The sequence below is a fragment of the uncultured Pontibacter sp. genome, assembly GCF_947502515.1.
Taxonomy (GTDB): Bacteria; Bacteroidota; Bacteroidia; order Cytophagales; family Hymenobacteraceae; genus Pontibacter.
Genome location: NZ_CANNAI010000003.1, coordinates 1 through 55,866 on the forward strand (window position 1 = coordinate 1; position 55,866 = coordinate 55,866).

59 protein-coding genes, 1 tRNA gene and 1 riboswitch (1 of these 61 only partly in view) are annotated in these 55,866 nt (G+C 50.3%); of the genes, 35 read left to right on the forward strand and 25 right to left on the reverse strand.

All coding sequences use genetic code 11. The annotated features are described in order from the left end of the window. The 5 genes from Q1A54_RS09090 to Q1A54_RS09110 form a co-directional block, all read right to left on the reverse strand. Positions 1–582 (reverse strand): hypothetical protein (locus tag Q1A54_RS09090; RefSeq protein ID WP_299986931.1); only part of this gene is annotated, 582 nt, incomplete at its 3' end. Positions 583–650: 68 nt separating this feature from the next. After that, positions 651–1,415, reverse strand: a complete 765-nt coding sequence (locus Q1A54_RS09095) for a DUF6503 family protein (RefSeq protein ID WP_299986933.1) — start codon at positions 1,413–1,415, stop codon at positions 651–653. Positions 1,416–1,692: 277 nt separating this feature from the next. After that, positions 1,693–2,355 carry a YceI family protein gene (locus tag Q1A54_RS09100; protein ID WP_299986935.1) on the reverse strand — a complete coding sequence of 221 codons (663 nt, stop codon included), beginning with the start codon at positions 2,353–2,355 and terminating at the stop codon, positions 1,693–1,695. 517 nt (positions 2,356–2,872) lie between these two features. Next, entirely contained in the window at positions 2,873–3,532 is a 660-nt protein-coding gene (locus tag Q1A54_RS09105; RefSeq protein ID WP_299986937.1) for a YceI family protein, read from the reverse strand. Between the two features lie 60 nt (positions 3,533–3,592). Next, positions 3,593–4,048, reverse strand: coding sequence for a MarR family transcriptional regulator (locus Q1A54_RS09110; RefSeq protein ID WP_299986939.1), 456 nt, complete (start codon positions 4,046–4,048; stop codon positions 3,593–3,595). 380 nt (positions 4,049–4,428) lie between these two features. On the opposite strand from Q1A54_RS09110, the gene Q1A54_RS09115 reads away from it, so the two are divergent. From Q1A54_RS09115 to Q1A54_RS09125, 3 genes are all read left to right on the forward strand, one after another. After that, the gene (locus Q1A54_RS09115; RefSeq protein WP_196118644.1) at positions 4,429–5,436 is read left to right on the forward strand and encodes a c-type cytochrome; all 1,008 of its coding nucleotides are present in this window, start codon (positions 4,429–4,431) and stop codon (positions 5,434–5,436) included. Positions 5,437–5,546: 110 nt separating this feature from the next. Next, positions 5,547–6,041: a methylated-DNA--[protein]-cysteine S-methyltransferase gene (locus tag Q1A54_RS09120; protein WP_299986941.1), complete on the forward strand. Its 495-nt coding sequence runs from the start codon at positions 5,547–5,549 to the stop codon at positions 6,039–6,041. A 97-nt stretch (positions 6,042–6,138) separates the two neighbouring features. Beyond that, entirely contained in the window at positions 6,139–6,570 is a 432-nt protein-coding gene (locus Q1A54_RS09125) for an RDD family protein (protein WP_299986943.1), read from the forward strand. A 3-nt stretch (positions 6,571–6,573) separates the two neighbouring features. On the opposite strand, the gene Q1A54_RS09130 is transcribed toward Q1A54_RS09125, so the two are convergent. The 3 genes from Q1A54_RS09130 to Q1A54_RS09140 all read right to left on the reverse strand — a co-directional run bounded on the left by Q1A54_RS09130 (position 6,574) and on the right by Q1A54_RS09140 (position 10,620). After that, positions 6,574–7,134, reverse strand: a complete 561-nt coding sequence (locus Q1A54_RS09130) for a phosphoglycerate mutase family protein (RefSeq protein ID WP_299986945.1) — start codon at positions 7,132–7,134, stop codon at positions 6,574–6,576. A 100-nt stretch (positions 7,135–7,234) separates the two neighbouring features. After that, positions 7,235–7,591 (reverse strand): endonuclease domain-containing protein, encoded by a 357-nt coding sequence (locus Q1A54_RS09135; RefSeq protein ID WP_299986947.1) that lies wholly within the window; start codon positions 7,589–7,591, stop codon positions 7,235–7,237. Between the two features lie 149 nt (positions 7,592–7,740). After that, positions 7,741–10,620 (reverse strand): tetratricopeptide repeat protein, encoded by a 2,880-nt coding sequence (locus Q1A54_RS09140; protein ID WP_299986949.1) that lies wholly within the window; start codon positions 10,618–10,620, stop codon positions 7,741–7,743. Between the two features lie 487 nt (positions 10,621–11,107). Between Q1A54_RS09140 and Q1A54_RS09145 the strand changes: the two genes are divergently transcribed. Genes Q1A54_RS09145 through Q1A54_RS09155 form a run of 3 tightly spaced genes read left to right on the forward strand, consistent with a single transcriptional unit; the run spans position 11,108 to position 14,610 of the window. Beyond that, positions 11,108–12,691 (forward strand): glycosyltransferase family 39 protein, encoded by a 1,584-nt coding sequence (locus Q1A54_RS09145; RefSeq protein WP_299986951.1) that lies wholly within the window; start codon positions 11,108–11,110, stop codon positions 12,689–12,691. Positions 12,692–12,703: 12 nt separating this feature from the next. Further along, a complete protein-coding gene (locus Q1A54_RS09150) occupies positions 12,704–13,678 on the forward strand; it encodes a glycosyltransferase family 2 protein (protein WP_299986953.1) in 975 nt (324 codons plus the stop codon). Continuing rightward, positions 13,678–14,610, forward strand: a complete 933-nt coding sequence (locus tag Q1A54_RS09155) for a lysylphosphatidylglycerol synthase transmembrane domain-containing protein (protein WP_299986955.1) — start codon at positions 13,678–13,680, stop codon at positions 14,608–14,610. The genes Q1A54_RS09150 and Q1A54_RS09155 overlap by 1 nt, the downstream gene beginning before the upstream one ends. Positions 14,611–14,658: 48 nt before the next feature. Here Q1A54_RS09155 and Q1A54_RS09160 read toward each other — a convergent pair. Then, a tRNA-Leu gene (locus Q1A54_RS09160) sits at positions 14,659–14,740 on the reverse strand. Between the two features lie 124 nt (positions 14,741–14,864). Then, entirely contained in the window at positions 14,865–15,572 is a 708-nt protein-coding gene (locus Q1A54_RS09165; RefSeq protein ID WP_299986957.1) for a phosphatase PAP2 family protein, read from the reverse strand. 92 nt (positions 15,573–15,664) lie between these two features. Here Q1A54_RS09165 and thpR point away from each other — a divergent pair, with 92 nt between their 5' ends. The 10 genes from thpR (at position 15,665) to Q1A54_RS09215 (ending at position 26,148) form a co-directional block, all read left to right on the forward strand. Continuing rightward, positions 15,665–16,237, forward strand: coding sequence for an RNA 2',3'-cyclic phosphodiesterase (gene thpR, locus Q1A54_RS09170; protein WP_299986959.1), 573 nt, complete (start codon positions 15,665–15,667; stop codon positions 16,235–16,237). Positions 16,238–16,270: 33 nt separating this feature from the next. Continuing rightward, positions 16,271–16,762 carry a CinA family protein gene (locus Q1A54_RS09175; protein ID WP_299986961.1) on the forward strand — a complete coding sequence of 164 codons (492 nt, stop codon included), beginning with the start codon at positions 16,271–16,273 and terminating at the stop codon, positions 16,760–16,762. A 17-nt stretch (positions 16,763–16,779) separates the two neighbouring features. After that, entirely contained in the window at positions 16,780–17,424 is a 645-nt protein-coding gene (locus tag Q1A54_RS09180; protein ID WP_299986963.1) for a class I SAM-dependent methyltransferase, read from the forward strand. A 58-nt stretch (positions 17,425–17,482) separates the two neighbouring features. Continuing rightward, positions 17,483–19,318: a PDZ domain-containing protein gene (locus Q1A54_RS09185; protein ID WP_299986965.1), complete on the forward strand. Its 1,836-nt coding sequence runs from the start codon at positions 17,483–17,485 to the stop codon at positions 19,316–19,318. Between the two features lie 2 nt (positions 19,319–19,320). Further along, on the forward strand, positions 19,321–19,815 hold the full coding sequence (locus Q1A54_RS09190; RefSeq protein ID WP_299986967.1) for a hypothetical protein: 495 nt from the start codon (positions 19,321–19,323) through the stop codon (positions 19,813–19,815). Positions 19,816–19,988: 173 nt separating this feature from the next. After that, positions 19,989–20,639 carry a hypothetical protein gene (locus Q1A54_RS09195; RefSeq protein WP_299986969.1) on the forward strand — a complete coding sequence of 217 codons (651 nt, stop codon included), beginning with the start codon at positions 19,989–19,991 and terminating at the stop codon, positions 20,637–20,639. 160 nt (positions 20,640–20,799) lie between these two features. Then, positions 20,800–21,816: an MBL fold metallo-hydrolase gene (locus Q1A54_RS09200; RefSeq protein ID WP_299986971.1), complete on the forward strand. Its 1,017-nt coding sequence runs from the start codon at positions 20,800–20,802 to the stop codon at positions 21,814–21,816. 52 nt (positions 21,817–21,868) lie between these two features. Continuing rightward, positions 21,869–23,338 carry a sodium:solute symporter gene (locus tag Q1A54_RS09205; protein ID WP_299986973.1) on the forward strand — a complete coding sequence of 490 codons (1,470 nt, stop codon included), beginning with the start codon at positions 21,869–21,871 and terminating at the stop codon, positions 23,336–23,338. 303 nt (positions 23,339–23,641) lie between these two features. Beyond that, a complete protein-coding gene (locus Q1A54_RS09210) occupies positions 23,642–25,462 on the forward strand; it encodes an ABC transporter ATP-binding protein (RefSeq protein ID WP_299986975.1) in 1,821 nt (606 codons plus the stop codon). A 161-nt stretch (positions 25,463–25,623) separates the two neighbouring features. Next, entirely contained in the window at positions 25,624–26,148 is a 525-nt protein-coding gene (locus Q1A54_RS09215; RefSeq protein WP_299986977.1) for a hypothetical protein, read from the forward strand. A gap of 22 nt (positions 26,149–26,170) precedes the next feature. On the opposite strand, the gene Q1A54_RS09220 is transcribed toward Q1A54_RS09215, so the two are convergent. The 4 genes from Q1A54_RS09220 to Q1A54_RS09235 are packed head-to-tail and all read right to left on the reverse strand — an operon-like array spanning position 26,171 to position 28,867. Next, entirely contained in the window at positions 26,171–26,437 is a 267-nt protein-coding gene (locus Q1A54_RS09220) for a Trm112 family protein (RefSeq protein WP_299986978.1), read from the reverse strand. Beyond that, entirely contained in the window at positions 26,434–27,084 is a 651-nt protein-coding gene (locus Q1A54_RS09225; protein ID WP_299986979.1) for a thiamine phosphate synthase, read from the reverse strand. The genes Q1A54_RS09220 and Q1A54_RS09225 overlap by 4 nt, the downstream gene beginning before the upstream one ends. Further along, positions 27,081–28,145: an AIR synthase-related protein gene (locus Q1A54_RS09230; RefSeq protein WP_299986980.1), complete on the reverse strand. Its 1,065-nt coding sequence runs from the start codon at positions 28,143–28,145 to the stop codon at positions 27,081–27,083. Before Q1A54_RS09230 ends, Q1A54_RS09225 begins: the two co-directional genes overlap by 4 nt. Next, complete coding sequence (locus tag Q1A54_RS09235) at positions 28,142–28,867, reverse strand: methyltransferase domain-containing protein (protein WP_196118567.1); 726 nt, start codon at positions 28,865–28,867, stop codon at positions 28,142–28,144. Before Q1A54_RS09235 ends, Q1A54_RS09230 begins: the two co-directional genes overlap by 4 nt. 75 nt (positions 28,868–28,942) lie before the next feature. Next, positions 28,943–29,047: riboswitch (TPP riboswitch) on the reverse strand. A 173-nt stretch (positions 29,048–29,220) separates the two neighbouring features. Here Q1A54_RS09235 and Q1A54_RS09240 point away from each other — a divergent pair. Both Q1A54_RS09240 and Q1A54_RS09245 read left to right on the forward strand, forming a co-directional pair. Next, the gene (locus Q1A54_RS09240; RefSeq protein ID WP_196118564.1) at positions 29,221–30,099 is read left to right on the forward strand and encodes a DUF2911 domain-containing protein; all 879 of its coding nucleotides are present in this window, start codon (positions 29,221–29,223) and stop codon (positions 30,097–30,099) included. 82 nt (positions 30,100–30,181) lie between these two features. Next, positions 30,182–31,099, forward strand: a complete 918-nt coding sequence (locus Q1A54_RS09245) for a bifunctional 2-polyprenyl-6-hydroxyphenol methylase/3-demethylubiquinol 3-O-methyltransferase UbiG (RefSeq protein WP_196118561.1) — start codon at positions 30,182–30,184, stop codon at positions 31,097–31,099. Between the two features lie 440 nt (positions 31,100–31,539). On the opposite strand, the gene Q1A54_RS09250 is transcribed toward Q1A54_RS09245, so the two are convergent. From Q1A54_RS09250 to Q1A54_RS09260, 3 genes are all read right to left on the reverse strand, one after another. Further along, a complete protein-coding gene (locus tag Q1A54_RS09250) occupies positions 31,540–33,243 on the reverse strand; it encodes a sodium:solute symporter (RefSeq protein WP_299986985.1) in 1,704 nt (567 codons plus the stop codon). After that, positions 33,240–33,383 carry a hypothetical protein gene (locus Q1A54_RS09255; protein WP_192811680.1) on the reverse strand — a complete coding sequence of 48 codons (144 nt, stop codon included), beginning with the start codon at positions 33,381–33,383 and terminating at the stop codon, positions 33,240–33,242. The genes Q1A54_RS09250 and Q1A54_RS09255 overlap by 4 nt, the downstream gene beginning before the upstream one ends. Positions 33,384–33,469: 86 nt before the next feature. Next, on the reverse strand, positions 33,470–36,001 hold the full coding sequence (locus Q1A54_RS09260) for a PIG-L family deacetylase (RefSeq protein WP_299986987.1): 2,532 nt from the start codon (positions 35,999–36,001) through the stop codon (positions 33,470–33,472). A 506-nt stretch (positions 36,002–36,507) separates the two neighbouring features. On the opposite strand from Q1A54_RS09260, the gene Q1A54_RS09265 reads away from it, so the two are divergent. From Q1A54_RS09265 to Q1A54_RS09280, 4 genes are all read left to right on the forward strand, one after another. Continuing rightward, complete coding sequence (locus tag Q1A54_RS09265; protein ID WP_299986989.1) at positions 36,508–37,095, forward strand: hypothetical protein; 588 nt, start codon at positions 36,508–36,510, stop codon at positions 37,093–37,095. 109 nt (positions 37,096–37,204) lie between these two features. Continuing rightward, a complete protein-coding gene (locus tag Q1A54_RS09270) occupies positions 37,205–37,576 on the forward strand; it encodes a DUF3221 domain-containing protein (protein ID WP_299986991.1) in 372 nt (123 codons plus the stop codon). A gap of 8 nt (positions 37,577–37,584) precedes the next feature. Beyond that, complete coding sequence (locus tag Q1A54_RS09275; RefSeq protein WP_076422185.1) at positions 37,585–37,947, forward strand: Rieske 2Fe-2S domain-containing protein; 363 nt, start codon at positions 37,585–37,587, stop codon at positions 37,945–37,947. A gap of 113 nt (positions 37,948–38,060) precedes the next feature. Beyond that, entirely contained in the window at positions 38,061–38,534 is a 474-nt protein-coding gene (locus Q1A54_RS09280; RefSeq protein WP_299986994.1) for a hypothetical protein, read from the forward strand. Here Q1A54_RS09280 and Q1A54_RS09285 read toward each other — a convergent pair. Next, positions 38,531–38,734: a hypothetical protein gene (locus Q1A54_RS09285; protein ID WP_299986996.1), complete on the reverse strand. Its 204-nt coding sequence runs from the start codon at positions 38,732–38,734 to the stop codon at positions 38,531–38,533. The genes Q1A54_RS09280 and Q1A54_RS09285 overlap by 4 nt on opposite strands. Positions 38,735–39,074: 340 nt before the next feature. On the opposite strand from Q1A54_RS09285, the gene Q1A54_RS09290 reads away from it, so the two are divergent. The 6 genes from Q1A54_RS09290 (at position 39,075) to Q1A54_RS09315 (ending at position 44,173) form a co-directional block, all read left to right on the forward strand. Continuing rightward, a complete protein-coding gene (locus Q1A54_RS09290; protein ID WP_196118538.1) occupies positions 39,075–40,562 on the forward strand; it encodes an amino acid permease in 1,488 nt (495 codons plus the stop codon). Positions 40,563–40,709: 147 nt separating this feature from the next. After that, positions 40,710–41,657, forward strand: coding sequence for an alpha/beta hydrolase (locus tag Q1A54_RS09295; protein ID WP_299986999.1), 948 nt, complete (start codon positions 40,710–40,712; stop codon positions 41,655–41,657). A 57-nt stretch (positions 41,658–41,714) separates the two neighbouring features. Beyond that, positions 41,715–42,365, forward strand: coding sequence for an alpha/beta hydrolase (locus Q1A54_RS09300; RefSeq protein ID WP_299987001.1), 651 nt, complete (start codon positions 41,715–41,717; stop codon positions 42,363–42,365). After that, positions 42,362–42,619, forward strand: coding sequence for a hypothetical protein (locus Q1A54_RS09305; RefSeq protein ID WP_299987003.1), 258 nt, complete (start codon positions 42,362–42,364; stop codon positions 42,617–42,619). The genes Q1A54_RS09300 and Q1A54_RS09305 overlap by 4 nt, the downstream gene beginning before the upstream one ends. A gap of 2 nt (positions 42,620–42,621) precedes the next feature. Continuing rightward, a complete protein-coding gene (locus tag Q1A54_RS09310) occupies positions 42,622–43,761 on the forward strand; it encodes an FAD-dependent oxidoreductase (protein ID WP_299987005.1) in 1,140 nt (379 codons plus the stop codon). A 19-nt stretch (positions 43,762–43,780) separates the two neighbouring features. Continuing rightward, entirely contained in the window at positions 43,781–44,173 is a 393-nt protein-coding gene (locus Q1A54_RS09315) for a hypothetical protein (protein WP_299987007.1), read from the forward strand. 84 nt (positions 44,174–44,257) lie between these two features. Here the strand turns inward: Q1A54_RS09315 and Q1A54_RS09320 are convergent, their stop codons facing one another. The 5 genes from Q1A54_RS09320 to Q1A54_RS09340 form a co-directional block, all read right to left on the reverse strand. Further along, the gene (locus Q1A54_RS09320; RefSeq protein ID WP_299987009.1) at positions 44,258–44,479 is read right to left on the reverse strand and encodes a hypothetical protein; all 222 of its coding nucleotides are present in this window, start codon (positions 44,477–44,479) and stop codon (positions 44,258–44,260) included. A gap of 241 nt (positions 44,480–44,720) precedes the next feature. Next, the gene (locus Q1A54_RS09325) at positions 44,721–45,176 is read right to left on the reverse strand and encodes a hypothetical protein (protein ID WP_196118519.1); all 456 of its coding nucleotides are present in this window, start codon (positions 45,174–45,176) and stop codon (positions 44,721–44,723) included. Between the two features lie 5 nt (positions 45,177–45,181). After that, entirely contained in the window at positions 45,182–46,849 is a 1,668-nt protein-coding gene (locus tag Q1A54_RS09330; protein ID WP_299987011.1) for a Zn-dependent hydrolase, read from the reverse strand. A 729-nt stretch (positions 46,850–47,578) separates the two neighbouring features. After that, complete coding sequence (locus Q1A54_RS09335) at positions 47,579–48,193, reverse strand: deoxynucleoside kinase (RefSeq protein ID WP_299987013.1); 615 nt, start codon at positions 48,191–48,193, stop codon at positions 47,579–47,581. Positions 48,194–48,432: 239 nt separating this feature from the next. Then, positions 48,433–49,113: an RNA polymerase sigma factor gene (locus Q1A54_RS09340; RefSeq protein ID WP_299987015.1), complete on the reverse strand. Its 681-nt coding sequence runs from the start codon at positions 49,111–49,113 to the stop codon at positions 48,433–48,435. A 135-nt stretch (positions 49,114–49,248) separates the two neighbouring features. Between Q1A54_RS09340 and Q1A54_RS09345 the strand changes: the two genes are divergently transcribed. Both Q1A54_RS09345 and Q1A54_RS09350 read left to right on the forward strand, forming a co-directional pair. Beyond that, a complete protein-coding gene (locus tag Q1A54_RS09345) occupies positions 49,249–49,671 on the forward strand; it encodes a tRNA (5-methylaminomethyl-2-thiouridylate)-methyltransferase (protein ID WP_299987017.1) in 423 nt (140 codons plus the stop codon). Between the two features lie 148 nt (positions 49,672–49,819). Further along, positions 49,820–49,999: a hypothetical protein gene (locus tag Q1A54_RS09350; protein WP_007658968.1), complete on the forward strand. Its 180-nt coding sequence runs from the start codon at positions 49,820–49,822 to the stop codon at positions 49,997–49,999. A gap of 92 nt (positions 50,000–50,091) precedes the next feature. Here Q1A54_RS09350 and Q1A54_RS09355 read toward each other — a convergent pair whose 3' ends face one another. Then, positions 50,092–50,724, reverse strand: coding sequence for a hypothetical protein (locus Q1A54_RS09355; RefSeq protein ID WP_299987018.1), 633 nt, complete (start codon positions 50,722–50,724; stop codon positions 50,092–50,094). 237 nt (positions 50,725–50,961) lie between these two features. Here Q1A54_RS09355 and Q1A54_RS09360 point away from each other — a divergent pair, with 237 nt between their 5' ends. The 4 genes from Q1A54_RS09360 (at position 50,962) to Q1A54_RS09375 (ending at position 55,259) form a co-directional block, all read left to right on the forward strand. Beyond that, positions 50,962–53,400: a GAF domain-containing protein gene (locus tag Q1A54_RS09360; protein ID WP_299987020.1), complete on the forward strand. Its 2,439-nt coding sequence runs from the start codon at positions 50,962–50,964 to the stop codon at positions 53,398–53,400. Between the two features lie 234 nt (positions 53,401–53,634). After that, positions 53,635–54,438, forward strand: coding sequence for a hypothetical protein (locus tag Q1A54_RS09365; protein ID WP_299987022.1), 804 nt, complete (start codon positions 53,635–53,637; stop codon positions 54,436–54,438). Positions 54,439–54,580: 142 nt separating this feature from the next. Next, positions 54,581–54,805 carry a CDGSH iron-sulfur domain-containing protein gene (locus Q1A54_RS09370; protein WP_007653429.1) on the forward strand — a complete coding sequence of 75 codons (225 nt, stop codon included), beginning with the start codon at positions 54,581–54,583 and terminating at the stop codon, positions 54,803–54,805. Between the two features lie 31 nt (positions 54,806–54,836). After that, entirely contained in the window at positions 54,837–55,259 is a 423-nt protein-coding gene (locus Q1A54_RS09375) for a DUF2007 domain-containing protein (protein ID WP_007653427.1), read from the forward strand. A 49-nt stretch (positions 55,260–55,308) separates the two neighbouring features. On the opposite strand, the gene Q1A54_RS09380 is transcribed toward Q1A54_RS09375, so the two are convergent. Then, entirely contained in the window at positions 55,309–55,560 is a 252-nt protein-coding gene (locus Q1A54_RS09380; RefSeq protein WP_196118493.1) for an acyl-CoA-binding protein, read from the reverse strand. 127 nt (positions 55,561–55,687) lie between these two features. Here Q1A54_RS09380 and Q1A54_RS09385 point away from each other — a divergent pair, with 127 nt between their 5' ends. Continuing rightward, a protein-coding gene (locus Q1A54_RS09385) for a S9 family peptidase (RefSeq protein WP_299987025.1) crosses the window boundary here: on the forward strand, positions 55,688–55,866 show its 5' end (the start). 2,020 nt of this gene lie beyond the right edge of the window; only the first 179 of its 2,199 coding nucleotides appear in the window; it begins with the start codon at positions 55,688–55,690; the stop codon falls past the right edge of the window.

Here is a 55,866-nt window from a genome sequence, read left to right on the forward strand (position 1 = left end):
CTCGCCTGTAAGGGACTTGCACCCTCTGGAATAATATGATACCTTTAGTATCAGGTGCCCATACTGGGCGCACACCATTGATAATCCCAGTAAACTCAAAGCTGAAATTAATATAAGAAACTGCGATGCTAAAATTTCTTTGTAGAATAAAACCAAATATGTAAATATCAAAATAGGGTATAATGCAAGGACTGCGTATTCGTGAATGCCAAAATAAGTTGGAAAAACTGTTTCGTGCAGCATGAATTGATCATCAATCATTAAAAACAAGGAAATCATACCAGCAAATTGTAAGAATTTAGCCTGATTTTTCATTTGCAACCTGCGTAGTATGATTGATGTAAAAATACCGATCGCTGCGCTTGCACACCAAAGGAACATACCTATAGTAGAAATAGCTCCATAATAAAATTTACCTCCATTTAAAACTGCTACATCCCGAGTAAAATAATAAGCCGGTATATTGCTTCTCTGTGCACCAATCAATAACATTATTATTATTGAGAAAGCATAAATAAATATTGCCGTTTTGTTAACTTTTAAATTAAGAGGCGGAAGACTAGCTAAAATTGACTTAAACATTTTAATGTTATTTTTTTGTTAACAAATTATTATCTCAAAGTTAACAAAAAATCTAAATGTCATATCTTTTATCGATCATTTCTAATTAACTCATTTACTTCAATTTCTTCCAGCACAATCTCCGATACCTTTTCCATTTTACTCGCTTCGAAGGCGCGGTCGTAGTTTTCGAGTGGGGTATCCTCTTTTAAGGTGTAGTTGTTATAATCCTGGAAGCGGATGCCGCCGACGGTGCTGGGGTTGATGGCTTCGCGGAAGCGGGTGCCACCGTCGTTTTCCTGGAAAGAGTAGGCCAGGTAGTCCATTGTGTGGCGCTGTTGGTGGAACCAGTAGATGTAGACATCCTGGTAGCCTTCGCCGCCGCCTTCCTGTGCAAAGGTCACCCGCACTTTGTGGTAAGGTTCTCCTTGGATTGTCGCTTCGCCCAAATATTCTTTGCGTACCGCCTCGTCATTCAGCGCATAAGGCAGGAGCGCAAAGTAAATCACAGAATTAACGGATGCAGTATAAGCTTTCTGTTTTTCTTCTGGCAGCTCCACCTCCACATCGTTGACGGTTCGGGTAAAGCCACTGTTGCGCCACACATCCCGCACCTGCTGCCCCGTGGAATCAGTAAAAGTACGGCTATACACAAAAGCTCCGCCATCTCGCAAAGCCCTATACTGTCGGTCCCTAAACTCAAAACTGATCGCACTCTTGAAATACCGACCCCCGCCATGTGCGGCGATTGCCTGGTCTACGATCTGCTGCGCATCCGGCTGTTTTTCAGTTTGACAGGAGGTGATGGTGATTAGAAATAGAAATACAAAGGTATAGAGAGCTTTGTGCATCATAATTTGTCGGGTCTTAGATGCAGGCAAGGTAATCATTTTTCAAGTCTCTCTGTAGGGACAGGTTGCAACCTGTCCGAATCGTTCAAGAGTATTAACTTGATATAGATACTGCCTACCTACATTTTGTCATTTCGACCAAAGGGAGAAATCTGAGGTATTGTTCAAGTTCTAATCAGATTCAGATCTCTCCTATCGTCGAGATGACAAAAGTAAAAACAAAAAAGCCCTCCCCTATTTTTAGGGGAGGGCTTGGGTGGGGTTCACCTGTGTAAGATAATTACTTCTTAGCCGTAATATCCAGGCTCACCGTAAAGTTATCGTCGATTACTTTGTCGCCCAGGTCATCGAAGAAGCTTTTTGAACCGTAACGTACATCGTATTTCGCGCGGTCTACGATCACATCAGCTTTGGCAGTTGCTGTGCCATTTTCCACGTTGATAGTAGCCGGGAAGCTTACTGGGTTTGTTTTGCCTTTGATAGTCAGGTCGCCTTCTACGTTGTAGTTTGGCTGACCGGCAGCTGCGCTTGCAATCGGGCTGATACGGTTAATCTTGAAGTTAGCAGTCGGGTGCTGGTCTACTCCGAAGAAATCGTCTGACTTCAAGTGACCAACCAGGTCGCTGTTGTACTTAGCATCCTCGATGTCAGTGTTTGTGATCGAAGCCATGTCGATGGTAAACTCACCACCTACTACCTGCTCGTCGGCTACTACCAACTCACCACCTTGCAGGTTGATGTTACCGGAGTGCTCACCACCTACTTTTTTGCCATTCCAGGTCAGTTCGCTGGCAGCTGGATCCACAGCATACGCTTCGCCTTCGGCTGCCTCAACAGCTTCAGTAGTAACGGCAGTAGTGTTTTCAGTTGCAGTATTGCTGTCAGTGCAGGCAGTAAAAAAAAGCGCTGCGGCCATGGAAGCAAGGATTGCTGTCTTTTTCATGTGATTCTAATTTAGATAATAATAGTTTTCTGAATTTGAGCTACAAATTTAATGTATATACATTTATTGTACAAACATAGTTCAGTAAAATTTTTAAGTTGTTGATTGTTTATTGTTAAATGATAGTAAGAACCTGTAGGGGCAGGTCGTGACCCAATGCCGTCAACTTAAACTCTTTTTGTCCTTTCGAACAAAGTGATAAATCTGAAATATTGTAAAAACTCCAAATTAACCCAGATCTCTCATTGCATTCGAGATGACAGGTTAGGCACAGCGTTTCTTAAGTTGACGACATTGGGTCGCGACCTATCCGGATCGTGTACTGGTAAATTGTCAGAATCAATATTTGCAGGATTAAAGAGGGTCCCTCCCCAGCGGATTAACAGGATTCTCAATATCGATTGTTTTAAAGATCAATCCTGAAAATCTTAAAATCCTGTAAATCCTGATTCAGACAATAAAAAAAGCTCTCCCCTTTCACAGGAGAGAGCTTTACTAAATATTGAGGTTTTATCTATTAGCTATTCGTCTGCTTCGCCTTCACGTTAAAACTTACAGTAAACTCATCATAGATCGCTTTGTCGCCCAGATTCTCGAAGAAGTTGCTGGAGCGGTAGCGGATGTCGAATTTGGTACGGTCAACGGTTACGTCGGCTTTGGCAGTGGCTACGCCGTCTTTCACGGTGATGGTGGCAGGGAAACTTACCGGGTTGGTGATGCCTTTGATGGTCAGGTTACCTTTCACATTGTAATTTGGCTGTCCGACGGCAGCTTTTGCGATCGGAGTAGTCTCGGTGATCACGAAAGTAGCGCTTGGGTGCTTGTCTACACCAAAAAAGTCGTCTGACTTGAGGTGACCTACCAACTTGCCGTTCATGCCAGCATCTTTGATGTCTTCCACTGTGAGCGAGCTCATGTCAATCTCGAAGGTGCCACCTGTCACGCGGTTCTTGTCCACCTGCAACTGACCGCTCTTCAGGGAAATAGCACCATAATGCTCTCCGGTTACTTTTTTAGCGTTCCACTTCACTTCGCTGGCATTGGTCTCAACAGTGTAAGTACGGCTCTTGGCAGGAGCGGTCACTTCTGTTGCACTCAGTTCGGTGTGGGTTGTACCTGTGAAGGCAGATAGCATCAGTGCAGCTGCGAATGATACCAGAATAGCGGTCTTTTTCATGGTGTGAATTATTGATTTTTAAGCGGTTGGATAGTTTATTTTTGAAATGGTTTAATAGCCTTAACTCTTTTCTCTCACTTTGTCCAGCAGCTTGCTCAGTTGCAGGGCTTCTTCGTCTGACAGGTTGGTGATACCTGTTCCCTTCCCTCCTTCCAATTCGTCCATCTGTTTGAGCAGGTTCAGCCCTTTGTCGGTGATCAGCACATCTACGGTGCGACGATCATTGGGACACTGCTGGCGGGTCACCAGTTCTTTGGCAACCAGCTTATCCACGATGCGGGAAGCATTGGAAGTCTTGTCGAGCATACGCTCAATCAGCATGCTAACGGTAGCGGGCTTTGGGTATTGCCCACGCAGGATACGCAAAATATTATACTGTGGCAAACTTACTCCAAATGGCTTAAACTGCGCACTTTGCTGCTGCTCTAACCAGCCGGCGGTATACACCAGGTTAATGTAAGCCTTTTGGTGCGGGCTCCTGAATACTGGTTGCTTAATCTCTTCTTCTATCTTCATGTTGTGTTGTTTCGTGTCTGGTTGTTAGCAGTAATCTTCCTTTCCTGTTGGGAGGGATAGCTGCATCCGGCAATTGTGATAATCCTGCAATTTCGAGGGGTAGGGGGCCTCTTTAAAATCCTTTAAATCCTTGGGGCATGAACCCTATATAAAGATCCAGATAAATTGCCCTCGCAAATATATGTACATACATTTAATACACCAACATAGTTCAGATTTATACTCAAATATCTCCTGCCTTCACATCAGGAAAACAGGGCTGTACTAATAAAGTAATAGCGAAGCTATACAAAGGCTTGATTATAAAAATATTTATTATAATTATTACAGTTTAAAGATAAGCAAAAACCTGATCCTCTAACCTTATACCTCTCACTATTATGAAAAAAGCATTTAAAATTATTGGCATGCTGGTGGTAGCACTGGCTGTCGTTGTGGCGGCGGGGGTGGTATACCTGCGCTATACCTTCCCGAAGGTAGATGCGGCTCCGGTCATCACCATTGAAAAAACACCGGCATTGGTGGAGCGGGGTGAATACCTGGCCAATCACGTAGCGGTATGCATCGATTGCCATTCGACCCGCGATTTCTCCCGCTTCTCCGGGCCTATTGTGGAGGGCACCTATGGCAAAGGCGGTGATGTGTTTGACCACACCATGGGCTTCCCCGGCACCTTTTATGCCCGCAACATTACACCAGACAAAGAAACAGGTATAGGTAACTGGACTGACGGCGAGATATACCGCGCCATCACAACCGGGGTCAGCCGCAACGGAGATCCGCTCTTTCCGGTGATGCCTTATAAGTCCTATGCCAGCATGAGCACCAATGATGTGTATGCTATCATTTCGTATATCCGCACCCTTGATCCTATCAAACACAAGGTACCGAAAGGTGATCCGGACTTCCCGATGAATTTGATTCTGCGCACCATCCCCTCTGGCAGCCCTACTCCTACCGATGAGCGCACTTTAACGAGCGAAGTGCTGCGTGGCAAGTACCTGCTATCCATCGCCGCCTGTGCCGATTGCCATACCCCCCAGGAAAAAGGGGCTCCTATTGAAGGTAAGTACCTGGCTGGTGGGTTTGAGTTTAATTTTCCAAATGGAGCCGTGCTGCGCTCTGTCAACATCACGCCGGATAAACAGACAGGTATAGGCAGCTGGACTGAAGATGCCTTTGTGCAACGCTTTAAGAACTATGAAGCACCGGAAGCCACTGCCGCAAAACTAGAGCCCGACGCTTTCAACACGATTATGCCTTGGGCCATGTATGCCGGTATGAAAGAAGAAGACTTGCGCGCTATTTATAAATATCTGATGTCTGTTGAGCCAAACAGCAACAAAGTAGAGCGCTATACCCCACCAGGGGCTGTTGCCAAAAAGTAAGTTCTGCTAGAAAATATGCGCGTTTGCTATCCTGTTTTAGAAAATAGGATGGCAAACGTGCGTTCGTATGGTTATATTTGAGGTATAGCCAAACGCAAAACACGATAAGCATGACCTATACTACTTATATAGACTCTCCTCTCGGATCGCTCCGGATCAGCGGTACAAACCAAGGTATAACAGAAGTGCGGTTTTGCGAGGCTGAAGAAGTGTCAACAGTACAGACGACTGCTTTGCCTGCCTGTATTAGTGACTGCGTACAGCAGTTGGAAGAGTATTTTGCAGGCGAACGCCAGGATTTTGATTTGGTACTTGCGCCTGCGGGTACGACCTTCCAGAAACAGGTATGGCAGGAATTGCAAGGTATACCGCATGGCAAGACCACCAGTTACCTGGCTGTGTCAAGGGCTGTTTCGGGTGAGAAAGCCATACGTGCGGTGGGAGCTGCGAACGGCCGTAACCCAATCTGCATTGTGGTGCCCTGCCACCGGGTGATCGGCAGCGACGGAAGTCTGACCGGTTATGCAGGCGGTCTTTGGAGAAAAGAATGGTTGTTGCGACACGAAGGTGCTTTGCGAACAGCTACACAAACCTCGCTCTTTTAAAAATTCTAATATTAACCAAAATACTGCAACCCACTTGCATGTATATAGTATAAAGTAAAAGCACCCTATGTTAAGGTGCTTTTACCTGCTATTACGTATGCAATTGTCTTATCAGAAAGCGAAACCACACCTGCTTGAAGCCCAATTGGGCACGCGTGTGCTTGCTTTTTGCCTGGACTCGCTCTTCCTAGTTTCCATTATCGGTCTGATCGAGTACTTTACCTTCAGCAGTGACGAGGAGGCGCTGCTTTTTAAATCAGAGCGGCTGCTTCACATGCTGTTGGGCTGGCTATACTTTGCTGGCACCGAAAGTGCTGCCTGGCAGGGCTCTATCGGGAAACATCTGCTGGGGCTCCGCGTCGTAGGGCACAGCGGCGAGCGCATTTCGTTCCGACGCGCCAGTCTCCGCTATCTGCTCAAGCCGATCAGCATATTTGTGCTGCTTATGCAGGCTTTGACAGGGACTTCGGTTGCTTCCTACTCCCGCCTGTTTCACGACCGCATCTGCAAAACTAGGGTGTTGTCCTAACGTCTAAGCTCCAAATTCAATAACCTCTACACTAGCTGTGTTGTCCGGCCGAACAGTCAGCTTGAACAGGTAGCGATACTGATTGTCCTGAATCTCCTCAAAAGGCTTTTGCGCACCGAATGCCTCTAAGATCGGCAGAAGCGTATTAGAGTGTCCGGCCACCACAACCGTCTGGCCACGATGCTCCTGTAAGATACGCTCCTTCAGGCCTTCGAAATCATGTCCTTCATACTGCACCACCTCAATATTGCGTTCCTGTGCCAGTGGATAAAGCGTCTGACCGGTGCGCATGTACTTCGTGGCGTACAAGGCATCTACCTCCTGCCCTTCCATTAAAGCACGCAAGGCCTCAGCACGCGCATGCCCCGCCTCTGTCAGCTCCGGATCTTCGTTAGAGGCTTCGGTGGTATCCTTCTCCGCATGGCGCACCAGGTATATAGTCGTCACTTCAGTAGCGGTCTCAATTTCCTCGATCTGCTGATCAGAAGTAGCGGAGCCAGAGTTGCAGGCACTGAACATGCCCAGGAATAAAAGTAAGAGGCTGAGTTGGAAGATGTTTTTCATGAGTTGAGATTTAAGGTTATTGTCTGAATCAGGATTTACAGGATTTTTACAGCTGCCGGGTCAAACCACCCCTACCCCTCCTTATCCAAGGAGGGGAGTTTTATTTACTGAAGCAAGCACTTATTTCATGTAGCACAGCATCTAAGCTCTCAAAAACTTCTTTGTTCTCAAAGCGAAGCACCCTAATATTTAGCTGTCTTAGGTATTGGTCTCGTTCCTGGTCAGCTTCTGTCGCTGCTGCACTATAATGCACCTGTCCGTCAAGTTCTATGGCCAATTGCTCTGATGGGCAGTAAAAATCAAGAATATAATTACCCACGCTGTGCTGCCTCCTGAATTTCCTTCCTTCCAAACCTCCTGCCTTAAGGTATTTCCACAACTCAGCTTCTGCAGGAGTCAAATTACTCCTGAGAACCTGTCTGTTATCCTTTAAGTACCTACGATTATGCGTTACCAATTTTTTAGACCAATTTCAAAGTTTACTAAATGCAAGAAAAGATTAGTTAGTAGTTAAAAAGCTCCCCTCCTTGGATAAGGAGGGGTAGGGGTGGTTGGACCCGGTATTGGTGATAATCTTGCCAATCTTCTAAATCCAGACAATCCTCCCTACAACTTATACCCCAGCTCTATACCTGCAGCCAACAGACGTTCGGCCTGGTTGCTTTTGCCTTGCTGGTGCAGGAGGCGGACCAGGCTTTGGCGGGCTTCGTAGAGGTACGGGTTTTCGCGCAGGGCGGCTTCGTAGGCTTTTTGGGCACGTTTTGGCTCTTCTTCTGCTTCCCATACTTTGCCGGAGGCAAACAGAAAATCGGCCAGCTCGGCAGGGGTGTGCTGCACGGGTTGTTTCTTAAGTTCTTCCTGCGCCTTGTGGGTATCCCCCAAGCCGGCGTAAACCCGGGCTAATAGAGTAGCTTCGCTTCGGGCACGCACCTTTCCGCTGCTGATAGGCTCCAACAACTGTTGCGCGGCTGCTTTGTCACCGAGCTGCAATTGCCAGGCGGCCATACGCACCATGTAACCTGGGCGGGGAGTACCTGCTGCTGCCAGTATACGTTGCGCTTCTGCCAAAGTCACAATGGCCTCGCTATACTTACCCTGTGTGGCCAGCACTTCGGCATACTGCTGACGTAGTTCGTAATGCTGTGGCTTGCGAGCTACCAGTGACGCTAAGGTACGCTCCGCCTCGAGCGATGGGGCGGCCGTACCACGCAACCAACTGGTATAGGCCTGTGCCTCGTCACGACGGTCGCGCAGATAGGTCGAGATGGTCGGAGCTTCCTGCACGTAGCGTTCCCCGACTGCAATAGCCTCTGGAAGTCTTCCGTAAGCAGCATACATTTCCCGGAAAGCCTGGTTGATGCGGGCGCGGGTAAGCAGATCATCTTCCAGTAGCAGGGCCTGGTCATAACGTGATTGCTGCTCCTGCACGGCACGGCGGGCTGTTAACTTACCGGCTCTGCGGCGGGCCTCTAACAAATCAGCCTCAGCGGTATAGATCGGCGCATAATCTTTATTCACTTGTTGGGCACGCTCCAGCCATTGCTGCGCCTCATCGAAGGCCAACTGTCGTTGCTTCAGCCCGGCATAGGCCAGTAAGGCAGGTTGGTAGTTGGCGTCCCAGGTAAGAGCAGAGTCGAGCAGCGCAGCGGCTTTCGGGAAATTGTGTGTTCTAGTTTCGCGCTCCGCCAGGTTCAGGTATACCTGTGCCCAGTTGCTGGCCATAGCCTGTTTGTCGCCAGCCAGGTAGGCTTCCTGCCGCTTCACCAGTTTATCCAGGAAGGTATAGAGTTCCGGATCCTTCGCTTTCAGGTCGCTGGTGGTGTTGATGGACTTGTGATTGAGCGGGTGCACTTTTACAGGCTCAAAATAGGCTGGATAGGTCTGGGCCAGGTATTCGTGCTCGTTGTTGGCTGAATAGTAGTCGAGGGTACGGCCTTCCTTCATCGCATTATGGTAGAGGCGACGTACTGCCCGGTTTTCGGCATCGGTGAAAACCCGACCATGAAACAGGTGCACATACTCATGCAGCACCACGTTACGCTCCAGGTAAGCACCCCGAATCACATACTCGATGGCGGCTGCTCCGCTCCCCACTCCCCGAATATCCATCCACTGGCGGTTGTCGAAGGTGGTGGCCTGTCGGAAGTAAGGCGAATTCATGGCAATGGCCAGGTCAATGTGCAGGGGCGGGATCACGAACTTCTCCCCTTGCCGGGACAGAAATGGGAAGTATACGGTACTGGCATAGAGTTGCGACCAGACCATTTTCTGCACGGTCTCTCCCGGGTAATACGTCACATCCGGGAACACACGGGCGAAGTTGGCCGGATCAGCGATCTTTGTTTGCTGAATGAGCTGCGTGAGGGAATCATAGGCCGCCAGGTATACGAGCTGCTTTTGCTTGATGACCGCTGCCAGCGCATTGTGCGCCGGTCCGTAGTGCTGTTTGGTGCGAAGTATACGTTGGAAGATCACCTCCGCCGAGTCGAGTCGTGGCTGGCGCGGCAGGTCAAAAGCCATGTAGTAGGCAGAGCCCCGCAGCATGTCGGGCAGTACAGAGGTCGGATACGCTTGCTGCACCTTGCGGATCTCTTTCAGTGCCTCCTGCAATTTATTTTGGGAGATCAACTGGTCAGCCGGTTGCAGGGCTTTGCGCACGGCTTCATCTTCCGGCTGGGCATAGTCAGCATAGGTGAGGTTGGTATGGCCATTCCCCCAGTGCCAGTGCGTGACATAATGCAGGGGGTTGAGTGTCAGCGCTAACTCCCACTGTGCGGCCATGGCGTTGAGCTGAGTGGCATCCACCCGACGCCAGATGGCATAGCCGTAATTGAAACGGGCATCGGCATCAAAAGGGTTTAGGGTTAAGCTCCTGACAAGTGGCTTCTCAGCCTCCTCGGGTTTCTGGTCCCAGAACAGCACATCTGACTCCAGTAGGTAGGCGGCGGCATTATTGGGATTCCAGCGTTGTACTTTCACTGCCTGGGCCAGGGCCTCGTTGTAGCGCTTCTGCAGCATCAGAACACGCCCTGTAATTAAAGTAGCCTCCTCGTCTTTCGGGTCAGCACGCAGTAGACGCTGGGCTGTAGCCATGGCGGCTGGGAGTTCCCAGGCTTGTATCTGCAGTTTGCTTTGCAGCAGCAGTGCTTCCCGGTTGGCAGGCTCTTGTTTCAGCACCTCTCCTACCAGCGCTTCAGCGGCGTGGTACTTGTGTTGCAGCATAGCAAGCCGGGCTTTTGCCAGCCTCACGTCACGAGATGTAGCTGCTTTTTGCAGCAGTGCCTCTGCCTCCTGCCACATCCCCAGCGCCAGCATGCGGTCGGCTCTGCCTGCCAGTGACCTGGCCTTATCCTGTCGCAACTCCTGTCGTTCACGCTCCAACCGGGCTTTAACTTCGGCTACCTGGTCCGGGTGCTGGGCAAAGGCAGCAGGTATAGCCACAAAAAAGAAGGTATAGCAAAGGCAGGCAACAAGCAGGCGGGACATAGTTTCTGTTTAGAGAGGCGATTGACAGCCCTAAAATACGCTACCTGATCCTGAAGACAAAGGGATTTGTTGAATTGTTAAATGTTCTGAATCAGGATTTACAGGATTTTATAATTTTCAGGATTCATCTTCTGAATAATCAATATTGTAAATCCTTGAATCCTGTAAATCTTTGGGGTAGAGGCCCTATGTAAAGATTCAGACAAAAATTTGGTGCACGATTCGGATTGAAAATCTGTAAGGTGACTGCTCGGGGGCTGATCATGGATAAAGCTGACACTAATCTTCGAAGGTCAAACCAAATCTATTTCACTTTCAAACAGTATAATATCAAGACGCAATTTGATTATTGAATATAAAATAAATGGGTTACCAGGCTACAAGCGTACCCTCTACTCCGACTACGGCATTGGCCCTAAGCGTACCTTATAGTGCCCTTTATTTACTGCTCCTTTTATTTTACATCCCCGCGCTGTTCGTGCCGCTTATGGACAATGACTCTGCCCATCATGCCAACATTGCGCTCAAGATGTACCTCGACGGAAATTATACCCACCTGATAGACCAGGGACAACCTTACCTGGACAAGCCCCATCTGTTATTCTGGACCTCAGCCCTTTCATACCATGTCTTTGGCGTAAATGCTTTTGCCTACAAGTTCCCCTCCTTCCTGTTCACCATACTGGGCACCTATGCGACCTACCGCCTGGGTTGTCTGCTTTACAATAAAGAAGTTGGCAAACTGGCTGGCCTGATCGTCGCCACAGCTTTTGCTTATGTGCTATCCACGAACGATGTCCGGATGGATGCTATGCTAACGGGCTCCGCAATCTTTGCGATCTGGCAACTGTGTGCTTACATAGCGCACAAAAGGATCCTTCACCTTGTGCTGGCAGCATTGGGACTGGCTTTGGCCTTTGCTACCAAAGGCTGGGTGGGAGCCGTCGTGCCAGCCATCGCCATTTTGCTGCACCTGCTTTACCAGCGCAACTGGCGCATGCTTTTCCATGGCAGGTGGCTGCTCTTAATACTCCTGTTTTTCGTCTTTATTTCTCCGGTGCTCTATGCTTACTATGTGCAGTTTGATCTGCACCCTGCCCTGGAAGTGCGCGGCAAAACAAATATATCTGGGGTGAGATTTATTCTCTGGGATCAGAATTTTGAGCGGATGCAGGGAGAGAGTTTTTCGACCAGGAAAAGAGACGTTACCTTCTTTCTGCACACTTTTCTATGGGCCTTCCTGCCCTGGAGTCTGCTGGGTGTCTATGCTATAATTGCCCGGGCCAGGATTTTTATAACCACCAAGTTCCGCTATCAGCGTGCGCTAGAGTTCATGACATGGGGAGCTCCGGTATTCTTTATCATGCTCTTTTCCTTGTCTAAGTTCAAGCTGCCGCATTACCTCAATATTCTGTTCCCGCTTATCGCGCTACTGCTCGCCAGCCACCTTTACAATAGCCAAAACGCACCCAAACAAACTAAAATTTATTGGTATACGCAGCTGTTTGTACTCACTGGCATGGCATTGCTCGGCCTGGCCCTCAACCTCTGGGTCTTTCCATTTCAATCGGTATGGGTAATGCTGCTGGCAGGTCTGCTACTGCTCGTGTGGCTCAGCACCCTATTCCTGAACCTGGAGAAAAGCAGAAGAACCATCTACTGGTCTGTTACAGGAGCTGTTTTCTTTTTTTTCATGCACCATACCAATTTTTACCCGCAGTTGCTCAACTACCAGGCAGGTACCACACTGGCCAAGCTCTCAAAGGAGAAAAACATCACCCCTGAGCAGGTATTTATCTACCAGATGGACAGGAGCTTTTCATACGACTTCAACACGGCTTACCTGCACGAGACCATTACGCTCGACCGTATCAAAACCTTGATGCAGGCGAATAAAAACCGCTGGATTGTAACTGACGAGGAGGGCCTGGGCAGTCTTCAAAAAAGCGGGATTCCGTTTCAGCAACAGTTCCGGGCGCAGGACTACCACGTTTCCAAAGTGAAGTGGAAGTTCCTCCACCTTGGCACGAGGCAGGAAGCGCTTTCCTATATGTATCTCATTCAATTGTAAATCCCTGGCACCATGAAAGAGCTATCAGTCGTTATCCCTGTCTTGAATGAGCGCGAGAACATCAAGCCGCTGCTGGAATCGATCCGGCATGCACTGCACGACATCGATTACGAAGCCATATTTGTAGATGATGGTTCGCAGGATGGCACTCCCGGGGAAATAAGGAAATGGGCGGACCAAAACACCCGCCTGGTCGAGCTGCGCAAAAACTATGGGCAGTCCACCGCCATCACCGCAGGTATAGATCATACCACAGGAAACTACATTGCCCTGCTTGATGGCGATCTGCAAAACGACCCTTCTGACATCCCCTGCATGCTCCAAAAAATGCGGGAGGAAGATTGGGATGTGGTAGCCGGCAACCGAAAAAACAGGCAGGACGATGTGCTGCTGCGCAAAATTCCCTCAAAAATAGCCAACAACCTGATACGCCACATGACGGGAGTACACATCAAAGACTACGGCTGTACCCTCAAAGTATTTAAGCGGGAAATAGCACAGGAACTTGACATCTATGGCGAACTGCACCGTTTTATACCTGTATTGGCCAAAATGCAGGGCGCCAACATTGCACAGGTTGACGTGAAGCACCATCCCCGAAAATTTGGCCGGTCGAAGTATGGTATAGGCCGCACCATCAACGTCATGGCCGATCTGGTCACCATGGTTTTCTTTCGCAAATACATACAGCGCCCCATGCACCTCTTTGGCACGATGGGTTTTATTTCGCTTGGCCTGGGTTTTCTGGTGAACTTCTACCTGCTGATTCTTAAGCTGCTGGGGCAGGATATCTGGGGGAAACCCCTGCTTATTCTGGGGCTGATGCTTGTTCTGGGAGGTATACAGCTTATCACAATTGGTATTCTGGCCGAAATATGCGTGCGCATTTACTTTAAGAGCAACAACAGCAAAACCTATCATGTCAGGCGGATTTTTGATCCTTCAAAAGAGCCCTTGCAGGTGGTGGCAGAGAAACTGGCAAGCTGATGGATAAGCGGGCGATGTGGCATACCATCAAGACTCCCCTCAAAATACTGGTGACAGGTATATTGTTATACCTAGTTTTCAGGAAAATAGACATCGGCCAGGTGCAGGAGCTATACCGGCAAAGCAACCCGCCTTACTTCTTGCTGGCCCTGCTGGCCTTGGTTAGCTCCCAGGTGGTTTCATCCTCGCGGCTCCGCATTTTTTTTAAAGCAAAGGGCCTTGCGCTTCCTTTTCTGTATAACCTCAAACTGTACTTCCTGGGCATGTTTTACAACCTTTTCCTGCCAGGAGGGATTGGCGGAGACGCCTACAAGATCTACCTGCTCCGGGCGAGATTTCAAAAACCAGCCAGAAAGCTATTGAGTGCTATTTTTCTTGATCGGCTAAGTGGGTTCTGGGCAATGACAGGTATAGCTACCCTGCTTTTCACCCAGATAGCCGAGATCAAACTACCTGCTCTTATACCTGTTTCTCTGTATGCAATTGGGTCTGTGGTATACTTTGTACTGCTCGGGCGATTTTTCGACATCAGCCCCCGCATAGCTGTTATAAGTCACACAAAAGCATTGGTGGTGCAATTGCTGCAAGTCCTGTGCATTGTACTGATTCTTTGGGCGCTGAACACAGAGCAGCCTTTTACAGCCTACTTGTTTACTTTTCTGGTTTCTTCGCTGGTATCCCTGTTTCCTTTTACGGTAGGAGGTTTGGGGGCCCGGGAGTACGTCTTTGTGCAGGCTGCCAATCTGCTTCCAATGGAAAAGTACATTGCCCTGACCATCAGCTTATCGTTTTACCTGATCTCGGTCACGGTGGCACTGACAGGTCTTTACATCGCCTTCCGATCCAAAGAATTTGCGCTCACGCCTGAAGAAAGTGAGGAGATAAAGCAGGAGGAGCCAATAGCTCACACACAAGCGTCCCGAGAGGTATAAAAACAAAAAAGCCGGCTTTGCAGCCGGCTTTTTAACATTTTGGATTAGTGCGCACGGGGAGAGTCGAACTCCCACGCCCGAAGGCACAGGCTTCTGAGACCTGCACGTCTACCAATTCCGCCACGTGCGCGCTTGGTAGTAATCAAAATGTGTTTCCCAAAACCCTTTAACCCTTGTTGATTGGGATTGCAAAGGTATAACAGAAATTATTATCTGCAATAGTCCACCCGAAAAAAAATTGCTTTCACTAAAAATCACTCTTCCTCCACCACCGGGGCAATCTCTTTGCGGGTATACTTCTCGATGCGGCGCAGCAGCCAGATGCCAATGATAACCCACAGAATACCAGCAGCAAAACCTGCTACGACATCGGTTGCATAATGCACGCGCAGGTAGATGCGGCTGAATCCGATGAGTAAAATAAAAATCACGAGCAGGGCCACTAAAAAATTTCGAAGTGGCTTAGATTCCACGTGTCGCCAGGTCAGGTAGATGATCAAACTATAGAACGAGGCAGCGATCATGGAGTGTCCGCTCGGAAAGCTCAGGCCCGAAGCGTCGACCAGGGGCATGGCGGGCCGCTCCCTGTCGAAAAAGAACTTAAGCACCAGGTTGAGCGAGATACTGCCCAGCGCCACCACCGGCACTTTGAGCGAATACCACCTGTGCCGCCGCACAAACAGGAAATAAGCGATGAGTAGCAGCGCTGCAGCTGTCATGAAGTGGCGGGAGGCAAAAAAGGTGATGAACTCAATGAACTGGGTGAAGCCGGTGCTTTGCATATCGGCTGCAACGGCAAAGGCTGCCTCGTCAAACTTGATCGGACCGGCTGCCGAGGCCACCTCTGCACTGACATATAAAAAGACAATGACACAGGCCAGGAAAACGGCCATCACAAAGATCAGTTCGAGGGTAAACAAGGCAAAGCCTGCTGCCAGCTTCTTATAGAAGTTTCGTATCATGAATATCCGGGGGTCTTGGTTATAGCATAGGCTAAGTATACGCCTGCCCACTAATTACGTATGCGAAGCCATACAGGATAGATACGCAGCACATGAGCCAAACCACCAGACTATTCATCGCAGCTCCGCTCCCGGAAGATCTGAAAGAGTACCTCACCGGACAGGCTGACATGTATAAGCATGAAGCCATCCGCCTGGTTCCGATCGACAACCTGCACCTGACGCTTTACTTTATCGGCAACGTACCCGCCAGTCAGTTAAACACGATACAGGAGGTCACCGCACACATGGCACAGCAGTTTGCTCCTTTCACATTGCATCTGGAAGCGATAGAGCCCGGACCCAAGCCCCGCTCCCCACGCCTGATCTGGGCCCGGTTTAAAAGCCATGATGCCTTTGCCCAACTGAGCCGTAGCCTCACACAGGCGCTTTCTGCAGAACCACCCCTCAGCCGGGAACCCAAGCCGCATGTCACGCTGGCCCGCTTTCGCAAAGATCAGCCAGTCCCCCACCACCTGGAACCCTTCCACCCGCATCAACCTGTCACCCTGCAAGTTCATGAGATAGCGGTCTGGCATTCCGAGTTAGGATCGCCACATCCCCGCTACAGCATTGTGCAACGCTACCCGCTGACAGGTAACCACTCGGAGGGCAAAGCAGTATGAGAAACACCCCTTATATGAACACGAATATACCTTATGAATCAAACTGAGCTTACCGAACTGACCATGATGCTGAAAGACAATGGCCTGACCATTGCCTTTGCAGAGAGCTGCACAGCTGGCATGCTATCTTCTGAACTGGTAAAAGCCAAAGGCAGCAGCGATGTGCTGATTGGCAGCCTGGTGGTATACAATGTCGAAGCCAAGAAAAAACTGCTGGGCGTGAAACAGGATACCCTGGATCTCTACACGGCCGAGTCTCAGCAGGTAACCAACGAGATGGTGATGGGCCTTAAGAAAGCGCTGAACGCCGACATCAGTGTCGCTACCACAGGACTAGCCGGCGAGGGAGGCTCTGAAACTTCTGAAAAGCCGGTGGGTACTATCTTCGTGTCTTTTCTATATGATGGCAAGGCAGAGGAATTCAGAGAAGTCTTCAAAGGCAACAGCCAGAGTCTGCTCAAGCAGTTCACCGAGTATGTGCTCGAGAAGCTCAAAGGGATTGTCGAAGAGCATTATGACCGGTAATAGCTTAACTTTGTTGGGTGAGCAACACCAACTTCAACAGCATCGCCCCGGTTTATGACGGCCTTTCGCGCTTAGTGTTTGGCAATGCCTTGAGGCGGGCGCAGGTAGCACACCTGTCGCTTATACCTGCAAAAGCGAAGGTACTGCTAATTGGGGGCGGTTCTGGCTGGCTACTGGAACAGCTGCTCAGGTATAGTCCATTGGTGAAGGTTACTTACCTGGAGGCCTCAGAGAAAATGCTGGAGATGACCCGGAGGCGCATTGGGCAGAGAACTCCTGCTGCTCTTCCAAACATCACTTTCCGGCTCGGCACAGAAGACAACCTGCAGCATGGCGAGACCTATGACGTCATCCTTACCCCTTTCCTGCTCGATCTCTTTCCGGATGAACGGCTGGTATACCTGATGGACCGGCTGTGTAATGCGCTGCACCCGCAGGGACTGTGGCTATTCAGCGATTTCTGGCCTACGCAAGTGCCGGCTCCTGCCTGGCAGCGACTGTTATTAAGGAGCATGTATACCTTCTTCGGGAAAGTGAGCCAGGTAAGCGCTACCCGCCTACCTGATTTTGATCGCCATTTCGCCAGACTGTCCCTGCAGGAATTAGAAGCAACTGCATTTTACGACGGATTGGTGCAGGCCAAGGTCTACCGCAAGGTATAGCGGCTTTGCGCGACAGCTATAAAATCCCTACTTTTATTTTCGAACCAAACACTCCCTTATGTCCACGAGACTTTTTGGCGCCCTGTGTGCTGCCTTGTCGCTGACGCTCACGCCGCTGCTGGCACAGGAGCAGCAAGTGCGCTACCACCTCTCCTTCCCGAACGCCGTGCACCACGAGGCACAGATCAGCGTGACGTTTACAGGTATAAAAAGCGACACCCTGCAGGTGCTCATGCCGCGCAGTTCGCCGGGCCGATACGCTTTGCACGAGTTTGCCAAAAACGTATACAGCGTCAAAGCCACCGACAGCAAAGGACAGGAATTGCGTGTCAACCGCTTTAGTCCGCACGAGTGGCATGTAAGCGGTCACCAGGGAGAGGTCACCCTGAGCTATACCTTGTTTGGCGACCACGCCGATGGCACTTATACTGGTATCGACGAGACACATGCGCACCTGAATATGCCCGCTACGCTTATGTATGCTCGCGGCTTTGAGCAGGCACCAGCTCGTGTAACTTTCCGCACACCGCAGGGCCGTAACTGGAAAATAGCCACGCAGTTGCAGCCTCTGAACGACTCTACTTTCCAGGCACCAAACTTTCAGTACCTGATGGACAGCCCGACGGAGTTGAGTGACTTTGCCTTTGCGGAATGGCAGGTACAGGAAGGCGGCAAAAGCAAGACCATACAAGTGGCCATGCACCACCAGGGTCCTCAAACGGCATTCGACAACTATGTGGCGAGCACCAAAAAGATCGTGGCGGAGCAGCAGGCTGTTTTCGGGAAGTTGCCCGATTTCGACTTTGGCCGCTATACCTTCATTGCCTGCTACATGCCGCAGGCGATGGGCGATGGCATGGAACACCGCAACTCCACCATCCTGACCAGTTCAAGGCCGCTGCTTACCTCCATAAATCCGCTGCTCAACACGGTTTCTCATGAGTTTTTCCATGCCTGGAATGTGGAGCGCCTGCGCCCTGCCAGTCTGGAGCCTTTTGATTTTCAGGAAGCCAACATGTCGGAGGCCCTGTGGCTGGCCGAGGGCTTTACCACCTACTACGGCGACCTGACCATGCGACGCGCGGGCATCTTCGATCTGAAAAAGTATAGCAGCGACCTGGCAGGCGACCTGAACTATGTGCTGCTCTCACCGGGCCGCCACTACCACAGCCTGGTGGAGATGAGCCTGCAGGCCCCTTTCGTGGATGCCGCCCGCTCCGTGGACCCGCATAACCGTCACAACACCTTCATTTCCTACTATACCTATGGCAGTGTGCTGGGCCTGGGACTGGACCTGACCCTGCGTCGCGACTTCAACACTACCCTGGATACCTACATGCAGGCGCTCTGGCAGAAATACGGTAGTCCGGAGAAGCCCTATACCTTGCGCGACCTGGAGCAGACGCTGGCCGAAGTGACAAAAGATACCGCCTGGGCCGCTGATTTTTTCAAACGTCAGGTATACGGCAGCGAATTGCCGGACTACGCTGAGCTCCTGGCCGAGGCTGGTCTGCAATTGCGGAAAGCCAACCCGGGAAGAGCTAGCATGGGACCTGCCACACTGGAATACAGCAAGGATGGGGCGAAACTGCTGACCGGCACCACGGTTACTTCACCGCTTTACAAAGCCGGCATAAACCGTGGCGATGTGATCCTGACCTTGGACGGGAAGAAAGTAACCAGCGCCAAGGAAATGGAAAAGATCATGAAACGTTTGAAGCCAGCCCACAGCGTGCCGGTCACCTTTTTGAGCAATGGAACAACCCAGAATGCAACACTTATTATGGTAGAGGCCCCTACGCTGGAGGTTGTACCTTTTGAAGCGGCTGGCAAAGAGTTAACGCCTGCCATGCAAACTTTCCGGGAAGCCTGGCTCAGTACCAAAGCAAAATAGGTATGCAAGGTATAGACTTTAAAGTCCTGCTGCTCTATGGGCTGATTGTGCTGCTCACTTCCTACGCCTTCGTCGCGCTGGGTTACATCTATGATATGCCGCTGGCTGAGCTATACCTGGAAAAAGACAACTTACAAGCCTTTGAGGAAAGCGCCTCCAGGTATGGCGTGAGCAATGTCCGCATCGACAGATTCAAGCTGGTGCTACAGGGAGCTCCCTATGCCGGGGCACTGTTTGGTGTGGTGCTTTCCTTTATCGCCATCAGGCGCAAGAAACTGGGTTTGCAGCATGCAGGACTTATTTTGGTCATCGCCATCGTTTTTGCCCTGGCCGGTTTGTTAGACAACGGGATGATAAAGGGCATCCTTTTTGCTCCCGGCAGACTGGTTTCTAATTCGGTTGCAACCATCTATACCTTGAACTACCTGATTCTGCTGGGTTCCAGCTTCTGGCTGGCCTTTTCGGGCAGGCTTATACCTAAGAAAGACCAGAAGTAAGTCTTCTGATAAAAGCAATTGAGCAGGTAAACAGGTTTCTTGGTGCAGGGCTCAGACAGCAGGTATAGCCACTGACAACAAAAGACTTAGGACATCGTTTGGAAATAGACACAGGTTTGTTTCAGAAGCATTTGTACCTTAACTTAGTACCACATTCAACAGCGATTTTTCACGTGAAAATATTTTTGAGTACCATACTGACCTGCAGCCTGCTTTTTGCAGGTAGCGTCCAGGCACAGACAGGCCAGAAAGCCAGTCTGGAAGCCGCGCCGGCCCCTACCCTGCAGGAAAAACCAGCCCTGGTTTCTGAAGAGGAGCGGCCGACGAAATTTGAGATGCCTGCAAAGCGCCTCAGTTATAGTTTGGCCGCTGGCGCCAGCTTTGGCAGCGGTTTTGGCGCCACATACCTCGAGCCGACCGTTCGCTATCAGCTTAATCCGCGCCTGCGTGTGTTCAGCAGCCTGACTTATATGTCGGTGATGCCGGGACAGTACAGCGTGCCTACTACAGACGGAGGCACCACTTTGATGCGCACCAGTCCAAGCAACCATTACATTGCCCATGTGGGTGCCGATTACCTGGTAAACGACCGCCTGATGCTAAGTGGCAGCGTCTGGAAAGACTTTTCGAATGTTCCGGCCCAGAACCCGGCATACATGAACTTTATGACACTGGGCCGTCAGGGGATGGACTTCCGGGCAACCTATAAAATTACGGAGCACTTTTCTGTGACGGGCGCCATGCGCTACTCCAATGGTGCTTCTCCTTTCTATGGTCCTTTCCAGCACCCGGTATCTGTGGGGAGAGGTGGCGGATTCTGGTAACAGCTTCCTGCATAGCCTAAGAAAATCAAGAGCGCCTTTTCTGAATGGAGAAGGTGCTTTTTTATGCCTGCTGACGTATTTTAATTAATTTTCCGCACACGTTTCAACTTTCGGGTGCGTTATCGTGTTTATAATCCCTGAAAACAAGCTTATTCAGATTTTGAGGCAGAAGAACGAAACAGTAAGACATCTGAAAAACGACAAACTTGACGTGGTGAAGCCAGATTTCCGCGGCAATAAGACCATTAACGGACAGTTTGTGAACGGCGGCGAGCTCTATACTCCTAAACTGAGCAAAGTGCTGCGCTGGAAAACTTCCCGTAATCCGCAGCGGGAAGAGAAAAAAGCCGACAATTATATTCCACCCATCGTCTATGGCACCGACTTCATCAACTCCACAGAAGATATGGTAGTCTGGCTGGGGCATGCTACCTTCCTTATCCGGATAAACGGACTGACCATGATCACAGATCCTGTATTCTATGACCTGCCCATGATCAAGCGCCGCATCGGACTGCCCTGTGCGCCGGAGCAACTGACAGGTATAGACCTGGTGCTGTTCTCGCACGGCCACCGCGACCACCTCGACGAGCGATCCATTAAAACCCTGTACCGCCAAAACCCTGACCTAAAGGCGCTGCTGCCGCTGCGGGCAGGTGATTTGCTGCGCAGCGCAGAGCCGCACATGCCCTACCAGGAAGCAGGTTGGTATCAAAAGTTCGACCTTACCCCGCAAGGTATAGAGATTTACTTTCTGCCAGCCTCGCACTGGCATCGACGTGGCATGTTTGACATGAACAAGGTGCTTTGGGGAAGCTTCCTGATCAAGACGCCTACCATGCAACTCTACTTTGCTGGCGACACAGGCTATAACGGGCACTTTGAGGAAATAGAGGCGCTCTTTGGCCCGATGGATGTCTGCCTGATGCCGGTGGGTGCCTACCGTCCGAGTTTCCTGATGCAGAAGAGTCACCTGAATCCGCATGAAGCAGTGCGGGCCTATAATGTATTGCGGGGCGGCACGTTTATCCCGATGCACTACGGCACCTTCGACCTATCGGACGAGCCGGCCGGTGAACCGGTGCGACTACTTGAGCAGATAGCCGCGTCGGGCATGATGCAGGGCTTGCGTATACCTGCTATCGGGGAGCCGGTGCTGTTGCGCGAGCTGCTATAGCCCAAAAACCGGCGGGCAGTACTATATTTGCAGCTTCACGACGGCAACCCACATGTCTGCAACGCTTATCATCAGCCTCATCATTGGCTATTTCTGCATCCTGATCCTGATCTCTTTCCTGACGGGCAAGAGCACTGATTCCGACACCTTTTTTCTGGCCAACCGCAAATCGCCTTGGTATGTAGTGGCTTTCGGGATGATCGGGGCCACCCTTTCGGGGGTTACGTTCGTTTCGGTGCCGGGCATGGTACGCGACCTGCAGTTTACCTACATGCAACTCGTGCTGGGCTACCTGGCAGGCTATGTGGTCATTGCGACGGTGCTTCTGCCACTCTACTACCGTCTCAACTTAGTCTCCATCTATACCTACCTGGACCAGCGTTTTGGCTTCTGGTCTTACAAAACCGGGGCTGGCTTCTTTCTACTTTCGCGTACCTTGGGAGCCGCCATTCGCCTTTTTCTGGTAGCCAGTGTGCTGCAGCTAGCGGTATTTAATGAGATGGGCATTCCTTTCGCGGTGACGGTGGGCATCACCATTCTACTCATTTGGGCCTATACCTTCCGGGGCGGCATGAAAACCATCATCTGGACCGACACTTTCCAGACCACGGCCATGCTACTGGCAGTTGGAGTGAGCATTTGGGTAGTGTCGGATGAACTGAATATGGGTTTTCAGGGGATGGTTGACACGATTTCGGCCAGTGAATATGGCAAGGTCTTTAACTGGGAGTACAAGGATAACACCTATTTCCTGAAGCAGTTCTTCTCGGGCGCTTTTATCACGATCGTGATGACGGGCCTCGACCAGGATATGATGCAGAAGAACCTGAGCTGCAAAAACATTGGCGAAGCCCAAAAGAACATGTTTTGGTTCAGTGTGATATTGGTGGTCGTAAATGTGATGTTCCTGTCGCTGGGTGCTTTGCTATACCTGTACGCCTCTTCTAAAGGTATAGCGCTACCTGCACGAGGCGATGATGTGTTCCCTTTCCTAGCACTGAACCATTTCCCCGCTGTAGTCGGTATCGCCTTCATTCTGGGCATCATCGCCATCGCCTACGCCTCCGCTGACTCCGCCCTCACCTCGCTCACCACCTCATTCTGTGTAGACTTCCTCAACTTCAAAGAGCGCAGCGAGCACGAGCGTGTGCGACTGCGTTACATCGTGCACATTGGCTTTTCAGTTGTGATGATGCTGGTGATCCTAGCTGTAAATGAGATTAACAGCCAAAGCCTGATCTCAACCCTGCTGCAGGTGGCAGGCTATACCTACGGGCCACTGCTGGGCCTCTATACCTTCGGTCTCTATACCCGCCGCCAGGTACGTGACCGTTTTGTGCCGGCCATCTGCCTTGTAGCTCCCATGCTCACCTACATCATCAGCGCCAACTCCGCCGAGTGGTTCAACGGCTATACCTTCGGCTTTGAAGTGCTAATTTTGAACGGATTTTTGACCTTTGTGGGGTTGTGGGCTGTGTCAATAAAGATTACGAAACTAGAACTGGAAGAAACAAACCTGTAGGGACAGGTCGCGACCTGTCCTAATCGTGCACCGGTTAACATCCCCTTGCAGTTTATGTGAATCTTCAAACAAGATCTACCTTTGGCATACCGATCTTTCTGTTCCATTGCTCAGCCTATCGCGCGGACAGGTCGCGACCTGTCCCTACACCCCTTGGCTACACTTTTATGTAAACCCGCTGCAAGACGACACAATATCCCATACTTTACTTACCTTTGTAAGATTTTTGGGGCCGGTGGCATTATTAGCGCTGTTTAGCTGTTATAAGCCAGCAACCCCTATTATTAAGTATAGATTTCATTAATGGCAAAACGCGGAATCGGGCTAAACGACGGCACGCAGGAGAAAGAAGGCAGAAAGAAGATCAGCAAAGACAGCTTTCGTCGCGGCATCAGGATCTTTAGCTACGTACTACCCTACAAGTTTAAATTCCTGGTCGGTCTGGGCTTTCTGGTACTCTCCAGCCTGACTTTTATGATCTTCCCGCTCCTCACAGGTAAGCTGGTTGACTCCTCTACCGGCAACGCCGACTGGTTCCTCGAAGACATCGACATGATTGCCCTTGGCCTTTTCGCCGTGATTTTGGCGCAGGGCATCTTCTCTTTTTTCCGGGTATACTTCTTTGCGCAGGTGAGCGAAAATGCCGTGGCCGACATCCGTCGTGACCTTTACAGCAAGTTCATGATGCTGCCGATCCCGTTTTATGAAAAAAGGCGCGTAGGCGAGATTACCAGCCGCATTACTACTGACGTAGCGCAGGTACAGGATGCCATGTCCATTACGCTGGCTGAGCTTTTCCGCCAGATCACAACGCTTTTGGTGGGTATCATCATCATCATGTGGACTTCTATCAAGCTCTCGATGTTCATGCTGGCGACTTTCCCGGTACTGGTAGCGCTCACGCTCGTTTTCGGACGTAAGATCAAAAGCCTTTCCAAGAAAACACAGGACGAACTGGCTAACACCAACGTGATTGTGGAAGAAACGCTACAGGCGATCAACACGGTGAAAGCCTATACAAACGAAAACTTCGAGATCGGTCGTTACCAACATTCGCTTAGCAAAGCTGTGAAGGCAGCGCTTTCGGCGGCGAATTATCGTGGTGCTTTCATCTCCTTTGTGATCGTAGGCCTGTTTGGCGGCATCATTCTGGTGATCTGGTACGGTGCTACACTGGTACAGAACGGCGACCTGACCATTGGTGAGTTGATTTCCTTTATCATTTATACCGTGTTCATCGGCGCCTCTGTGGGTGGTTTGGGTGAGCTTTATGGCAAAATTCAATCGGCCTTAGGTGCGACCGAGCGCATACAAGAGATTTTGGCTGAGCCAGAAGAATCAACTGATAAGACCCTGCGTCCACTGAGCGAAATCAGACGGGTGCGCGGTGATATCAGCTACAACCAGGTGGCTTTCTCCTACCCTACCCGTCCCGACATTCAGGTACTCCGCGACATTAACTTTAGCATCAACTCAGGTGAAAAGATTGCACTGGTTGGACCGAGTGGTGCCGGTAAGTCCACCATTGTACAGCTCTTGCTTCGTCTTTATGACGTGAGCCAGGGCAGCATTACTGTCGATGGACAGGATATCCGCCATATGAGCCTGACAGAGCTGCGTGCCAATGTGGGCATCGTGCCGCAGGAAGTGTTGCTCTTCGGTGGCTCTATCCGTGAGAACATTGCTTACGGTCGTCCGGAAGCGACAGAAGAAGAAATCATAGCAGCAGCCCGCAAGGCCAATGCCTACGACTTTATCTCGTCTTTCCCGGAAGGGCTGGATACACTGGTGGGCGAGCGTGGCATCAAACTCTCCGGCGGTCAGCGCCAGCGTGTGGCCATTGCCCGCGCCATCCTGAAAAACCCGGCTATCCTTGTGCTCGACGAAGCGACCAGTTCCCTCGACTCAGAGTCAGAACATTTGGTGCAGCAGGCCATGGACGAACTGATGAAGAACCGCACGACCATCGTGATCGCACACCGCCTGGCAACGATTCGCAAGGTGGATAAGATTTTGGTGATTGATGGCGGGGAGATTGTAGAAGAAGGCTCGCACGAGGTACTGTCGCTCAATGACAACGGGATTTATGCGAATCTGCTCAGGCTACAGTTTGAAATGAGCTAAAGTTTTCTGCATTTAAGGTAACTGAGGCCCTGTTAGTGTTTAACTGACAGGGCCTCAGTTTTTGAAGCTTCCCCATAATTCAACATTAATATATCCCAATAAATTACTAATTTGCGGAGTATTATAATCTATGCTTGCGCCAGTCGCTCCTAAACCTTCTTATGCACTTAAATAGCGCTTTCACCCGAGCCTTTCTCTTTTGCTTGTTGCTTGTACTTAGCTATTCGGCTTCGGCCCAGAATTACCGTGACACTTTTAGGGCGCGTAATGCAGTTTATGGTGAATTAGGCGGTAATGGGGACTTGCTCTCAGTTAACTACGACCGCATCGTGTATCAGAAGTCTATGGTGAAGGCCGCTCTCAGGATAGGTATAGCAAGTAACCTGTTCTTCTCGGAGGAAGAACCCGGATTTTATCCGGTGGTGCCTGTTGAGGCGCTCGGTATGATCGGTCGCTTTCAAAAGCACTTTGAATTCGGGCTGGGCTATACCCGCCGCTTCACCAACGAGCCTGACCTTTTGCGCAACATGTACTTCAGTCGCATCGGTTTCCGGTATCAGAATCCTACAGGCGGGCTCGTGGTGCGAGTTGGATTTACTCCCTTCCTGTCTACAGAAAGCAATACCAAATCACCAGGCCCCGCTTTCATTCCCCGCTTTGGCTTCAGTGTAGGGCGAAGTTTTTAGGGTATAGCCACATGCAAGCGGTTTAGGCTTTCAGCAAAAACGTTTGCTTCTCTGTCTCGTCGAGTGATAGCCCCCACTTCTTCAGGATCGGTTCCTCCAGCGCCTTTTCACGGTACTCGTCCGGTGTCATGATTGGTAAACCATATACAATAGGATAGTACCTTTTGCAGGTAGGACAGGTGAGCAACCCTTCTATTATATCCCCATTTTCCTGCTGCGCAAAGATTTGCAATGTCAGTTCGTGCTTGTCCACGGGACAGCACAGTTTATCTAAAAATGAAAGTCTCATACGTTATTTTTGTTAAGTGCTTGCTTGTAGGCAGCAGCGGACTCTCTGGCTGAAGCAGCGTTCAGTATACCTGAAATCACCGCCACCCCATTGAAGTCCAGCTCCCGAAGTTTGTCTATATTTTCTGTGGTGATGCCCCCGGACAGAAAGAGAGGCATTCGGGTGATCTTTCTGGCCTCCCGGATCGTAGCAGGCTGTACGATCTCGCAGCTTCCTGCTGAAGGCGAGGGGAAAACGGCGCAGAAAGATACATAGTCCAGTTGGTGCTTGTCAGCCCAGCGAATTACCTCCAGGTCGTTGCTGCAGGTAACACCGCATACAAAGCCCCTGTTCAGTTCAGCCTTCAATGTTTCAAAATCCGAAGGGACGCTGTCAAAATGAATACCAGCCAGACCTGTATCTTTTAACAGCTGCCATTCCTCGTTTATGAGAACCGGTACCTGATATGCGGCGGCAACAGCCACTAAGTCCTGTATGAGCAAGCGCTTGTCTGAATCGGTATAGCCTGCTGGCCAGTTATTCCAGATCTGCAGTACGTTTGTACCTCCTTCCAAAGCTTCTTTTACCTTCTGCAGCAGCAGGATACGGTCCAAGCTGGGGTCCAGCACCAAGTATACGCCTCCGGTAATTTTCTTATACCTGCTCATAGCCAACCAGCCTTGTACGCTTTAAAGAAAGCCTCCCAGTAAGGGTCTTTGCCATCGAAGAGAAGTGGCTTTTCTTTATCATGTTCCACTATCGTGAATCCATCTTCCTTGGCTGTCATTTCTCCTACCACCGTTGCTCTGATAGCCTTAGAAGCAAGGTGGTCGATTATTTGCTGCTCATTGCCCGGCTTCACGGCCATGAGCATAGAGCCAGCCCCCACACTGAAGCGGTGATCGATATCAAAAAGTGCTGCAATTTGCCTTTGCGCTTCCCCCACCGGCAGGGTATCATCATAAACCCGGAAACCACACCCAGAGGCGCCCGCCATCTCGCAGATAGCGCCCAGCACGCCGCCTTCGGTCACGTCGTGCATGGCTTTCAGGTCTGTTTTGCTGGGCAGGACCTCTTTTGCGGCTAGGGCATCGGGCAGCGATGAGGTGCGGTAAAAGTTTTCACAGCTCTTCTCCCATACCTCCTTGCCGAGTTTGTTCTTAACCGTCTCCGGAAAACTCATGGCCAGGATGGAGGTAGATACCAGGGCGGTATCCTTTGTCACGATCAGCAGGTCGCCGGGCTCCGCCTTGTTGCTCGTAAGTATTTCACTCAATGGAGCCGTCAGAAACATGGTGCCGCCGCCAGAAATGGTGGAATTCTGCCCCTCAATCTGCCCTGTGTGTCCGCCGGTAATGGCAACGCCAATGTCCTGACAGTATTGATGGATATAATGCCAGTATTCTTTGAATGACTCCAGCGACAGGCTCGTAGGCAGGTTTAGAACGAATTGCGCATACATAGGTGCAAAACCAGTAGAGGCCATGTCATTCGCCAGCAGGTGCACTGATAGCCAGGCTGATTCTTGAAGCCCGATAGAAGGTATAAGCGAAAGCGGATCGCTGGAAACTGCCATTCCCAGGTTGTTGCCCAGGTTGATGACAGCAGTGTCGACGCCGAACTGTGGGCCTACCTGCACCTCTTCCCGTTGTGCCCCGCTTTGTGGTAGCAGCACGTCTTTAAACGTGCCGGCGGCTACCTTTCCAGATTTGTCTTCGAAGGCGCTCATATCACATCATTTAAGCACACATACATCCCGAAGAAATCTCCATAGGGTTGCTGCCACTGCTGCACCGGAAACCATTCAGGCAACCCAGTAGCGTTCCACTCAATGGTATAGTCTCTGTCGTGCAGGGCTTCGGCTATTACAGCCTTCAGTTTGCTTGGCGTATAAAAGGTGGCCGTCACGTAGAAAGGGTTCTTGCCGAACATCTCCTGTACCCTCCTTCTCACCACTTTGGGAGAGTTGCGGTTCATCATGCCGAACACAATGCCATATTTACCCACACGGGCCGCCTCCCGGATTACCTTGACCGGATCTTTGTAGTACTCAAAAGTAGTAATGAATGCCAGGGCATGAAAGGTGTGGTCTTTAAAAGGCATGTGATGCGAGTCGGCCAGCACCAGATCGCCGTCGAACAGGTGCACGCCCTGCCCCAGCATGAAGGGCGAGATGTCGCCACCGCTGGCCTCAATGCCGATCTCTTTCCACCAGCGGGTGAAGCGGGTAGTGCCGCAGCCAAACTCCAGCAGGGTCTTGACGCGCTCGTCTTTCTTGATCAGCTGCCCGATCACTTTCTTCTGCCATACCTCAGCACGCTTATAGCGGCCTTCGTACCACAGTTCATAGGTGTCGGTGTGATCACGGTTAAAAAACCACTCCTCACGGCCCTGCCACTTGCGCAGGTCGCGTGTTACCAGGTCAAATTTTTGTTGTTGCAGATTACTCACAGCAGGTATTTTAGGGTTATAAAATAGCCTGACTGTACAAAGCAGATAGGAATAAAGGGCAGCACCTCACTCAGGCGCTAAAATCGGTTACATTTCCTACGCTGGCATTATCCAGATCAGGTAGCGGGTATCATCTCAGCCGGGCAGCTGTTACACTGCCAAGCACCCCGTGTACATAGGCGAAGGTACAGAATATAATCAGAAAAGAAACTCAGCTCAGGGCAAAACTTTTTTTGCATGCAAGCAGTTTGTAGCAATGCCAGCCGCCATTTACCCTGCAGAATCCACTGGTTTAATTGCGGGATTTTCTGTAATATTACCTCCTGAAACCCCTTTGAAATAAATATAAAACCATGAAAAAGATCTTATTCAGCATGCTTATGTCAGCGGCGCTGCTAGGCGGTACAGCCGTGACAGTTCAGGCCCAGCAACAAGGTATAGCCATGCCGGCAGCTAGCCCGCTTTCCAGCGTGACGCAGGAAGTAGGCCTTAGCAAGGTAACCGTAACCTATTCCCGCCCATCTATGAAAGGCCGCTCAGTATACGGCGGCGACATTGTTCCTTTCGGTAAGGTATGGCGCACAGGAGCCAACAACTCTACCACGCTTAATTTCAGCGACGACGTAACCATCCAGGGCAAAAAAGTGCCTGCCGGTGAGTATGCGCTGCTAACCATTCCGAATCAGAACGAGTGGACTGTCATTTTGTACAAAGACACCAAACTTGGTGGAAACGTAGCTCAGTATAAGCAGGAAAACGATCAGCTGCGCTTCACCGTGAAGCCACAGACCAACCCTAGAACCGTTGAAACTTTCACCATCAACTTCGCAAATCTGAAAGCGAATGCTGCTGACCTGGAAATTCTGTGGGACAAGACAGTTGTCAGCTTCACCATTGAAGCTGAAGTAGACAGCAAAGTAATGGCCCAGATTCAGGAGCGAGTGCTGAATGGTAAGGATGTGTCGCCTAGCCTGTATGCAGCCGCCGCCAACTATTACGCCGATAATAACAAAGACATGAAGCAGGCATTGGAATGGATGAAAAAAGCCAACGCCAACGAGCCAAGGTTCTGGAACCTGCACGCTCAGGCCAAGATGCAGGCCAAGCTGAAAGACTACAAAGGCGCCGTAAAAACTGCTGAGCAATCAATCGAGCTGGCCAAAAAGGCAAACAACGATGACTATGTGCGTATGAATGAAAAAGCCATAGCTGAGTGGAAGAAAATGAAGTAAGCACCTAGCTGCCTACTCACTACCGAAAGCCTCTGCTCTGGCAGGGGCTTACTTTTTTAGCATACCTAATAATCTATACCTGTTGGAAGAGAAAAAACATTCAGAAGATCACCTGGGTCCGGCCCGTGAATATTGGTGGAACGACGATTACCTGGAGCTGCTTGCTCACCGGTTGCACCTGGACTATACCGGCTCGCTGGTGGATATCGGTTGCGGCAAAGGCATGATGGGCTTTATGTTCTCGCGGCACATGCCACCGGGCGCCAAGGTATACGGCATCGATTTTGAGCCGGAGTACATCGAGGAAGCGAAGCAGAAAGCCCAAAGCATCTACCTGCACAATGACATCTCCTACGACTTCCGGGTGGGCAACGCCTCCAACATTCCCCTACCCGACAACCTGGCGGACATTACCCTCTGCCAGACCTTGCTGATCCATGTGAAAGACCCGAGACAGGTGATCGATGAGATGATCCGGATTACAAAGCCGGGCGGCTGGGTGCTGGCGCTGGAACCGAACAACCTCGTGCCCAACCTGATGTTCGACCGCTACGGCGAAACGGATTTTGATGTGGAAAGCACCCTCGAAGTGCTGGAAATAAAGCTGCGCATCGAGAAGGGCAAGAAAAGGCTCGGCGAGGGTTTTAACTCACTCGGCGACGTTATACCTGACTTATACCTGAAAGCGGGTCTCGAAAACATCAAGGTGTGGATTTCCGACAAAGCCCTCTCGATCATTCCGCCTTACGATACGCAGGAGAAGATGCTGCGTGTAGAACAGATGCTGCAGTGGATCGACTCCGACTCTATGGGCTATGACTACCAGGATAACCTGAATTACTTTATGGCGGGCGGCGGCGACAAAGACAAGTTTGACGCTTATTGGCAACGGCTGCTTTACAACAAGATTGCGCTTAAGCAAAGGCTGCTGAATGAAGAGTATGTATCAGCTGGCGGTAGCCTGGTTTATATTGTGGCGGGGCAGAAGCCGCGATATTAACTTATACCTGATAATTGGTGTTATGGCGCGAGCGTCCTCGCTTGTGTCGGGTATAGTGGGGCCTCTGGCCCAGGTATAAGTATAGCTGCGGCTATTGCAGGTATAGCAAATGATACTGTTTATCGCTTCGCCTGTGCGGCGGGCACCTTTTCGCCTTGGCCAGGCGGGCCTCACTTTTTTCCTTGATGGGGGTAGGGGCCCTCGATAAAGAAAAAATCGAGGGCCCCTACCCCACTCGCTGAACGCTCCTGACAGGGGCCCCCCTTCACCCCCAACAGTGGAGCGCCGCAAAGCGCACATGGCAATGCTGCTTGTTTCATAGCCAGCGTGCGAGTTAGTCTTACTATACCTGCCAGTGGTTTATCTCATTTAGCTGAATTAGCCTGATTCTTTCGCAATTACGCTGCCCCAATAATTAGTCCTCAAAAGAGTAATCTGTATTACGCATACAATCTGTCATCCTTCTGGCCTATAAAGAACTGAAGGATCGCTCCGAATACCACTACTGCAACACAGCCAATCACATTGAACCAGAGGAAGGCAATATCGGTGTAGAAGTGGCAGTACAGCACTACTGCTTCAGCTAGCAGTGCGGCAATGAACACGGCGTGCCCTTTGATGAACTTCACATAGAAGGCCACCAGGAAGATGCCCAGTATAGTGCCATAGAAAATCGAGCCGATAATGTTAACAGCCTGGATCAGGTTGTCGAGCAGGGAGGCGTAGGTTGCGAAAATAATTGCTAGCGTACCCCAGGCTGCGGTGAAAAGGCGGGAGGCCCGCAGGTAGTGGAAGTTGTCTTTGTCCTTTTTGACAGAGCGCTTGTAGATGTCTACTACCGTAGTGGAGGCCAGCGCATTGAGCTCGGAGGCCGTGGAGGACATGGCAGCTGAGAAGATCACAGCCAGCAGCAAACCCACCAGTCCGGCGGGCAGGTATTTCATTACAAAGGAGATGAACACATAGTCTGTATCCTTGGTCTCAGCATCAGGCGTGGCTTTGGCAATCAGCGACTTCACCTCGGTGCGTACCGCCTTGGAGGCATCGGTTATACCTTGCACCTCAGCTTGGGCAGCAGCAATGGCACTTTCATCGTCGGTGCGTAGCGCGGCGACCAAACCGTGCACCGCTTCCTGTTTTTGGTTGAACAAGGTGGTGTGCTGCGCTTCAAGTGCTTCCATTTCCGGGGCAAACTCGGTGGCGTACACCTTGTCTTTAGCGGCTTCGTTGAAGAAGAGCGGCGGCTGGTTGAATTGGTAGAACACAAACACCATTACGCCGATAAACAGGATGATAAACTGCATCGGTATCTTGAGCAAGCCATTGAACAGCAGCCCCAGCCGACTCTCCCCTACCGATTTGCCTCCCAGATAACGGGCCACCTGGCTTTGGTCGGTGCCGAAGTAGGAAAGCGACAGGAAAAGCCCCCCTGTTAAACCAGACCAGAAATTATACCTGTCGTTCCAGTCGAAGGAGAAGTCCACTACGTTCATTTTGCCCATCTTACCTGCCACAGCCACAGCATCACCAAAAGACACGCTCTCAGGCAGGTAGTGCACCACCATAAAACCGGCTACCAGCATACCGCCCATCATCACAGCCATTTGCTGTTTCTGTGTAACGCTCACCGCTTTGGTACCACCCGACACAGTATAGATGATCACGAGTATACCGATCAGCAGGTTGGTTACTGTTAAATTCCAGCCCAGTATGGTAGACAGGATGATAGCGGGAGCGTAGATCGTGATACCGGCTGCCAATCCGCGCTGCACCAGAAAGAGCAGAGCAGCCAGCGAGCGGGTTTTCAGGTCGAAGCGGCTTTCGAGGTACTCGTAGGCGGTGTATACCTTGAGTCGGTAAAAGATCGGGATAACCGTGATCGAGATGATAACCATGGCAATCGGCAGGCCAAAGTAGAACTGCACGAAGCGCATCCCGTCTTCATAGGCCTGACCCGGCGTGGAAAGGAAAGTAATAGCACTAGCCTGTGTCGCCATGATGGACAAACCGATGGTCCACCATTTCATGCTGTTGTCACCTTTGAGGTAGCCCTCAATATCCTTGCTGCCGCGGGTTTTCCAGACGCCGTAGCTCACAATAAAGCCCAGCGTGCCGAGCAGTACAATCCAGTCAAGCAGCCTCATGAATAGATGCGGGTGATGATGTAAAACAGGGTGATCAGGAAAGCTAGATTGCCCAGCACCAGCCAGTACATACTTTTCCAGCTCTCAAAAAAAGGCGGCTTGTCTAGCTCCTCGTTAGGCTTGCTATCGGTTTCTTTCATGGTTTTCTTTAGACAGTAGTCTTTGTAACAAAAAGCACAGGACTACTCACTGGGTATCTTGAACTGCAGATTTTGAATGGCTCCTTTTATTTAACAGCACTTTCTGCGCTGCTCCCCTGGTTGCCGTGCCCATTGCCGAGGGAGATCAGGTTGGTGAAGATACGGTAGGCACCAGGCACACCGGCAGGCAGTTGCCGGAACCAGGAGTAGCCGGTATACACAAAGTGTCCTTTGCCATAGCGGGCAATCAAAAGGCCTCCGTCGCGGGCGGGCTCACCCGGATCGTTGCTCGAAAGGATCGCTTCAAACTCTTTGCTCCATTCGCTCGGGAAGTATAAGCCGCGTTCCTGTACCCAGCCCTCAAAATCCTTTTTAGTGATCTTGTTCGGGCTGTTCAGCGCCTGGTGATTCGGCTTCAGGAAACGTACCTCGGCATCTTCTACCGTTACCCGCTGGCTTGAGATTTTCAAAGGATAAGGGGCAATATTGTTCGTCTTGAGACTATGCCCAGTGTTATACTGCACGATGACCGTACCGCCTTGTTGCACGTAGTTGAGCAGGCGCGGCTGGTAAAAGTTCATGCGCTCCACCGTATTATAGGCCCGAACCCCCAGTATCACCGCATCGAAGCGCTTTAAATTCTGGTCTGTAATATCCTCGTCTTTGAGCAAAGTCACGTTATACCCGATTTGTTGCAGACTCGCAGGAATGTCGTCGCCGGCACCCATCAGGTAAGCGATCTGCTCCCCGTTGCGCTTCAGGTCAAGCCGCACAGCTTTAGTCACAGCCTCCGGGAAGGTAGTCTGCGTCGGGATGTGGCTATACTGAATCACGTTGAGTCCGCGGGTATAAGGCTTGCCTGCTACAGTGGCCACGGCTTTAAGCTCCACTTCCTGCTGCCCTTTGGATGGATGCACCATAAAGCGCACCAGCTGCTCTGCTCCATTCTGCTCCAGCTCAAAAGCCACTTGCGCCGGCTCTGCTCGCCAGCCTTTCGGGAGTTGCAGTGCCAGGTTGCCTTTTATACCTGCCTTACCCGATTTCACCAGCACGTGCACTGGCTTAGGCTCCTGCGAGGCGAACATCAGCACTTTCTCGGAGATGTTCACAAACACGGGGGGCGTAATAGCGAGCGGTCTGTACTGCTCCCCATCCACGGGGTCGTTGCGCTTGTACACCACCGGCACGGTATAGCGGAAAGGCTCTCCGCTGATCAGCAGGTTCATTTGTACCTCAGCTGCCGGTTGATTTTCGGGGGCACCGATTTCCTGCAGATCATCTATCCGGAACAGGCCCAGCGTTCCCTCCTGCCGTAGCCAGTAAGGCTGCGAGAGCGGTACTGAAGCCGGAATCTGTATTTTGAAAGGGATAAGATGCCCCTCGTTCGAAGCAAGTGTTTTATCCAGGGTGCTGTCTTTGGCGGCGAAGGAAGGACGCATACTCACCAGTTGCACAGGTATAGCCGATCGGTTGATGGCTTCCAGTTGCATGTTCAGGTGCTCACCCGGTGTCACGGCATATTCCGTAGCCACTGCCTCCAAGTATAGACCCAGGCTATGCTTCACCACCTGCTCCAGTTCCTGCGTCTTGCGGCGCTTCCAATAGCTATCAGGCAGTTTTGTCAACTCTTTTCGGGCTGCCAGCAAGGTTGGCACTACGGCCGCGGGCTGCTCCGGCTTAAACTCCGCCACCGCCTGCTGCAACAGGGCTGCTACTTTTTCGCTGCCTTTCACGCGGCTCCAGCTGGTGTTTATATCTTCAAACAACTCTTCTTTAGCTCGTTCACCTTTGGTATGCTCCAGATATTCTATCGTAACACCACGTGTACCTGTCGAACCGAAGCCCTGGCTCTTGTGCATACTGCGGCTTAGCGCGGCGATCTCCGGATAGGACTTGCCCAACAGCGGGTTATAGCCACCCACATCCACTTTAAGCAGTTGTGAACCATAATCCTCAAACTCTTTCTGGCTGCGGAAGGACCATACGCCGGTATTCCAAAGCACCCGCTTGGCCTGCCATGCCTGCACGTGCTTGAGCTGCTCAGGAAAGCGCTTTGGGTCAGCAGCTGCTTCAAACGCTTCATTGGCCAGCATGGCCGAAGCAGTGTGATGCCCATGCGTTTCAGATGGACGGGGAGAGAAGCGGGTAATGATCACATCAGGTCTGAATTTGCGAATCGCCCATACCACATCGTGCAGCACCTTCTCCTTATCCCAGGTCGCAAAGGTCTCTTCCGGATTTTTTGAAAAGCCAAAGTCGTTGGCGCGGGTAAAAAACTGCTGCCCTCCATCCGTGCGACGGGCCTGCAGCAACTCCTGCGTGCGGATAAGACCCAGCCCCTCCCGGATCTCTGGCCCGATGAGGTTCTGTCCGCCATCACCGCGGGTCACCGACAGGTAGCCGGTGTTGTAGAGCTTCTCGTTAGACAGGTAGGCGATAAAGCGGGTATTTTCATCGTCGGGGTGCGCCGCCACATACAGCACAGTGCCCAGCACGTTCAGCTTTTTAATATCCTGCAGTAGCTCGGCTGCGTGAGGTTTGGCAGGTGACTGCGCCTTAAGTGCCCCTGCAGATAGCAGCGAGAACAAGACAAAAAAGAGCGAAAAACTTTTTTTCATGGTTTTAGTTAAAGAAGCAGTGAAAGTGAACCTTCATCACCATGCTGTAAATCTAAAAAAATTGTGTCAGCCTAACCAGTTTTGTCTGTTTATACAAGACAGAAAGTCGTTCCAACCCGACATATAACAATTGGTACATTTTTTTTGCACTTAAAACAGCCTGTTACTTAATGGTTCTAATTCAGGCGATATAGTCTTGTAATATGACTAGTCAGGACTTAGCCAAGAACACTATAGGTTAAAGCAAATTTTACAAAAAAATAATCAAATTATTAGCTTTATATTTTACGCTTCCTATATTTGTAAAAAAGTGGAAGACACTTACCGCATCCTGCCTAAGGCTCGTCAGTATTACTGGGTAGCCCCAACTATGAAACAATATATCTGAAGGCTACAAACATCTGACGCATATGGCAGAAAACAGAATTGGAGACCAAGCTATTGAATTTCTTGGTTCCTACTATGCCAAACATGAAAAAAAATCTGGCTTACTTATAAACAGACTGGTGCCCACATACAAGGGTACTTTTGCCGATGCGCTGTTTGCCTATCAGAAACACGACAATTGCTTTTTTGCCGTATCACTTAATATTTCCGCCTCTGACAAACTGGCGCGCCTGCTGAGTACTTACAAGAAAAGAGGACTGGGCAGAAGTCGTTATTTAACTGCCGCTTCTATTTTTGGCGCAGCAGCCTTCCTCTGCTACCTGACTGGCAATTGGCTGATGATGGCCCTCATACCTGCTATACTTGCAGTGGCTGGTTTTATACTACATTCCAATTTGCGCAAGCGCTACATGCAGCAGCAACTGAAAGCGGCAGTGGACCAACTCAAGCAGCAACCTGCCGACCACCAGTGGTTAGGACTACAGGTGAGCAGCCTGTGCTGGCGCGGCAATGCCATGGCAGACTACCTATCCAAACTATGTGAGCGAAAAGGTATAGGCCTGCTAACAGTCGGCAAGCGTTCACGCCTCACCCTGCGCCAGGAACCACGCCTGGCCACCTGCCGCCGCACTGACTTCCTCTCCTACTACACACAGGGCGATAACCTGCGCAGAGAATTGTCAGACCAGTTTATGCGGGTAGCATAGGCCTTAAATAAATTGCGCCTGAGCCATTACTAATCATCTCCCTCCTGCGTACAAATGTCCAAAGTATGCCCTGCCTGCAAGGTATAGGCATGAGACGACGCTTGAACCCATGAGAAGATACCTGAATATACTACCCTTGGCTGCTCTCCTACTGGTCGGATGCCAGACCCAGGACGGCTTTCAGATTCCCAATACGCAGCCCGACATACGGGGCAACATCACCAACATCAAAAAAACAAATTCCAAAAAGAAAGAAGGCGTGGCCGTTATACTGGTCGAGTCAGTGGAAGGTATGCAGACGAACCACACCAAGGCGACACTGCGCATAGATGCCAATACCCACATCGAGAATGTAGAAGGAGCCACATTGCGACTGGAGCATCTGCGCGAAGGACATTTAGTAGAGGCTTGGTTTGACGAGCAGGTCATGGAATCATTTCCGGTGCAGGCCCATGCCACTGCCATACGGGTAAGCCACTAACAGAACAGATGGAACAAAGCGAAGCAAGCTATACCTGGCACAAAGTATTTGATAGCGTGACTGAAGCCCGCGAGCAGGTGCCCCTCCGCAAACTCAAACAACTCGTGCTGGATGGACGGACTATTTGCTTTGCACATACTGCCTCCGGCTTTTTTGCGCTCGACGATGCGTGTCCGCACCTGGGATATGCGCTCAGTAAAGGTACTACGAACTATCTGGATGAAGTAGTATGCCCCTGGCACAGCTACAGGTATAATATGCAGAATGGGCGAGAGTGCGAGTTCCGCACACGCAAAGCAGTTCTCCACAGGGTGGAGCTAAGGGAAGAAGGTGTGTTTGTGGGAATAGAGCAGACAGCCTCTACTGCCTGAAAAGATGCTTTTTACCCCTCTATTGGGGCACTCCACTCAAATTAAGCGCATTTTTGCCGGCGAGGCGGCCAATTTGTTTACATTGCGAGGTGCAACCACCTGATGTTACCTCTATGGCACCCAGAATAATTCGACCCGAGATCTCACCAACTGCACCGATAGAGTTGCGTCATGCGATGGGTGATGTGTATGTCACTATCCAACATAAGGAAGAGTACATCGAGGCTAAATGGCAAGGGCACATAACTGCTGATAATGTTGTAAGCGCTTCACTTGCCTTTTTGGAACTCCTGAAAAGCAAGCGCTGCTCCAAGCTGCTCAACGACAAGTCAGATGTAACCGGCGACTGGCAGGAAGCAAATGACTGGCTTCAGTTTGAATGGCTGCCCCGCGCTATGGAAGCAGGCCTGCGGTTTATGGCGCATGTATACTCCTTTAATATGTTCAGTCAACTCGCGGCCCGTGAACTCCAGGAGCGCATTACACCTGAAGTCAGCATGAAAAGCTTTTACGAACGCCCCCTTGCGGAGGAATGGCTGCGAGAGCAGGATGACACTGCTGCCGACCGGCGGGCTGCAACGGCTTAGCGCACGTTAGCAGCTACCGCACTTGGCGCAACAGGTGTGATCAATACTGTGTCAAGCAGCACAGTCATTACAGGCTCTTCTATTTCCATATCGACAGTGCTGGCAACAGCAGCATCTACTGGTTGAGTGTTTTGAGTATTTGGTTGCAGTGCAAGACCGAAGCATGATACAGTGGCGGCGATTAAGAATAATACTTTCATGGCTTTATTATTTAATGGTTATCAATTAATTACTGTGACAAAGTTATTCTATAGTACTTTGTTATGCAAGGTACTGTTACTACAATTACTACTATTTTATACCAAGGGCCTTGAAATATCCGTGAAGGACCCAAAAAATCAGACGAACGGCCACAGTTTTTAAAGGCTAAAAAGAGCAATAATTACCAGGTATCGTTATATATTATTTACTCGCTATTGGCTTTACTGCAGATAATCACCCGTATTTATCCTTTCCCCAAAAATTAGCTTTAATTTTGCCTTCCGGCCTTTGCCACTTTGTTTGGCAGTCGGCTTTACAGGCAAGTATCAGACAGCTACAATGCAGGATTTAGAAGAAGTAGAGCAAATACAGAAAGAAGAGAAGGAAAGCGGATTCAAACGGGAGATCACCCTTTTCGACGCCATCATGATCGTAACCGGCGGTATGATCGGTTCCGGTATATTCATCGTGACAGCCGATATATCCAGGGCGGTCGTAAGTCCTGGCAACATGCTGCTGGTTTGGTTGCTTTCGGGCTTCCTGACCATGGTGGGTGCCATCAGCTATGGCGAACTGTCGTCTATGTTCCCCAAGGTAGGCGGGCAGTATGTATACCTGAAAGAGGCCTATAACAAGATGGTAGCCTTCCTCTATGGCTGGACGCTGTTTCTGGTAATTCAAACCGGTGTGATCGCAGCGGTGGCCGTGGCTTTCGCCCGTTTTACCGGGGTGCTCATCCCCTGGTTCAGCGAAGACAATGTCCTCTTCTCCCTGGCAGGATTTAACTTCACTTCCGTGCAGTTGCTGGCGATTGTGAGCATCCTATACCTGACGTATATCAACTCACGCGGCGTGAAGAGTGGCAAACTGATCCAGAACATCTTTGGCAGTACAAAACTGATCGCTTTGTTTGGTCTGATTCTGTTTGGTCTGCTGTTCGGCATCAACGACACGGCGGTGCAGGCCAACTTCTCTGATTTCTGGGGATCTGCTGCAGCGGCCACGGGGGCCAGCGAAGCGCCTCCGGTAGGTATGGCGCTGATCACGGCTATTGGCATTGCCATGGTAGGAGCCTTGTTCTCGGCTGACTCCTGGAATAACATCGGCTTTTCGGGCGATGAGATCGTGAACCCGAAGCGCACCATCGTGCTCAGCATGGTGATCGGCAGTGCCATTGTGATGGGCCTATACCTGATCATCAACCTGGTATACCTGCTCGTGCTCCCCCTCAACGGCGACCCTAACGCAACCGACGTGATAGGCCAGGGCATCAAGTACGCCTCCAACGACCGCGTAGCAACAGCAGTAGCCGAAGTGATCGGCGGGTACCCAGCTACGGTAGGCATCGCCATTCTGATCATGATCTCGACTTTTGGCTGTAACAACGGAGCCATCCTGTCAGGAGCGCGGGTATATTACGCCATTGCCAAAGACGGCCTGTTCTTTAAGAAGATGGGACATCTGAACAAAAACGGCGTACCGGCTGCGGCTCTGTGGCTACAGTGCATCTGGGCCTGCATGCTCTGCCTCTCCGGCACCTATAATGACCTGCTCGATTATGTGATCTTTGCAGTGATGCTCTTTTATATCATCACAGTGACTGGCGTGTTTGTGCTCCGCGTGCGCCGACCAGACCTGAAGCGTCCATACAAAGCATTCGGCTACCCAATTCTGCCAGCGCTTTATGTGCTGATTGCCTCGGGCATCTGTATCATCCTGCTTATTTACAAGCCGGTCTATACCTGGCCGGGCCTGATCATCGTGGCGCTAGGTATACCTGTTTATTATTTCTTCGGTAGTAAGTTTAAGAAGGAATCAGGTTTGTAGGGATAGCCATAAAGTATAATCGAAAAGCAGTCTGTCAGGTATGGCAGGCTGCTTTTTTGTATTGCTCAAAAATTAATTCCGCATTTAAGAATTCGAAAGCAACAATTTCATACTTTAGTACAAGCAATCACGCTTTATATCCTACCTATGCGTTTTAAGCTAAAAAATATAGCGATAGCAGCTGCTTTGGTAATCCTGGTCGCTTTTGCGCTGATGATTAGAGCCGATATACCTGCGGAAGAGCTGAAAGCCAGGTATACGACTGCTTCTTCCCGCTTTGTGCATATAGACGGGGCCGACCTGCACTTCCGCGACGAGGGAAAGGGCACACCGATCATACTGTTGCACGGGACGGCGGCCTCGCTTCAGACCTGGGATGGCTGGTCAGCAGAACTTAGCAAGCAGTACCGTGTGCTGCGGCTCGACCTGCCAGGCTTCGGCTTAACAGGCCCCAATGCCACTGGCTCCTATTCTATCGACTATTACAGCAACCTTCTCCTGCACTTTATGGACAGCCTGGGTATAGACCAGGCGCACATCGGGGGCAGCTCTTTAGGCGGACAGATTGCCTATGATTTTGCCGCCACGCATCCGGAGCGGGTGCAAAAGCTGATTCTGGTCTCTCCCACCGGCGTCACCAATGCGAACGACAAAAGCATCACGCTGCCTTTCCGAATGGCTCAGACACCGCTGCTTAAGCACTCGCTGAAACTTATGACGCCACGTTTTATCGTGGCGCAGAGCCTGAAGGAGGTATATGGCGATGATAGCAAGCTAAAAGCGGAAACGATCAGCCTGAGCCACGATCTGTTGTTGCGGAAGGGCAACCGAAGTGCTTTCGTGGACCGCCTTAATACGGTGGATAGTGACAACCTGCACAAGCTGGCAAAAGTGCAGGCACCTACCCTGATCTTGTGGGGTGAGGCCGATGCCTGGGTGCCGGTTGCCGATGCCAGTCGTTTTCAGCAAGGTATAAGCGGTGCTCAATTGAAGCTGTATGCGGGTGCGGGCCACATCCCCATGGAGGAGCAACCGCAGGAAACCGTACAGGATGTGCTATCGTTCCTACATCAGGAAGTCGCCCTGCGCGATTAGTAGAAAAGCCGTAGCTTTGCTGCTGTAACAGGCCAACGGCCGAAGAAATACAGCTGTATGAGCACCGTTTATTTTATCAGCGGCCTTGGAGCGGACGAGCGCATGTTTCAGTTTCTGCACCTTAAATGCAGCAAGGTATACGTGCGCTGGATCCAGCCTTACGAAGACGAGCCGCTGCATGACTATGCTGTACGGCTGGCAGAGCAGATCACCGAACCCAACCCGGTGTTGGTGGGCATGTCCTTTGGCGGTGTGGTGGCCATTGAGCTTTCCAAATTTCTAAACCCGCGCAAAACCGTCCTGATCTCCAGTATTGCCAGCAGCAAAATCCTGCCCTGGTACTACCGCCTGATGGGTTTCCTGCGATTGCACCGCATCATACCTGTCCCTTTACTAAAACGCTTCCATTTTGTGGGCCCGCTGCTGTTTGGTGCCAGCACCAAAGCCGAAAAAGCGCTGCTTAAACAGGTGATTCTCGAAACCGACCCGCACTTCCTGCGCTGGGCCGTTGGGCAACTGCTCAACTGGCACCAACCAGACCACTACGAAAACGCCGTGATGATCCACGGCACCGCCGACCGCATCCTACCCATGGGCACTTACCCGGGCATCATTAAGGTAAAAAGAGCCGGTCACCTGATGGTTTTGAGCCACGCTTCCGAGATAAGTGCTATCTTGGATAAGATTTTAGAAGATTGCGAAACATGACAACAGATAAAAAGAAATTCATCATCAGGACGCCCGACGGTCAAACAGCTGACCTGACCAATGCGACCACACTCCGCAGCAACAACCTCTACCCTTTCGGCCGCCACAACTACTCCATCTACAAGAGTCCGGAAGGCGTATTTGTGCGCGGCTATAACAGCGGCGAGCGCGAGATCATGCTGACCGGCTTTGAGATAATAGACGAGGCGACGGCCCGCAATTACAAACATACCTACACCCGCGAAGACGAGTAGCCATGGAGTTAAGCTTTTGGGAAAAGGAATCGTATTTCAGCCACGTGGATGTGCTGATCGTGGGCAGTGGCATCGTGGGCCTGAACGCGGCGCTCTACCTGAAAACACAACAACCTGCCCTGAAAGTAATGGTGGTGGAGCGCGGACTGCTGCCGACCGGAGCCAGTACCCGCAACGCCGGCTTCGCCTGTTTCGGCAGTCCCTCCGAGCTGCTCGACGACCTGAGCCACCACAGCGAAGAAGAGGTGTTTGCGCTGGTAGAGCGCCGCTGGCGTGGACTGCAGCGCCTGCGCCAGAATCTTGGCGACCAAGCCATTGACTTCCACCGCTGGGGCGGCTACGAATTGTTTGAGGAAAGCCAAAAGCCGCTCTACGAAGCCTGTTCTGAACAACTACCTTACCTGAATAAGCAGCTGCAGCAGGTGATTGGTGAGCAGAATGTATACCGTCTGGCAGATCACAAGATCAGTGAGTTCGGATTTAAGCAAGTAGCGCACCTTATCGAAAGCACGGCCGAAGGGCAGATTGACACGGGCAAAATGATACTGGCGCTCACCCAAAAAGTACAGGCTCTGGGTGTGATCGTGCTGAACGGACTGGAGATCGAAAGTCTGCAGGAAGAGAGCATAGGTATAACCGCCTTGACAAAACAAGGCATTGCTATATCTGCCCGTGCAGCACTGGTCGCGACTAACGGCTTTGCCCGCCAGTTGCTGCCTCAGTTGCAGGTGGCACCGGCTCGGGCGCAGGTGCTTATTACAAAGCCTATACCTGACTTGCGCTTCAAAGGCACTTTCCATTATGATCGCGGTTACTACTATTTCCGCAACATCGGCAATCGGGTGCTGTTTGGCGGAGGCCGCAACCTCGACTTCAAAACCGAAGAGACTACCGAAATGGGGCTGACAGAACTGGTGCAGAACAAACTTGACGAATTGTTGCGGGAAGTCATTCTGCCTGGCACGCCCTATGAAGTGGAGCAGCGCTGGAGCGGTATCATGGGCGTAGGTCCCGGCAAAACCACCATCGTGCAGCCGGTATCAGAGCATGTGTGCTGTGCCGTTCGTATGGGTGGCATGGGTGTGGCGATTGGTTCGCTGGTGGGTGAAGAAGGGGCCTCCTTGATTTTAGAAAGACTTTAACAAAACAGCGCCAAGCCGAATGAAAATAGCCGTCGTCACTAATACTACTTATAAAATAACCTTGTTAGCCTGGGTAATATTAAACACCGTGGCGGGGCTCTTTATGCTGGTTTTAGACTTTGACCTGATCACCTTGGCAAGCCTGGTTATCAATGGATATATTCTTTTCTGTTACTCTACTAAAAGCATCCATCTGAAGCGAGCTATAAAAGTAGGAGCCATTGTTTTATTAGCCGCTTCACTCCTTATGCTCTTACCAGTGCTTTCATTAGGGCTGCGCTACGGCATGGGTATGATCTGGGCATTTATTCCGTCACTGACGATCATGCCTTTGGTTGGTTTCTATTTGTATAAAGGATGTAATAAGCATATTCAGCTAATAGAGGTTGATGGAAAATCCATGCAGGTATAGCAGGCAACATTTCCTGAATGAGCACAAACAAAAAAGGTAAACTACTATCGGTTTACCTTTTTCAATTTCTATCGTCAGCGCGACTTACATTCGAATCCATTGAGTTGGGTTGGTTTGGTTAGGGAGCATCAGGTTTCTGGCGGCTTCTCGTTCCGCTCTGTAGAATTCCTGGTACTCTTCTTCGCTCATTTCCTCGCGAAGGGCAATATGAAACTTGGCCAGTTCAGGGTATAGCTGATTGCGTTCCTGGCGCTCCTGCGGACTGTCTCTGTTAAAATCGTAAAAGGATCTTACAAAATTTTTCATGATTAAATATTTGATTTAAAGTGAGTTGGAAAACAGTTTTACTCCCATGCTACTTCTAAAGTTGTCTATATTCAAAAGCAATTTTCCACAATTAGCCCTCAGTACCAGCAAACCCATAAAAGCCTGCTGCAGGAGCTAACAATAGAAAAGGCCCCACCAATCAGCGGGGCCTTTTATTCAGAATATCAAATACTTATATACTCGGATCTGATAATAATGTGCATCAGAAAGAGAAACTGCGCTACTGCCCCAGGTGCTTAAAGTAAAGCCCGGTTGCTACTAGCAACAGTTTAGTTAGCTCCGGAATGTCACGGGCAACGGAAATCTGACCTTTTGTTATGCTCAAGCTACCTTGCTCGAAATGCATCAGGATGTTGCCAGCTTCGTCCAATAGGTCTCTGCTGTTGTCTAATGACTTACCCTGAAAAGTAAACTGCTCCCCTGTGACCAAGGTAGTCGTGGTTTTACCAAAGCCAGAGGTTTTGCTCATACCGATCACTTCATCTTTGAAATGAATCGTGACGTCATGCTCAAGCCAGCCTTGCCTTTGGAAGTAAAGGTTGATGCGCTCCGAACTGAAGTCGGCGTCGTTGCTGGTCCAGCCTCTGAAGGCAAGCTCCCCAACTGGCCCGTCTTCTCCGCTCACGCTATACCTTCGTGAAGCTAAATTCTCCTGTTTCCAATGCAGCAACTCCATACCTGTTATTTTAAGCCAAGCACATCCACGCCCTGCTCAAACACCACATCCACCGGAATGTTGTTGCGGCTGAGACGGTCGAGGTCGGCCTGCAGTTCGGCACTTATCTGCCCCTGCTCGTTCAGTAGCTTGCCCACGCCCGCGTAGTCACCATTGCCTTGCAGCGTCAGGATCAGCTCCGACAGTTTGTCCATCGCCTCGCCCATCTTCACATAGTTCACTCGGTACTTACCTGTCTGGGCATCGCGCTCAAAGGCTCCGTTCTCTTTAAAGAAGTTGAAGCGCACCATGTTGGCTTTGCCGTGGGCACTGGCCGCTCCGAAGCGCACTGAACGGAAGATGCCGGCCATGAAGGTGGTATAGTAATCTTCCAGGCTGCCGCTCACCTCACCTCTTTTATGCAGCTGCGTGATCATGTAAAGGCCCAGGATGTCTGCTTTGCCTTCCTCCAGCGCCGAGCCATGCTCCTTCAGGGCCTCACGTACGGTGCCTTTGCCGTTGATGGTGTTTTTGATACCTAGTCCGTGCGCCACCTCGTGGAACATCGTGTTGGCAAAGAAGGCATCGAAGGTGATATGCTGCTTCTGGTCATCGGCGATCAGCTCGTCGGCGATCGGGAGCATAATCTTGTCGAACTTGGCTTGCATCGCATTTTTGAGCTGTAGACGGCGCGTGCCTTTTTTCAGCTGTACCTCCTCGTCATTGGGCAGGTTAATGGCGATTGTTTTGCTGCCTGCGTTGCAGTCGCCGGCATAGTATACTACATCATAGGCGTTCAGGTCAGAGTCGGTGCCGGGTGTTTCTTTCTTGTAGTTGGCAGGCACCGGCAAGCCGCGCTGCAGTTCTGGCAGGAAGGCCGCATACTTCTCGAGGCGCTTGCTCCAGTCCATGTCCTTGATGAGCACATAAGCCTCGTGCGCTGCCTTGTAACCGAACAACTTGTCTTCGTACGTCTCAATCGGACCGATCACCACGTCGATGCGGTTGTTTTTCATATCCATCCAGGCCAGGTCGCTTGGCTGGTAGTTATCGTTGAGGAGGGCGTCCGCACGCAGGGTCAGGTATTTTTTCAGCCCCGGCTCCTCGGCTAGGCCAGCTGCTTGGCGCAGCAGGTCAGAAGCACGCTTCACCTGTTCTTTGAACTGCACATGATAAGGCACCGTGATCAGGTTACCATTGGCATCGCGACGGAGGAAGGTATACTGGCTGGATTTGTCTTTCAGGTTCGCTTTTTCAAACTCCTCCTTCGTCATATCCTGCGGGTAGAAATTCGCCGCATCCGGCTTCGGTCCCACGCCAGGTATAAAAGGCTCGTTATTGTTCAGGCGGTCCCAGGGGCCATAATTAATCATCACAAATTGGCGTGCGGCATCGTCTGTCAGCGCATTCATCAGAGAGTCCCTCTTACCATAAGCTTCGTACCAGAACAACTCGTCCATGATGTTACCGGCCTCGATCAGCAGGGGTATCATCTGGCGCTCATTTTCGCTCAGGCCAGTCAGGTCTGCTGTCAGGCGCACAGTGGTGTACATGCCCAGCTTCTGCTGCAGGTCAGTGGCTGCTGCATCGGTCTGAACCGTTTCGGCCGTCTGAGCCTCGTTAGTGGTACTGCCAGAACAGGCAGCCGTTATGGCGGCAACGGCTGAGGCTAGTAAGAGATGGCGTGATTTCATGTTTTATAAGGTTAGTTTTTTCAAGTTGAATAGTAAATATAGGAAAGCAGCTTATCAAAAATAAGCGGATCAATAACTTGCAGCAAAAAAGAATCAATGATATTGGTTTGCCGAGCACAAAACCTCTTCCTGTATTAAGTATAAAAATCAATCCGATAGCTCACAAAAAATTAAGGCTTAGGCCGAGGTTTATACTGCCATCCAGGACGCCACTCCAACTATACCTATCTCCATTTTGCAAAATGAATTTTAGATGTTTTCCGCTCTAAATTCAATTGATGCAACTACTTAAGTCCATCATAAATAATAATAAAAATAGCCTAAATTCAACAGTAAACACATTTATTGTTATTATTCCACATAAAAACATAACTTAATCACTTGTATATTAGTAGTCCATTATAAACTAATACTTGGATATGCTAACACTTACAAAACCCAAGAGTCCCCGAATCAAGTATAGGAAGAAAGCTAAAATCGCTGTCACGAAACAGCAAGATACTTCCCATTTTGAGCAGGAAGAGTTAACGTTCAGAAGGCACATTTCCTGGGGCGCAATTGGCATATCCGCCGCTCTTTGCCTGCTAATGCTGTACATGTTTGATGCGTCAGGCTGGTTCTTGGGTTTGATTGAAAAATAATAGTTTATTCCGACTTCAAAAAGGTTTAAAAAAAGCCGCTACCCTTATCAGAGCAGCGGCTTTACCTATCTAATTTGTTTCTATTGGCCTAGAACAGACCGAACAGCTCGCTGTTGATACGTTCAATGATGCTTCCCAAATCCTCGGGATTAGCCACAAAGTCCATGTTGTTCACATCGATCACCAGCAGTTTCCCCTGATCATAAGTGCTCATCCAGTTATTGTAATGCTCGTTGAGGTTGCGCAGGTAATTGATGCTGATGTTGTTCTCGTAGTCACGGTTACGCTTTTCGATTTGACCGATCAGTTTAGGCAAGTCAGCCTTCAAATAGATCATCAGATCAGGTGCTTTTACCATGCTGATCATGGACTGAAACAGGGCGAAGTAGTTCTCATAATCGCGCGTGGTCATCAAGCCTGACTGGTGCAGGTTCTTCGCGAAAATAAAGGCATCCTCATAAATAGTGCGGTCCTGAATCACATGCCCATCTTTGGACTGAATCTGCTGCACCTGACCGAAACGGCTGTTCAGAAAGAACACCTGCAAATGGAAGGCCCAACGCTCCATGTCTTCATAAAAGTCCTTCAGGTAAGGATTATTCTCTACTGCCTCCAGGTATAGCTCCCACTTAAAATGCTGGGAAAGTTTAGTGGCCAGGGTGGTTTTGCCGGCGCCAATATTGCCGACGATCGCAATGTGCATGGTAATGGTGTAATAGTTGAAAAAACCGACTGCAAATTACGGCTTTTTCGGTCATGCCCCAGCCTAATTCCTCCCCCCAGCTCCTGTTTTTTTTAATGCTTGTGCTTACCAACAATTCGCTTCCGCCTTATCTAATTAACCCATAACTACTTAGCTTCCTCACACTATAAATTTCGCCTACGATACGTCTACTGCTAGCTAAATAATTACACGCCATCTCTATCACTGCTTAATAAACTTTATACTTCCCTGTCAGGAGGCAATACACGGAGCACACGCATAACTACTGCATCGCAGCGCTTGCTGCCGAACTCAAATACATCTCCAACGATCGACAGCTTGAAAAGACTTTCCTTGAGCATCGACTTTGCCCGGTGCAAACGCACCTTTACGTTGCTTTCAGAAAGATCAAGACATTGAGCAATGTCATGAATGGACATATCTTCCATTTCTCGGAGTGTGTACACGATCTTATACTTTTCAGGTATGCTATCGATGGCGCTTTCCACCAGTTGTTTAACTTCCTGCCGGATAGCGGCCTGCTCAGGGTTTGCGGCATTCATCTGGCTTAAGAGGGAAGATAAGCCCTCCGGCTGGTCAAGCAGGTACGTGGCAGAAGACAGCTTTTTCTTTTCCCGCAGCCTTGCCAATGCCTTGTTAATCCCGATCCGGATGAGCCAGGTAGAGAACATGGCATCGCTGCGGAACTGCGCCAGCTTTTCGAAAGCTTTCATGTAGGTCTCCTGCATCACGTCTTCCACCTCCTGTTCCTGCTTCAGGTAACTCCTGATCACCCGGTAGAGCTTCTGGTTGTGGCGGCGCATGAGGAGCTCATACAGTGATACATCCCCGTCGAGCACTCTCTCCACCACTGCTACATCACTGAGTGCCGCTTTTTCGGTTGCTGTTATCTGTTTCATGATCTTATAGGTATGATACATACAGTAGATGCATTCCAGACCAATTAGTTACATTCTTTTGTAACGATTTCCACTTATAATCATCTAACTATCAGAAACAAACAAAATATAAAAACTAAAACGGAGGAAATCATCATGGAAACATTTGCATCACCAACAGGTGCGCATCGAGCTGAGCGCCCGGCGTATGACCGCATCGCTACGGTCACCGCTTTAACAAAATACACTTATGCACTAGTGCCTATTCTGGCGGGCCTAGACAAATTCCTGCACCTGCTCACTGACTGGAACAAATACCTGGCTCCGGTTGTCGCCGATATCCTGCCCTTCAGCACGGGCACTTTCATGAGTGTAGTGGGTATCATTGAGATTATAGCGGGCGTGCTTGTGCTCATAAAACCAAAGATAGGAGCCATGGTGGTCGGCCTGTGGCTGGTAGGCATCGCCATCAACCTATTGTTAACGGGCGAATACTACGATATTGCTGTCCGTGACCTGGTTATGGCTGTAGGTGCTTTCTCGCTATTCCTGCTTATTCCTGAAGAGGATAAAGCCTAGCCTGGCACAAGGGGCCGTTTATACCTGGTCTGTCTAACCCTTGTGCTCTTACGGTCGTTTATTGATTAATGTGCGTGTATCAGTTGGGAAACAGCGTGAAGGAGTCATGCACAGGTTTAATAAATTACCAACATCTTATTTAAAAGCTATGACAAAAGGACACAATCAAGATCGCAACAAGTCCGAAAACAAACCGGAAGCCAAGCACAAAGGCGGACAGGAAGGACACCGCAGCCTGAGCGATCAGCAGAAAGACAAAAGCCCTAACCAGGGCCGCAACGACAAAAAAGACCAGTCTGGCGGCACCAAAGGCCAGAATGCCATTTAACAGTATGTATTAAACTGAAAATAGCCGGGGCGTGTAGTGATTACTGCACGCTCCGGCTATTTTCATGTTAGCCATTCTACTGGAGGCTATACCTACCGTTGCTCCCGCATCTGGTTGTACCTGTCCTTAGCGTCGCGGCTCTTGCGCAGGGTGTTAAATTCTAATTGCAAAGCAGCTACCTTCATTTTATCGCTATTATTCATCTGACTGAGCACCTGCTGCTTGCGGTCGCTGAGTAGCAGGTATACGTGCTCGGCGTAGTCCCAGTCGCGGAGGCTCCAGTCGGTGCGCTGTGCCCGCACGTTTTCCATGAACCTGATAAAAGTGCCGCGCAGCTGGCTGGCTTTTAGCTGGCCGATCTTATTTGTGCCGGCCAGGCGGCGCTCCCAGGCAGCGGCGGTCTCACGGTTCAGGGGGTCGCCATAGCGTTCCTCCTTCTCCGCCTCCCACTCGTTGTAACGGGTTTTGAGCTCCCCGTACTCCTGCTTCGAAGCTTCACTCATTTGGCCGCTATTCCGGTCCAGGCTTTGGGTGCGGGTCCTGAACTCCTGCTTGATCACGGGCCATTCAGCCCTTGTTATACTGTCACCCTGGCTAACTCTCTTGTTCATCCAGGTACGGAAATCTTCCAGGTCCTGCTCCAGCTTTGACTTGGTTTGTGCCTGGGCACCCAGCGTGCTCAGCACTGTCACTAGCATCAGGGCTGCAACAAATAACTTCTTCATAGGTTGGTTTTACTTAATCAATCATTCTTCTAACACTTCTCTCCCAATAAATATTATGCCAGAATATTCTAAAGTACCTATATTTTTAAACCATGCCGTATACCTGCACCAGGTATAACAGCTCGTTCACTATCTTTTTGCAGCCACTTACGTTTAAAGCAAAGACAGGTATTTCGCCTGCACTGCACCTGGGATTGTGCCACACACGTTCTTCCCCTATCCATACAAAAAACTTATATGCGCAAAACAAGGGACAACTTCCACGAAACCGTTGTTTCTATACCTAACCGGGACGAGATCATTCTGAGCGCCGAGCAGTTTCCGTTCAAGACCACGCTCAGCCTGTCGCCGCTTGTGACCTACTGGGAAAACAAGATCGAGACTGACCCGAACTGCAACGTGGCCCGTGTAAACGAGCTGGCCGGTCTGCTGCGCAAAAACCCCGAGCTGCTGGAGCCGATCGAGGACGTTTCTATTATTGATAAATACATTGATACCGTTGACATTCTAATGGAGGATATTTTCCCGAGCGCACTCTGGGAGAATGACCTGCGAGCAACAGTGCTGCCCTTTCACTTCGATAGTTTTTATGCCACTCCCCGCCTGGAGGAGCTCGACCTGCTGGGAGGCGGCAACTATACCCAAAAACTAAATGTCGATCTCAAGACCCTGCTTTTCCGCCAGACACTATCGGCTTATACCCTGATTCTTGAGAAGTTCTACAATGCTAACTTCATGGTGGATGAGCCCTTTATCTTCAGCATCAAGGACAAGTTCACCAAACTGGACCGGCACTACAAGCTGATCATCGACCTGAAGTTTATGAAAGTGAAGGCCAAAGGTCCGATCAAAAAGCTAAGCACACAGGAAATCAACTTTCTAATAAACCGCTACAATGACCTGGACCTCTGGATGCAGAAGCTACCGCCTGAGAACTATGAGTTCAGCGGCTTTGCCATCTGTGACTTTACGGACGTAACTAACGAGGAAACCATTTCCTCGCTGCGCTACGACCTGCTCGATCAGGACTCTGTGACTACACAGGAGGGTTTTGAGAGTCTGCAGCAGAAGCTTCGGGTACTTTTCAGTCTGCCGGGCCTACGGCTGGGGCTGGCCTCCTTCCCTGCCCTGCAGGAGTTTGACACTAACTACGCCCGCAAAACCTGGAACGGCCTGGTGCTTACCAAGAGCTCTCCTATTAAGCTGGAAGACCTTATCGACTCGATTTATGCACCGGTACTGGCCAAAGGCAACACCATTGTAGTAGATGACCTGGAGCAGCTCGACGAGCCGGGCAGACTGGAGCAGGAGCTTATCAAAACCGGCATACGCAACCTGATCATCGCGCCGCTGCACTATGAAGGCAAAACGATCGGGATGCTGGAACTGGCCTCTCCTATACCTGGCGAACTGAATGCGCTTTCTACGATCAAACTCAAAGAGATTCTGCCGCTTTTTGCACTGGCCCTGAACCGGATGCTGGAAGAACTGCGCAGCAGTATTCAGAATATTATCAAAGAGAAGTATACCGCTATCCACCCGATTGTGGAGTGGCGCTTCACGCAGGCAGCCATTAACCTCCTCGACAAGATGGAGCGTAACGTACCGGCTGAGATAGAGCCGATCGTGTTCCGGGACATCTATCCGCTCTATGGCGCATCGGATATCCGCAGCTCGGCAACCGAGCGCAACAAAGCCATACAAGGCGATTTGCTTGACCAACTGGTGCTGGCCAAAGAAGTGATACTGGCGGCCAAAGACAACCTGCCACTCTCTATCCTAGACGAGCTGGTATATAAGATAGACAAGTACTCCCAGCACCTGGTACATGAACTGAGCTCCGGCGATGAGGCGACGGTACTGGAATTTTTGCGCACCGAGATTGAGCCACTCTTCAATCATTTCGGCCACAAATACCCTTCTACCCAAAAGGCCATCGAGGCTTACCGCAAGGCGACCAACAACCCCAACGGCGTCGTGTATAACAAGCGACGTGCGTATGAGGAGAGCCTGTACCTGATCAACGACACGATATCCAGCTTCCTGGACCGCGAAGAGGAAAAGGCGCAGCAGATCTTTCCGCACTACTTTGAGAAGTATAAGACGGATGGACTGGAGTATAACATCTATATCGGGGCATCGCTGTTGAACAGCGGCCACTTTGAGGAGCTATACCTGAAGAATATGCGCCTCTGGCAGCTGATGCTTACCTGCGAGATTGCCCGTCGCATACACAAGCTGCGCGCTAACCTGAAACTGCCACTCGAGATCACACAGCTGATCCTGGTGCACAGCAGCCCGATCTGTATCCGCTTCCGGCTGGACGAGAAAAAGTTTGACGTGGAAGGCGCCGACAACATCCGTTACGAGATCATCAAGAAGCGTATTGACAAGGCCACATTGCGCGGCACAGACGAGCGCCTTACCCAGCCCGGCAAGGTCGCCATCGTGTATACACAACCCCGCGAAGCGCAGGAGTACCGCCGCTACATCGATTTCCTGCAGGCCGAGGGCTACATTGAGCCTGTGGTGGAAGACCTGGAAATTGAGGACCTACAGGGGGTGCAGGGGTTGAAAGCGCTCCGCATATCCATCAATTTCCAGGAGCAGCTGCGCCACGATATCGATGCCGGAGACGAGCTTTTGCAGATTGCCCAAACGGCTGCCCTCAACTAAAATTGCACTTTTATACAAAACGCAACTTTTTTATAAATTCTACAAACTACACAAACAGCTAAATATCAGTTATTTAAACTTAAATTAGATTTGTAAAATTCTACCAATCACAGGCCCCTCTGTAATTTTCTCTACATCGGTGCAATTATTTTAAAGGAAAGGGCGTTTTACCTGAGACTGCCGGGGAAGCGCCCTGTGCTGTTTATTTATTTTCACTTTTCAACTTTTAGCCAAATGAAATTGAAAAACAGTTTTTTACCTGCCATGCTTGTATTTGGCGTGGTAGCACTATCATCTTGCGAAAAAAATGATCACGAAGAGTCTGCACAGCCTACTTTTGACCAGGGTGCACTATCTCATGTGATGCTGGACTCTGCTGAAGTTACTTCTTTTAAAGTAGCAGGTAAGCAGCTAAGCCAGGTAAACCACTACAACCAGGAATCCGGTGAAGTAGAGAGCTTCGACAAGTATGAGCGTGACAACAAGGGCCGCCTGATCAAGAGCACAACCTACGGTGGCAAAAGCCAGACTGTGCTGACAGAGCAGCATTTCACTTACAGTGACAAAGGCGAGTTGAGCAAATCAGTAGCTACTTACTTTGTGGGTGGCAAGCCGGAGTATCAGAACTACACCACGTATTCTTATGATGCTGCCAATAAGCTGAGCAAGAAGTCAATTTACGAAGGCACTGAGGAGAAGGGCAAACTGAAGTCTTTCACGACTTATCAGGCAATGCCAAACGGCAACTATGCGCAGGAGAAGCAGTTTGTGATTGACGGTACTGGAGAAGCTAAGCTATACGCTACCACTACTAACTCTTACGATTCTAATCCTAATCCACTGCACGCGTTTGCAGAGCCAGGTGCTGCCAGCAGTCCGAACAACCTGATGCGCTCTTCTATGGAGGTGCACAACAGCAAGAAGACTTTCACGCGTTCTTACTCTTACAAGTATGACGACAGCGGAATGCCGATCAGCCAGACGGTGACGTTGCCAAACGGTAAGTCTCAAACATTCAACTACGTGTACAGCAACTAATGCTGAAGCGTAATTAGAGTCACAGCCCCCGGCCATCAATGTCCGGGGGCTGTGGTGTTTATGGCTAGTGCCTGCTGCAAACCAGTATCTGGTAATTGTGCCGCAAAAAAGCTATATTTGTTATTGTACTAAACACAAGACAATGGCGAAGACAAAAATAACGGTGAACAACAATGGCTCACTCAGAGTAGAGGGTGAGTTTGAGATCGTGGACAAGCACGGCAATGTATACGGACTCGGTGGTCGGGAACTCGTTTCGATCTGCCGTTGCGGCATGTCTAAGAACAAACCATTCTGCGACGGCTCCCACAAAGGACACTTTGAGCACGAAGCGGAAGCCTTTGACCTTCCACCTAAGAAGCAGTAAACACAGCCTGACCTAACACCACCTGTATACCATGGCAGAGCGCCTGATTACCGTTGCCACCTTCAGCCAACCCACTGAAGCCCACATTCTGAAAGGCCGCCTTGAGGCGGAGGGTATCCTCTGCTTTTTGGGGGACGAGCAAATTATAGCAGCGCAGCCTTTCTACTCACTGGCAGTGGGTGGCGTGAAACTGCAGGTGACGGAAGGTGACGTGGAAGAGGCGCTCGAACTGTTGGGCCGGATAGAGCGCGGCACCAGCGAGTACATCATCGACGACAACATTGAACTGGCACCTCCTGCTCAGGTATACCTGGATACTGAGTCCTGCCCGATATGTGAGTCAAAAAACATCTCTGCAAGGGGATTTTTCGGTGCGGTGCTAGGCATTACGCTGCCCTTCGTCAGTAAGCGCTATGGGTGCCACGACTGCGGCTATACCTGGAAAGAAAAGTAAAAAGCGCCCCATGGGGCGCTTTTTTTATACCTGTCGGGCAAGTAATGTCTTACTTCAGGCTGTTTACTAACTGCACGTACTGTGCACGGGCATCCTCCTGGCTGGTACCTTCCAGGTTTTTCCAGGCGTCCCATTTCGCTATGTTTTTGAAATCAAACCCTCCCGGACGCTCGGTGTTCACATCGCCTTCAGTAGCCTGCTTGTACAAGCTGTAGAGTTGCAGCAGAACATTATTGGACGGACGCTCCGTGAGTTCCTTCGACTGGGCCACTGCCTGCTCAAATTCTTCTTGTGTTGCCATAGTATGTCAGATGATTGTTTTAGGTACTGACAAGGTATAAAAAAATACGCTGCATGCATAACTTTTATTTAAATTTATAGTGTCGTATTTTTTCTTATTTTTATACCCTGTACAACAGATACTCCCTATGAAAAAAGCACAACACAACACAGCAGCTCCGGCCCTTCTGCTTTCGGCCTGTCTGCTGGCAGGCACAGCCTGCAGCACGACGCAACAGAGCACCGCGACAGAGACAGCTACGACCGAGCAAACGGCTGAGAGCACGGTAACCGCCAATCAGCCGCAACCGCCTGTCGCAGCCCAAAA

What these genes read in the sequence shown, in the direction of transcription:
- Q1A54_RS09175 (WP_299986961.1), top strand. Translation starts at nt 16,271, where the DNA reads ATGAATCAAACTGAGCTTACCGAACTGACCATGATGCTGAAAGACAAT.
- Q1A54_RS09335 (WP_299987013.1), bottom strand. Translation starts at nt 48,193, where the DNA reads ATGCACATTGCGATCGTCGGCAATATTGGCGCCGGCAAAACCACCCTG.
- Q1A54_RS09350 (WP_007658968.1), top strand. Translation starts at nt 49,820, where the DNA reads ATGACAAAAGGACACAATCAAGATCGCAACAAGTCCGAAAACAAACCG.
- Q1A54_RS09295 (WP_299986999.1), top strand. Translation starts at nt 40,710, where the DNA reads ATGCGTTTTAAGCTAAAAAATATAGCGATAGCAGCTGCTTTGGTAATC.
- Q1A54_RS09100 (WP_299986935.1), bottom strand. Translation starts at nt 2,355, where the DNA reads ATGAAAAAGACAGCAATCCTTGCTTCCATGGCCGCAGCGCTTTTTTTT.
- Q1A54_RS09230 (WP_299986980.1), bottom strand. Translation starts at nt 28,145, where the DNA reads ATGAGCGCCTTCGAAGACAAATCTGGAAAGGTAGCCGCCGGCACGTTT.
- Q1A54_RS09220 (WP_299986978.1), bottom strand. Translation starts at nt 26,437, where the DNA reads ATGAGACTTTCATTTTTAGATAAACTGTGCTGTCCCGTGGACAAGCAC.
- thpR (WP_299986959.1), top strand. Translation starts at nt 15,665, where the DNA reads ATGAGCCAAACCACCAGACTATTCATCGCAGCTCCGCTCCCGGAAGAT.
- Q1A54_RS09250 (WP_299986985.1), bottom strand. Translation starts at nt 33,243, where the DNA reads ATGAGGCTGCTTGACTGGATTGTACTGCTCGGCACGCTGGGCTTTATT.
- Q1A54_RS09365 (WP_299987022.1), top strand. Translation starts at nt 53,635, where the DNA reads ATGAAATTGAAAAACAGTTTTTTACCTGCCATGCTTGTATTTGGCGTG.
- Q1A54_RS09330 (WP_299987011.1), bottom strand. Translation starts at nt 46,849, where the DNA reads ATGAAATCACGCCATCTCTTACTAGCCTCAGCCGTTGCCGCCATAACG.
- Q1A54_RS09120 (WP_299986941.1), top strand. Translation starts at nt 5,547, where the DNA reads ATGACCTATACTACTTATATAGACTCTCCTCTCGGATCGCTCCGGATC.
- Q1A54_RS09270 (WP_299986991.1), top strand. Translation starts at nt 37,205, where the DNA reads ATGAGAAGATACCTGAATATACTACCCTTGGCTGCTCTCCTACTGGTC.
- Q1A54_RS09325 (WP_196118519.1), bottom strand. Translation starts at nt 45,176, where the DNA reads ATGGAGTTGCTGCATTGGAAACAGGAGAATTTAGCTTCACGAAGGTAT.
- Q1A54_RS09260 (WP_299986987.1), bottom strand. Translation starts at nt 36,001, where the DNA reads ATGAAAAAAAGTTTTTCGCTCTTTTTTGTCTTGTTCTCGCTGCTATCT.
- Q1A54_RS09125 (WP_299986943.1), top strand. Translation starts at nt 6,139, where the DNA reads ATGCAATTGTCTTATCAGAAAGCGAAACCACACCTGCTTGAAGCCCAA.
- Q1A54_RS09095 (WP_299986933.1), bottom strand. Translation starts at nt 1,415, where the DNA reads ATGATGCACAAAGCTCTCTATACCTTTGTATTTCTATTTCTAATCACC.
- Q1A54_RS09280 (WP_299986994.1), top strand. Translation starts at nt 38,061, where the DNA reads ATGGCACCCAGAATAATTCGACCCGAGATCTCACCAACTGCACCGATA.
- Q1A54_RS09340 (WP_299987015.1), bottom strand. Translation starts at nt 49,113, where the DNA reads ATGAAACAGATAACAGCAACCGAAAAAGCGGCACTCAGTGATGTAGCA.
- Q1A54_RS09190 (WP_299986967.1), top strand. Translation starts at nt 19,321, where the DNA reads ATGCAAGGTATAGACTTTAAAGTCCTGCTGCTCTATGGGCTGATTGTG.
- Q1A54_RS09315 (WP_299987007.1), top strand. Translation starts at nt 43,781, where the DNA reads ATGAAAATAGCCGTCGTCACTAATACTACTTATAAAATAACCTTGTTA.
- Q1A54_RS09255 (WP_192811680.1), bottom strand. Translation starts at nt 33,383, where the DNA reads ATGAAAGAAACCGATAGCAAGCCTAACGAGGAGCTAGACAAGCCGCCT.
- Q1A54_RS09155 (WP_299986955.1), top strand. Translation starts at nt 13,678, where the DNA reads ATGGATAAGCGGGCGATGTGGCATACCATCAAGACTCCCCTCAAAATA.
- Q1A54_RS09165 (WP_299986957.1), bottom strand. Translation starts at nt 15,572, where the DNA reads ATGATACGAAACTTCTATAAGAAGCTGGCAGCAGGCTTTGCCTTGTTT.
- Q1A54_RS09105 (WP_299986937.1), bottom strand. Translation starts at nt 3,532, where the DNA reads ATGAAAAAGACCGCTATTCTGGTATCATTCGCAGCTGCACTGATGCTA.
- Q1A54_RS09360 (WP_299987020.1), top strand. Translation starts at nt 50,962, where the DNA reads ATGCGCAAAACAAGGGACAACTTCCACGAAACCGTTGTTTCTATACCT.
- Q1A54_RS09185 (WP_299986965.1), top strand. Translation starts at nt 17,483, where the DNA reads ATGTCCACGAGACTTTTTGGCGCCCTGTGTGCTGCCTTGTCGCTGACG.
- Q1A54_RS09375 (WP_007653427.1), top strand. Translation starts at nt 54,837, where the DNA reads ATGGCAGAGCGCCTGATTACCGTTGCCACCTTCAGCCAACCCACTGAA.
- Q1A54_RS09320 (WP_299987009.1), bottom strand. Translation starts at nt 44,479, where the DNA reads ATGAAAAATTTTGTAAGATCCTTTTACGATTTTAACAGAGACAGTCCG.
- Q1A54_RS09285 (WP_299986996.1), bottom strand. Translation starts at nt 38,734, where the DNA reads ATGAAAGTATTATTCTTAATCGCCGCCACTGTATCATGCTTCGGTCTT.
- Q1A54_RS09140 (WP_299986949.1), bottom strand. Translation starts at nt 10,620, where the DNA reads ATGTCCCGCCTGCTTGTTGCCTGCCTTTGCTATACCTTCTTTTTTGTG.
- Q1A54_RS09380 (WP_196118493.1), bottom strand. Translation starts at nt 55,560, where the DNA reads ATGGCAACACAAGAAGAATTTGAGCAGGCAGTGGCCCAGTCGAAGGAA.
- Q1A54_RS09130 (WP_299986945.1), bottom strand. Translation starts at nt 7,134, where the DNA reads ATGAAAAACATCTTCCAACTCAGCCTCTTACTTTTATTCCTGGGCATG.
- Q1A54_RS09110 (WP_299986939.1), bottom strand. Translation starts at nt 4,048, where the DNA reads ATGAAGATAGAAGAAGAGATTAAGCAACCAGTATTCAGGAGCCCGCAC.
- Q1A54_RS09215 (WP_299986977.1), top strand. Translation starts at nt 25,624, where the DNA reads ATGCACTTAAATAGCGCTTTCACCCGAGCCTTTCTCTTTTGCTTGTTG.
- Q1A54_RS09305 (WP_299987003.1), top strand. Translation starts at nt 42,362, where the DNA reads ATGACAACAGATAAAAAGAAATTCATCATCAGGACGCCCGACGGTCAA.
- Q1A54_RS09290 (WP_196118538.1), top strand. Translation starts at nt 39,075, where the DNA reads ATGCAGGATTTAGAAGAAGTAGAGCAAATACAGAAAGAAGAGAAGGAA.
- Q1A54_RS09345 (WP_299987017.1), top strand. Translation starts at nt 49,249, where the DNA reads ATGGAAACATTTGCATCACCAACAGGTGCGCATCGAGCTGAGCGCCCG.
- Q1A54_RS09240 (WP_196118564.1), top strand. Translation starts at nt 29,221, where the DNA reads ATGAAAAAGATCTTATTCAGCATGCTTATGTCAGCGGCGCTGCTAGGC.
- Q1A54_RS09355 (WP_299987018.1), bottom strand. Translation starts at nt 50,724, where the DNA reads ATGAAGAAGTTATTTGTTGCAGCCCTGATGCTAGTGACAGTGCTGAGC.
- Q1A54_RS09115 (WP_196118644.1), top strand. Translation starts at nt 4,429, where the DNA reads ATGAAAAAAGCATTTAAAATTATTGGCATGCTGGTGGTAGCACTGGCT.
- Q1A54_RS09225 (WP_299986979.1), bottom strand. Translation starts at nt 27,084, where the DNA reads ATGAGCAGGTATAAGAAAATTACCGGAGGCGTATACTTGGTGCTGGAC.
- Q1A54_RS09310 (WP_299987005.1), top strand. Translation starts at nt 42,622, where the DNA reads ATGGAGTTAAGCTTTTGGGAAAAGGAATCGTATTTCAGCCACGTGGAT.
- Q1A54_RS09370 (WP_007653429.1), top strand. Translation starts at nt 54,581, where the DNA reads ATGGCGAAGACAAAAATAACGGTGAACAACAATGGCTCACTCAGAGTA.
- Q1A54_RS09300 (WP_299987001.1), top strand. Translation starts at nt 41,715, where the DNA reads ATGAGCACCGTTTATTTTATCAGCGGCCTTGGAGCGGACGAGCGCATG.
- Q1A54_RS09205 (WP_299986973.1), top strand. Translation starts at nt 21,869, where the DNA reads ATGTCTGCAACGCTTATCATCAGCCTCATCATTGGCTATTTCTGCATC.
- Q1A54_RS09275 (WP_076422185.1), top strand. Translation starts at nt 37,585, where the DNA reads ATGGAACAAAGCGAAGCAAGCTATACCTGGCACAAAGTATTTGATAGC.
- Q1A54_RS09145 (WP_299986951.1), top strand. Translation starts at nt 11,108, where the DNA reads ATGGACAATGACTCTGCCCATCATGCCAACATTGCGCTCAAGATGTAC.
- Q1A54_RS09150 (WP_299986953.1), top strand. Translation starts at nt 12,704, where the DNA reads ATGAAAGAGCTATCAGTCGTTATCCCTGTCTTGAATGAGCGCGAGAAC.
- Q1A54_RS09210 (WP_299986975.1), top strand. Translation starts at nt 23,642, where the DNA reads ATGGCAAAACGCGGAATCGGGCTAAACGACGGCACGCAGGAGAAAGAA.